The 57,671-nt window shown below is 44.3% G+C and carries 49 protein-coding genes, 1 tRNA gene and 2 pseudogenes (2 of these 52 running past the window's edge); 19 read left to right on the top strand and 33 right to left on the bottom strand.

The genetic code is table 11. From position 1 onward, the window contains the following. Both FPL27_RS04410 and FPL27_RS04405 read right to left on the bottom strand, forming a co-directional pair. A protein-coding gene (locus FPL27_RS04410) for a M48 family metallopeptidase (protein WP_143959933.1) crosses the window boundary here: on the bottom strand, nucleotides 1-346 show its 5' portion. It extends 887 nt beyond the left edge of the window; only the first 346 of its 1,233 coding nucleotides appear in the window; it begins with the start codon at nucleotides 344-346; its stop codon lies off the left edge, out of view. 12 nt (nucleotides 347-358) lie between these two features. Then, a complete protein-coding gene (locus FPL27_RS04405; RefSeq protein WP_143959932.1) occupies nucleotides 359-1,402 on the bottom strand; it encodes a PorP/SprF family type IX secretion system membrane protein in 1,044 nt (347 codons plus the stop codon). 98 nt (nucleotides 1,403-1,500) lie between these two features. On the opposite strand from FPL27_RS04405, the gene FPL27_RS04400 reads away from it, so the two are divergent. From FPL27_RS04400 to FPL27_RS04390, 3 genes are all read left to right on the top strand, one after another. Next, on the top strand, nucleotides 1,501-6,456 hold the full coding sequence (locus FPL27_RS04400; RefSeq protein WP_235893368.1) for a T9SS type B sorting domain-containing protein: 4,956 nt from the start codon (nucleotides 1,501-1,503) through the stop codon (nucleotides 6,454-6,456). Between the two features lie 83 nt (nucleotides 6,457-6,539). After that, nucleotides 6,540-7,289, top strand: a complete 750-nt coding sequence (yaaA, locus tag FPL27_RS04395; RefSeq protein ID WP_143959930.1) for a peroxide stress protein YaaA — start codon at nucleotides 6,540-6,542, stop codon at nucleotides 7,287-7,289. Nucleotides 7,290-7,419: 130 nt separating this feature from the next. Then, entirely contained in the window at nucleotides 7,420-7,803 is a 384-nt protein-coding gene (locus FPL27_RS04390; RefSeq protein WP_143959929.1) for a septal ring lytic transglycosylase RlpA family protein, read from the top strand. 37 nt (nucleotides 7,804-7,840) lie between these two features. Here the strand turns inward: FPL27_RS04390 and FPL27_RS04385 are convergent, their stop codons facing one another. From FPL27_RS04385 to FPL27_RS04330, 12 genes are all read right to left on the bottom strand, one after another. Next, entirely contained in the window at nucleotides 7,841-8,494 is a 654-nt protein-coding gene (locus tag FPL27_RS04385; protein ID WP_143959928.1) for a flavodoxin family protein, read from the bottom strand. A 128-nt stretch (nucleotides 8,495-8,622) separates the two neighbouring features. Further along, nucleotides 8,623-9,822 (bottom strand): phosphoglycerate kinase, encoded by a 1,200-nt coding sequence (locus tag FPL27_RS04380; protein ID WP_143959927.1) that lies wholly within the window; start codon nucleotides 9,820-9,822, stop codon nucleotides 8,623-8,625. A gap of 60 nt (nucleotides 9,823-9,882) precedes the next feature. Beyond that, nucleotides 9,883-10,845, bottom strand: coding sequence for an L-threonylcarbamoyladenylate synthase (locus tag FPL27_RS04375; RefSeq protein WP_143962083.1), 963 nt, complete (start codon nucleotides 10,843-10,845; stop codon nucleotides 9,883-9,885). Continuing rightward, nucleotides 10,845-11,558 (bottom strand): tetratricopeptide repeat protein, encoded by a 714-nt coding sequence (locus tag FPL27_RS04370; protein ID WP_317129425.1) that lies wholly within the window; start codon nucleotides 11,556-11,558, stop codon nucleotides 10,845-10,847. The genes FPL27_RS04375 and FPL27_RS04370 overlap by 1 nt, the downstream gene beginning before the upstream one ends. 33 nt (nucleotides 11,559-11,591) lie before the next feature. Beyond that, nucleotides 11,592-12,041, bottom strand: a complete 450-nt coding sequence (locus FPL27_RS04365; RefSeq protein WP_143959926.1) for an acyl-CoA thioesterase — start codon at nucleotides 12,039-12,041, stop codon at nucleotides 11,592-11,594. Between the two features lie 13 nt (nucleotides 12,042-12,054). Beyond that, nucleotides 12,055-12,606 carry an NUDIX domain-containing protein gene (locus tag FPL27_RS04360; RefSeq protein ID WP_143959925.1) on the bottom strand — a complete coding sequence of 184 codons (552 nt, stop codon included), beginning with the start codon at nucleotides 12,604-12,606 and terminating at the stop codon, nucleotides 12,055-12,057. Then, nucleotides 12,599-13,189: a hypothetical protein gene (locus FPL27_RS04355; RefSeq protein ID WP_143959924.1), complete on the bottom strand. Its 591-nt coding sequence runs from the start codon at nucleotides 13,187-13,189 to the stop codon at nucleotides 12,599-12,601. The genes FPL27_RS04360 and FPL27_RS04355 overlap by 8 nt, the downstream gene beginning before the upstream one ends. Nucleotide 13,190: 1 nt before the next feature. Further along, nucleotides 13,191-15,104 carry a RecQ family ATP-dependent DNA helicase gene (locus FPL27_RS04350; protein ID WP_143959923.1) on the bottom strand — a complete coding sequence of 638 codons (1,914 nt, stop codon included), beginning with the start codon at nucleotides 15,102-15,104 and terminating at the stop codon, nucleotides 13,191-13,193. 1 nt (nucleotide 15,105) lies between these two features. Next, nucleotides 15,106-15,882 carry an enoyl-CoA hydratase/isomerase family protein gene (locus FPL27_RS04345; protein ID WP_143959922.1) on the bottom strand — a complete coding sequence of 259 codons (777 nt, stop codon included), beginning with the start codon at nucleotides 15,880-15,882 and terminating at the stop codon, nucleotides 15,106-15,108. 56 nt (nucleotides 15,883-15,938) lie between these two features. Beyond that, on the bottom strand, nucleotides 15,939-17,615 hold the full coding sequence (locus FPL27_RS04340; RefSeq protein ID WP_143959921.1) for a ComEC/Rec2 family competence protein: 1,677 nt from the start codon (nucleotides 17,613-17,615) through the stop codon (nucleotides 15,939-15,941). A gap of 60 nt (nucleotides 17,616-17,675) precedes the next feature. Beyond that, on the bottom strand, nucleotides 17,676-18,113 hold the full coding sequence (locus FPL27_RS04335) for a GNAT family N-acetyltransferase (RefSeq protein WP_143959920.1): 438 nt from the start codon (nucleotides 18,111-18,113) through the stop codon (nucleotides 17,676-17,678). Continuing rightward, nucleotides 18,082-19,071 (bottom strand): PhoH family protein, encoded by a 990-nt coding sequence (locus tag FPL27_RS04330; protein ID WP_143959919.1) that lies wholly within the window; start codon nucleotides 19,069-19,071, stop codon nucleotides 18,082-18,084. The genes FPL27_RS04335 and FPL27_RS04330 overlap by 32 nt, the downstream gene beginning before the upstream one ends. A 107-nt stretch (nucleotides 19,072-19,178) precedes the next feature. Here FPL27_RS04330 and FPL27_RS04325 point away from each other — a divergent pair, with 107 nt between their 5' ends. The 6 genes and pseudogenes from FPL27_RS04325 to FPL27_RS20265 all read left to right on the top strand — a co-directional run. Further along, complete coding sequence (locus FPL27_RS04325) at nucleotides 19,179-19,952, top strand: SAM hydrolase/SAM-dependent halogenase family protein (protein WP_143959918.1); 774 nt, start codon at nucleotides 19,179-19,181, stop codon at nucleotides 19,950-19,952. 20 nt (nucleotides 19,953-19,972) lie between these two features. After that, complete coding sequence (locus FPL27_RS04320; protein WP_143959917.1) at nucleotides 19,973-20,272, top strand: putative quinol monooxygenase; 300 nt, start codon at nucleotides 19,973-19,975, stop codon at nucleotides 20,270-20,272. A gap of 186 nt (nucleotides 20,273-20,458) precedes the next feature. After that, nucleotides 20,459-20,540, top strand: a tRNA-Leu gene (locus tag FPL27_RS04315). Between the two features lie 75 nt (nucleotides 20,541-20,615). After that, nucleotides 20,616-20,855: a GIY-YIG nuclease family protein gene (locus tag FPL27_RS04310; protein WP_143959916.1), complete on the top strand. Its 240-nt coding sequence runs from the start codon at nucleotides 20,616-20,618 to the stop codon at nucleotides 20,853-20,855. A 198-nt stretch (nucleotides 20,856-21,053) separates the two neighbouring features. Next, nucleotides 21,054-21,293 (top strand): GIY-YIG nuclease family protein, encoded by a 240-nt coding sequence (locus tag FPL27_RS04305; protein ID WP_143959916.1) that lies wholly within the window; start codon nucleotides 21,054-21,056, stop codon nucleotides 21,291-21,293. A 211-nt stretch (nucleotides 21,294-21,504) separates the two neighbouring features. Further along, nucleotides 21,505-21,663: pseudogene (locus FPL27_RS20265) on the top strand (helix-turn-helix transcriptional regulator); the annotation flags it as partial. A gap of 89 nt (nucleotides 21,664-21,752) precedes the next feature. Here the strand turns inward: FPL27_RS20265 and FPL27_RS04300 are convergent. From FPL27_RS04300 to FPL27_RS04290, 3 genes are all read right to left on the bottom strand, one after another. Further along, complete coding sequence (locus FPL27_RS04300) at nucleotides 21,753-22,667, bottom strand: endonuclease/exonuclease/phosphatase family protein (protein ID WP_143959915.1); 915 nt, start codon at nucleotides 22,665-22,667, stop codon at nucleotides 21,753-21,755. 810 nt (nucleotides 22,668-23,477) lie between these two features. Beyond that, a complete protein-coding gene (locus tag FPL27_RS04295) occupies nucleotides 23,478-24,068 on the bottom strand; it encodes a hypothetical protein (RefSeq protein ID WP_143959914.1) in 591 nt (196 codons plus the stop codon). 203 nt (nucleotides 24,069-24,271) lie between these two features. After that, nucleotides 24,272-25,156 carry a hypothetical protein gene (locus tag FPL27_RS04290; RefSeq protein WP_143959913.1) on the bottom strand — a complete coding sequence of 295 codons (885 nt, stop codon included), beginning with the start codon at nucleotides 25,154-25,156 and terminating at the stop codon, nucleotides 24,272-24,274. Between the two features lie 100 nt (nucleotides 25,157-25,256). Between FPL27_RS04290 and FPL27_RS04285 the strand changes: the two genes are divergently transcribed. Then, nucleotides 25,257-26,081, top strand: coding sequence for a fimbrial biogenesis chaperone (locus FPL27_RS04285; protein ID WP_143959912.1), 825 nt, complete (start codon nucleotides 25,257-25,259; stop codon nucleotides 26,079-26,081). A gap of 490 nt (nucleotides 26,082-26,571) precedes the next feature. Here the strand turns inward: FPL27_RS04285 and FPL27_RS04280 are convergent, their stop codons facing one another. From FPL27_RS04280 to FPL27_RS04245, 8 genes are all read right to left on the bottom strand, one after another. Continuing rightward, nucleotides 26,572-27,045, bottom strand: a complete 474-nt coding sequence (locus tag FPL27_RS04280) for a hypothetical protein (protein ID WP_143959911.1) — start codon at nucleotides 27,043-27,045, stop codon at nucleotides 26,572-26,574. 247 nt (nucleotides 27,046-27,292) lie between these two features. Then, complete coding sequence (locus FPL27_RS04275; RefSeq protein WP_143959910.1) at nucleotides 27,293-29,347, bottom strand: MSCRAMM family protein; 2,055 nt, start codon at nucleotides 29,345-29,347, stop codon at nucleotides 27,293-27,295. Beyond that, nucleotides 29,238-30,089, bottom strand: a complete 852-nt coding sequence (locus FPL27_RS04270) for a hypothetical protein (protein ID WP_143959909.1) — start codon at nucleotides 30,087-30,089, stop codon at nucleotides 29,238-29,240. The genes FPL27_RS04275 and FPL27_RS04270 overlap by 110 nt, the downstream gene beginning before the upstream one ends. A 263-nt stretch (nucleotides 30,090-30,352) precedes the next feature. Then, a complete protein-coding gene (locus FPL27_RS04265) occupies nucleotides 30,353-30,649 on the bottom strand; it encodes a hypothetical protein (RefSeq protein ID WP_143959908.1) in 297 nt (98 codons plus the stop codon). Between the two features lie 484 nt (nucleotides 30,650-31,133). After that, a complete protein-coding gene (locus FPL27_RS04260; protein ID WP_235893367.1) occupies nucleotides 31,134-31,736 on the bottom strand; it encodes a thioredoxin family protein in 603 nt (200 codons plus the stop codon). A gap of 11 nt (nucleotides 31,737-31,747) precedes the next feature. Next, nucleotides 31,748-32,206 carry a TlpA family protein disulfide reductase gene (locus FPL27_RS04255; protein ID WP_143959906.1) on the bottom strand — a complete coding sequence of 153 codons (459 nt, stop codon included), beginning with the start codon at nucleotides 32,204-32,206 and terminating at the stop codon, nucleotides 31,748-31,750. A 178-nt stretch (nucleotides 32,207-32,384) separates the two neighbouring features. Further along, nucleotides 32,385-37,412 (bottom strand): putative type IX secretion system sortase PorU2, encoded by a 5,028-nt coding sequence (gene porU2 / locus FPL27_RS04250; protein ID WP_143959905.1) that lies wholly within the window; start codon nucleotides 37,410-37,412, stop codon nucleotides 32,385-32,387. Nucleotides 37,413-37,414: 2 nt separating this feature from the next. After that, nucleotides 37,415-38,551, bottom strand: coding sequence for a putative type IX sorting system protein PorV2 (locus FPL27_RS04245; RefSeq protein WP_143959904.1), 1,137 nt, complete (start codon nucleotides 38,549-38,551; stop codon nucleotides 37,415-37,417). A gap of 634 nt (nucleotides 38,552-39,185) precedes the next feature. Between FPL27_RS04245 and FPL27_RS04240 the strand changes: the two genes are divergently transcribed. Both FPL27_RS04240 and FPL27_RS04235 read left to right on the top strand, forming a co-directional pair. Next, the gene (locus FPL27_RS04240) at nucleotides 39,186-39,515 is read left to right on the top strand and encodes a PadR family transcriptional regulator (protein WP_143959903.1); all 330 of its coding nucleotides are present in this window, start codon (nucleotides 39,186-39,188) and stop codon (nucleotides 39,513-39,515) included. A 4-nt stretch (nucleotides 39,516-39,519) separates the two neighbouring features. After that, entirely contained in the window at nucleotides 39,520-41,457 is a 1,938-nt protein-coding gene (locus FPL27_RS04235; protein ID WP_143959902.1) for a PspC domain-containing protein, read from the top strand. A 50-nt stretch (nucleotides 41,458-41,507) separates the two neighbouring features. Here FPL27_RS04235 and FPL27_RS04230 read toward each other — a convergent pair whose 3' ends face one another. Then, nucleotides 41,508-43,388 carry a CocE/NonD family hydrolase gene (locus tag FPL27_RS04230; RefSeq protein WP_143959901.1) on the bottom strand — a complete coding sequence of 627 codons (1,881 nt, stop codon included), beginning with the start codon at nucleotides 43,386-43,388 and terminating at the stop codon, nucleotides 41,508-41,510. A 475-nt stretch (nucleotides 43,389-43,863) separates the two neighbouring features. Between FPL27_RS04230 and FPL27_RS04225 the strand changes: the two are divergent. The 6 genes and pseudogenes from FPL27_RS04225 (at nucleotide 43,864) to FPL27_RS04200 (ending at nucleotide 48,947) form a co-directional block, all read left to right on the top strand. Beyond that, a pseudogene (locus FPL27_RS04225) lies at nucleotides 43,864-44,477 on the top strand (Uma2 family endonuclease). Between the two features lie 206 nt (nucleotides 44,478-44,683). Then, on the top strand, nucleotides 44,684-45,253 hold the full coding sequence (locus FPL27_RS04220; protein WP_143959900.1) for an RNA polymerase sigma factor: 570 nt from the start codon (nucleotides 44,684-44,686) through the stop codon (nucleotides 45,251-45,253). Next, nucleotides 45,246-45,956, top strand: coding sequence for a hypothetical protein (locus tag FPL27_RS04215; RefSeq protein ID WP_143959899.1), 711 nt, complete (start codon nucleotides 45,246-45,248; stop codon nucleotides 45,954-45,956). Before FPL27_RS04220 ends, FPL27_RS04215 begins: the two co-directional genes overlap by 8 nt. Before the next feature lie 183 nt (nucleotides 45,957-46,139). Further along, a complete protein-coding gene (locus tag FPL27_RS04210) occupies nucleotides 46,140-47,153 on the top strand; it encodes a hypothetical protein (protein WP_143959898.1) in 1,014 nt (337 codons plus the stop codon). Nucleotides 47,154-47,174: 21 nt separating this feature from the next. Then, nucleotides 47,175-47,987 (top strand): outer membrane beta-barrel protein, encoded by an 813-nt coding sequence (locus FPL27_RS04205; protein ID WP_143959897.1) that lies wholly within the window; start codon nucleotides 47,175-47,177, stop codon nucleotides 47,985-47,987. A 42-nt stretch (nucleotides 47,988-48,029) separates the two neighbouring features. Continuing rightward, entirely contained in the window at nucleotides 48,030-48,947 is a 918-nt protein-coding gene (locus tag FPL27_RS04200) for a DUF4097 family beta strand repeat-containing protein (RefSeq protein ID WP_143959896.1), read from the top strand. Here the strand turns inward: FPL27_RS04200 and FPL27_RS04195 are convergent. The 5 genes from FPL27_RS04195 to FPL27_RS04175 form a co-directional block, all read right to left on the bottom strand. Continuing rightward, on the bottom strand, nucleotides 48,944-49,489 hold the full coding sequence (locus FPL27_RS04195; RefSeq protein ID WP_143959895.1) for a cupin domain-containing protein: 546 nt from the start codon (nucleotides 49,487-49,489) through the stop codon (nucleotides 48,944-48,946). The genes FPL27_RS04200 and FPL27_RS04195 overlap by 4 nt on opposite strands. A gap of 85 nt (nucleotides 49,490-49,574) precedes the next feature. Continuing rightward, nucleotides 49,575-51,008 (bottom strand): TolC family protein, encoded by a 1,434-nt coding sequence (locus FPL27_RS04190; protein ID WP_143959894.1) that lies wholly within the window; start codon nucleotides 51,006-51,008, stop codon nucleotides 49,575-49,577. Nucleotides 51,009-51,010: 2 nt separating this feature from the next. After that, nucleotides 51,011-54,151, bottom strand: a complete 3,141-nt coding sequence (locus FPL27_RS04185; protein ID WP_143959893.1) for an efflux RND transporter permease subunit — start codon at nucleotides 54,149-54,151, stop codon at nucleotides 51,011-51,013. Next, on the bottom strand, nucleotides 54,151-55,359 hold the full coding sequence (locus FPL27_RS04180) for an efflux RND transporter periplasmic adaptor subunit (RefSeq protein WP_143959892.1): 1,209 nt from the start codon (nucleotides 55,357-55,359) through the stop codon (nucleotides 54,151-54,153). The genes FPL27_RS04185 and FPL27_RS04180 overlap by 1 nt, the downstream gene beginning before the upstream one ends. Before the next feature lie 113 nt (nucleotides 55,360-55,472). Further along, complete coding sequence (locus FPL27_RS04175) at nucleotides 55,473-55,829, bottom strand: hypothetical protein (protein ID WP_143959891.1); 357 nt, start codon at nucleotides 55,827-55,829, stop codon at nucleotides 55,473-55,475. A 354-nt stretch (nucleotides 55,830-56,183) separates the two neighbouring features. Here FPL27_RS04175 and FPL27_RS04170 point away from each other — a divergent pair, with 354 nt between their 5' ends. Next, nucleotides 56,184-56,606: a BLUF domain-containing protein gene (locus tag FPL27_RS04170; RefSeq protein ID WP_143959890.1), complete on the top strand. Its 423-nt coding sequence runs from the start codon at nucleotides 56,184-56,186 to the stop codon at nucleotides 56,604-56,606. A 12-nt stretch (nucleotides 56,607-56,618) separates the two neighbouring features. On the opposite strand, the gene FPL27_RS04165 is transcribed toward FPL27_RS04170, so the two are convergent. Continuing rightward, entirely contained in the window at nucleotides 56,619-57,431 is an 813-nt protein-coding gene (locus FPL27_RS04165) for a CheR family methyltransferase (protein WP_143959889.1), read from the bottom strand. 148 nt (nucleotides 57,432-57,579) lie between these two features. Then, nucleotides 57,580-57,671, bottom strand: partial view of a response regulator gene (locus FPL27_RS04160; protein WP_143959888.1) — the final stretch only. The gene runs 3,967 nt beyond the window's last position; the window shows 92 of its 4,059 coding nt (coding positions 3,968-4,059); its start codon lies beyond the right edge, outside the window — the gene reads right to left on this strand; it ends in the stop codon at nucleotides 57,580-57,582.

Here is a 57,671-nt window from a genome sequence, read left to right as displayed (position 1 = left end):
AAAGCAGATCAGAACCAACAAACAAAATTCCGATATAGATCAGCGAGCGAAAAAGCGGTTCGGTAATAAAATTTTGCAGCCAAACGTCTAGGTCTCCAAAAAACCCGAAAAGAATAAATACCGCTGTAATTAGATAGGTGAATAACCCGGTAATCAAGCCAAAGTTGTAATTGGTTTTTTGATATTCCTCCGACTCGGTCACTTTTTCTTGACTCAGGTATTGCTCCAAGGTCTTAGGCACCAAGCAATGGGCCCTTCTGACATTCAGCCAGTTGATGGACTTCTCAAATATAAGGTTCAATGTAATTATACCTAATAAAAGGTACTTCAGCAAAGCCGGATCCATACACAGTTTTCATTAAAACTTGGGGCATGGAAGGATTGTATCCCGTCTTCTTGGTTTACCTTGGTTTGGATCTGGGAAAATATAGCTTAAACTAATCTCGTGCGCTCCACCCGACTGGATTCCAAGTTGAGAAACCGTGTAATCAAAGCTGTAGCCAACATTGAATCCTGTAGGAAGGCTAAATCCGACCAAAAGGACAATGGCGTCACGGTTGCTTTGACTTTCAACTGGTTTGTAGGGCAATCCTCTATACCACAACCCCACTATAAGTGGTTCTGCATATAAATACGCCCCGACGTCCAATTGTTCAAAAGGCCCTTGTCTTTTATAATTGAAAGTGGGTGTGATGTAGCGCTGTTTAAATGTATGGGTAAAATCCTGCCGCATGGGACCTTGCCCCAAAGAAATCCGGTAACCTCCGTGTACTGACCATTTTAAGGGTAACGGACTCACCCCGTCCAAAAAGGATTGGTTGGGCTGGTTGACATGGTGGGCAGCACCGCCTAGCCAGAAGTTTTCCGTAAAAAACAATCCTCCAAAAGATAGCGGCAGCATGTTAACCGGTGTCCCCAAGTCCTCGTTCGGTCCGGGAAGGGTGGGTCCAAACGGGTCCGTCGGGTTTATCTGGTTGGCGAAAATAAGATTTTCGTAGTAGCCTATGTCCCTTCGAATGTAGCTAGCCTGAAAACCCGGACGGAAATAAGCCCCTTCCGAGAGTCGGAGTTCATAGGAATAAAGCCCTGAAAGACTTAGCGACCGGAGTCCTGCTGCCCCTTCCACATCATTCATCATGTGGAAGCCGAACCCACTGTTCAGATTTTCAATGTAGGTATCCACATAGGCGGAAAAAGTACTGAAATTAGCATCCAATCCTGGCCATTGATTTCTATAATTAAGGCCAACCCTAGTGGTCAGTTCTGAACCGGCAAGGGCAGGGTTAAGGTACAATGGAGCGGCATAGTACTGGCTATATTGTGGATCCTGGCCAAAAGCCTGATAGGAAAGGCTGAGGAGCAGGGTAGTAAAAAAAACAATATAAAGGTGCGACTTAAACAATTATTTGTTCGTTTATTTGAAGATGACTAGCTTATATAAACGTTTTGCCAATCCGGGTGTTTTATTGGCTGCTATATAATATGAAAATTCTGTATTCTTTGCTAAAAATAAAATTCATTTTTTCCAGCCTGCTGATCCTCGGGCTCATTTTATTATTTAACAAAAGTCAAGCCCAAGGTTTTAATAACAACGAATGGATCTTCGGGTGCGGGGAGGAAAGCCCTGCAAAGGCGATTTCTTTTGGTAAAGGAACCAATCCCTCGATACGTAATTTAAACGATATTCTTGGTAATGACAACGTAGCCGTAGCCATTGATCCTATCACAGGTAACGTTATTTTTTATACAGATGGGGTGTTACTTTACAATAATTTGGAAAGACCAATGCAAAATATGGCTCCTCAACTTGCAGGAGACTTGGATGCACAGCAGGGAGTGGCCATTGGGATTCTAGACTATGACGTGGATGGAGACAAACTCTATTACACTTTTTATGTAAATGATGTTGGTACTCTTTATTACTCCATAGTAGACATGAATGATCCCGGAGGAGCCACTGGCAGCCAACCTCCCCTAGGGGCAATTGCTGAAAAAGATGTTCAAATCGCCACCGATATCACTGGACCAATCCTTGTGGTCAGGGCGGCCGAAACCACTTTTCTTTTGACAATAGAAGGTGGGAACCTGGTTGCACGGGGATTTACTGAGGTAGCGGGGGAATTTGAGGACCCCATCACTACCCCCCTGCCCTTTGCGGTGAAATCCATGTATTTCGATGAAGAATCAGGAGAGTTGGTCTTGATTCCTGAGGACCCAGACGAAGATATCCATATCCTTACCCTTGAACCAGATGGCACGAGCCTTGGAGAGCTCATTACCATAGAAGGTACGGGCAATGGGACTCCCATCAACGGGGTAGAGTTTTCTCCCGATGGAGAATACATGTATTTTTCCAGAGGGAATGAGCTGATCCGGATTTCTACCACTGACCCCGATTTGCCCCCCCAAACAATTCCGCTGCAGACCGACATAGAGGAAATATTTGACATAAGAGTAGGGCCGGACGGAAGGCTATATTATTTGTATAGTGAGCCCGGCTTGGAAGCAATATATGTAGGGGTAGTAGAAAACCCTAATGAGGAGGATATTCTGGAAGTTGAAGTGGATGAGGATCCGTTTGACCAAGCAGACTTTTGCAGCACCACCTTTCCCAATTTCTCGCCCAATGCCGAGCTTGCACCTGAAGTAGACTTCACCTGGCAACCTGAAATGCCCTGCCAAAACAATCCCATACAGCTGACTTCAGAAATTACACCAAGAAACTTTAGACCAGTTTCCTTTGAGTGGGAACTATCAGCCGAGCTTGTAGATGCAGACGGGGAACCTATCGAGCTGGATCTGGATCAGGAGCATTTGCTGATCCCAGCAGATGCAACAGCGGAGGAATCAATATCGGTAACCCTTACAGTGACTTTTGCGGATGGTTCTACAATAGATGTTACCAATACTATTACGCTGACCGAAAACCCAATTGAGGCACAATTTACACCTCAAGACACTACAATATGCGCTGGACAATGCTTCGATATAGACACATGGCTTGAAGCCAGCATGGGGGATGACCAGCAAGGGGGTGGAGGAATAGGAGGCCCCGGAGTCGGCGGCCCCGGTGGAGGTGGCATGGATAACCTAGAATACTTCTGGTCAGATAGAAAAGAGGAAGGTTGGGGACCAAAGGAGCGTCCTTGTATAACTGATAAGCCGGGCCTATACTGGGTATTGGTTAGAGACCCAATGAATCCCGAATGTACCGCTTATGCCAGCATCCGCGTAAATGTCTGGGACATCGATGACCCTAAAAATAATATCTGGTATTTTGGTGATGGAGCTGGTCTTGATTTTAACCCAGGGCCTGAAGGGGAAGACTTGCCTGTCCCAAGGCCTATTCCAAGTCGCCACCCTTCTAATATGCCCGCCGGGGTGACCACTATTTCCGATGCAGCTGGTGAGGTACTTTTCTACTCTGACGGAGAGACTGTTTGGGACGCAAACGGAGTGGTGCTTGCAGAAAATATAGGAGGAGATCAGAATGTTGCCCAAAGTGTTTTGGCTGTGGCTGTTCCTCAAGATGAGACTTTATATTATTTGTTTACCATTGGAAACGGTGAGGCTAAATTCTCCACAGTTGATATTAAGGGAAGCACAGAAACAGGCTTCGGCAGTGTGCCAACCCAAGACAACTTCCTATTCAGCACCAGTACCGAAAAAATGGCGGCGGTGGGGAGCGATCCCACTTGGGTCATCTTCCACGAAGCTGGAAATAATACATTTAGAGCTTACCCTGTAGGGCCTCAGGGTATTGGGCAACCTGTATTTAGTGCTGTAGGACAAAACCATAACTTTGACGCAGGCGAGATTGGAGCCATGAAACTTAGTCCTGATGGATCTCAAGTAGCCATTACATTTAGTGATGGCACCAATAACTGGGTAGAAATCTTTGATTTTGATACAGAAACTGGTGAGCTTTCAGAGTATGCCTCTCTTGACCTGGGCAGTGATGGCGAAGTTTATGGTGTGGAATTTTCGGGGGATGGTTCTAGAGTTTACGTAAGTTACTTAGGTGGAAATAGTCGTGTAGAAGAATTCATAATTGAACCAATTGAAGATTGTTTTGAATGTCTTGATAATGCCAATTCTAAGGAGGAAAGAGAAAGCTGTATTATTGAAACTCGAGACGTGGTAACTAGTGACGGAGATTTTGGTGCCTTGCAGATAGGACCAGACGGTCAGGTCTATGTCGCCAGACCGGGACAAAATGTAATTGGTCAAATCCAGACCATGGAAATATCGGATGAGGATTGTACTACCAGGCATTTTTATAACAATCAGGCCCACGATCCAATGGAGGGAACCTCAAATCTAGGGCTTCCGGCCTTTGTCAATATGGATGGAAGCGCTATTCCCGAACCTGCACTCGACGGCCCTGAGCAGCTTTGTCTGGATCCGGAAGAGGGAGCATGGGGACTATTTGAAGGTGGCGGTGAGCCTGATATTGACTTTTATACTTGGATCATTACCTTACCTAATGGGGATATAGATCAAGTTGTAATAAGGGGAGGCGAAGAATCTCAAAATCTGGAATACGAATTTACTTTTGAAGGCACCCACACGGTTCGATTAGAGGTTGAACGCTGCGGTGATACTGAGTATTTCGAAGATGAAATGGAAGTCGTCGTCATCGCCCCTCCGTCATTAATCCTAGAAGATGAAGCCGTTCTTTGCGCAGGAGAATCGGTTACACTCTTCGCTATGGATGCAGAAGCCGATGGATTTGATGCGGCTGATTACATCTTCGAATGGGTTAATGCTGCCGGGGAGATTTTGGGGACTACTAATACCATTACTGTAGACGAAGAAAGTGTTTATACCGTCCGAGTTAGCTTCAACATCCCGGAGGATAATCCCGATGCCGAAGCTTTGAGTTGCCCTAGTACACAATCCATATTCGTAGGCCCCGCATTTCAGTTTGAAGTTGAGCAATCTGAAGAGGAGGTTTGTCTTGGGGAGATCGTCACTTTCACTCCTGACACTCCTATCGAGGGAGAATGGTTTTATCAGCTCGAAGGTGAGGACAGGGTACGGATTACCGAATCCCAAGACTTGGAACTGGATACCGAAACAATCGGTGAGGGGGTTTTCTCGATCATTTTTATGGCTGAAGATCCATTGGTGGAAGATTGTCTTATTGAAAAGATTATGGCACTAAGAGTAAATCCACTGCCGGATTATGAGATTGAAGTTCTAGACGTGGACGTGGATTGCGACAACCCGGAAGGAGTAATTGTGCTCACCATCAACGCCCCTATAGAAAGTATTACTATTGAGGAGCTTGATTTGACTTTCACCGGTTTGGAGCCGGGGCAGGTAGAAACTATAGATAATTTAGCACCAGGCAATTACACCTTCTTGGCCAGCAACAATGGCTGTGAATTTGCCCAGTCTGCTCGAATTGAAAACATCTCTCCTCCTGAAAATTATGAGTTTGACCTAGCATATGATGCTGACTGCGACACGGAGCTGGGAGAAATTACCGTAACTTTTTCCAGTATTCCCATTACCGCATCCTATGAACTCGTAAGACAAGGGACTGGAGAAGTCAGAACCGGAGGGTTCAGCGAGGAACTGGGCTTTATAATAGACGACATACCTCCCGGAGAGTATGCCTTCCAAATCATCACCCCCGATGGTTGCCCAATACCTTACCCTGATCCAATTATAATTGATTTCAGAACAATACCAGCTGAACTAGTCCCAGAATCTTTCTGCGGAAATGAGGGAAACACTATTACCGTAACAGGGAATTTCAGGGAAGGAATGAACTTTGAATGGTACTTGGACAATGTACCGCTTTCTTCAGGTCCTGAAACTACCATTCCAGCAGAAGATGGTGGGGTTTACCTTGTTGAAATACTCAATGAATTTGGCTGTGTGGTGGGTGAAGACAGGGTTACTATCTTGGACTCCAATATTCAGACGCCTACTTTAGATGACAGGTATGTCATTTGCGCTATAGAAAACTTTGCTCCAGAGATTTTTGCTGGCAACTACGACCGATTTGAGTGGGTGTTTGAGGATGAGGATGAGCCTTTCAGTGATATGCCCTCCATCTTGCCTGATAGGCCTGGGGAATATACACTAAGGGTTTGGGATGAGGAAGGATGTATGGCCATGACTACTTTCTTGGTGGATGAAGATTGCGAACCTAGAGTTATTACACCTAATGCCATGAACCTTCGTGATCCGAACAAAAGGTTTGTGGTGTATGTGAATGAATTTGTAAACGAAGTGCAAGTACTCATTTATAATAGATGGGGTGAATTGATCCATGTGGATGAGCAAGTCGATACTCCGCCAAGAGAACCAATCATGGAATGGGACGGAACTGTCAGAGGCCAAACCGTGCCTATCGGAACATATCCGGTAATTATCAGGTTTAAGAGTGTGAGACAGAATTTGGAAAAAGAGATCAAAACCGCTGTAGTGGTATTGGAATAACTCCTAACACAATAATAAAATTCACGCACCGCTCGTGGCGAAATCTTTGCGGACGCTGCGTGAAACTATACCAACAACAAACTATGATTACGATAATTTCCCCGGCGAAAACGTTGGACTTGAGTACCACTGAAGTAGACTTGGCCACAGAGCCGATTTTTAAAAAAGACATTCAGGAGTTGGTGACTATCATGAAGACCAAAAAAGCCACTGACATAAAGGAGCTAATGGGCGTAAGTGAAAACCTAGCCCAGCTTAATGAGGAAAGGTATCAGAACTTTAAGAAAAAATTCACCTTTGACAATTCCAAGCAGGCCTTGCTTGCCTTTAAAGGTGATGTGTACCAGCAACTGGTAGTGGAGGAATATGGGGAGAAAGAGTTGAAGTTTGCCCAAGATCATGTGCGGATATTGTCCGGTCTATACGGTTTGCTTAGGCCTTTGGATCTGATACAACCTTATAGGTTAGAGATGGGAACCAAGTTGGAGAATGACAAAGGGAAAGACCTATATCAATTTTGGGGCACCAAAATAGCAGAGGAACTCAACAAGCTTGGCAAGGAAACCATCATCAATCTAGCCAGTCAAGAATATTTTAAGGCTGTAGATAAAAATGCTCTTAAAGCTAATATTATCACTCCAAACTTCAAGGAGTACAGGGACGGCAAGTACAAGATCATCGGGATTTTCGCCAAAAAGGCCCGGGGATTGATGACCAATTTCATCATCCAAAACCATCTGGATGAACCCGAAAAGTTAAAGATATTCAATGAGGAGGGGTATGAATACGATGAGAAACTCAGCTCCGAAAAAGAATGGGTCTTTGTTAGATAATTCAAAACTTCCCTGATCAGATTCCACAATGCAGAACTCGGTATCCATGAGGAGATCCAGCAGTCATTAGTTGTGGTGAATTAAACAGTGTGGCATTGGGCTTGCTGAGAATGGTCAAAATAAACAAAAAATGATTTCTAGAGTAAGCATTACCCTGTTTCTGTTCACCCTCCTTCTGATTTCCTCCTGCGCCCCGCGAGCCACTGCTCCCAAATCCCGTATGGTCACCCAAACTGGTAAGGCTAGCTTTTACGCCAATAAGTTCCAGGGACGCAAGACCGCCAACGGGGAGATTTACAGACATAATAAAATGACCGCTGCCCACCGATCCCTACCTTTCGGAACTGAAGTAAAAGTAACCAACCTAAAAAACGGCAAAACAGTATCCGTCCGAATTAACGATCGCGGACCCTTTGTCAAAGGCCGAGTAATTGACCTTTCTCGAAGTGCAGCTAGAAAAATTGATATGATCTCCGATGGTGTGGTCAACGTGGAAATCGCATATCCGCGATAAAGAAGACTGAAGACGGGATACGGAAGACCGAAACACCTCAGGACTCGCTTTCCTCTTCGGCCTCTTTTGTCAAATGATGAATATTTGTAGGAATAGGGTTCTCCTTCAATAGCTTTGCGCTAAAGGCAAGGTTATGCACCATGATCTGCAAGTTCTTATTAGTAAAGAGATGCTTTTCCCCTCCTGCCTCAATATAACTTGGACCTGGACCGGCATCCCCTACCCAATAGGCCATGGAGTTTGGCGGTATGGTACAGCCGGAATCATTTAGGCTGAACAAAATATCAGCACACACTTTTTTACCTCCGTCTTCATTTCCTGTTACCAATGCTCCCCCCACTTTGTTGTATAGCGGATATTGCCCTTTTTCAGGATCCTGTTCGCTGGTACTGGCATCTATTCTTTCGATCACCATTTTACAGACTGCTGATTTGTCCCCTAACCAAATAGGGGAAGCCAAAATCAGAATGTCAGAATTTTTGATTTCCTTAAGGATGGACGGCCATTCATCGTCACCACCTTCATCCGATGTAGTACCAAATGCCACCTTTTTGTCTCTGATCCGGATGACCTGGCTTTCAATTCCCAGTTCACTGAAGAGACGCACGGCTTTGTTAATCAATTCTCCAGTATTGGAGGTTTCCGGAGAAGGCTTTAAAGTACAGTTGAGAAAAATTGCTTTCAAGTTCATAGGTTAAGTAGTTTTGCACCCACATAACTTATTCATTAAAAGATTGTTAAATCATTTTTATTATTCTCTAAAAAAAAGCCTGGAGAAAAATCTCCAGGCTCAATTCATATCCAAAATCTATAATGCGTTTATTCTGAAAGGGCTTTTACACCAGGTAAAACCTTGCCTTCCATGTGTTCCAACAAAGCACCTCCACCTGTAGACACATAAGAAACATCATCTCCAAATCCGAACTTATTAACCGCTGCGGCAGAGTCACCTCCACCGATTAATGAGAAAGCACCATTCTTGGTAGCTTCTACCACTGCCTCAGCAATAGCCTTGGTACCGCCTTCAAAACTTTTCATCTCAAACACACCCATCGGTCCGTTCCACAATACCGTTTTAGAATTTTTGATCACTTCAGAGAAAGTCTTTCTTGACTCTTCTCCTATGTCCAATCCCATCCATCCGTCAGGAATATCGTTGTTTGGCGCGGTGTCTTGTTTGGCATCATTGTCAAACTTGTCCGCAATCACAGAATCGCTCGGCAACAAAAGGTTGACACCGTTTTTCTTTGCCTTTTCGATAAGTTCCAAAGCCAGTTCCAACTTATCTTCTTCAACTAGGGAGTTTCCAATCTTTCCTCCTTGCGCCTTTGCAAAAGTATAAGACATACCGCCACCTATTATCAAGTTGTCCACTTTGTCCAAAAGCTTTTCAATAATTAATATCTTATCAGAAATTTTCGCTCCACCCATGATGGCAGTGTAGGGCTTTTGTGCACTGTCAAGCACCTTATCGGCATTTTCCAACTCAGCATTCAACAAATAACCACCTACCCTCTCATCAAAAAACTGGGCAATAATAGCCGTACTCGCATGCGCCCTGTGTGCAGTTCCGAAAGCATCATTCACATAAATGTCTCCCAGTTTTGCAAGCTTTTCCGCAAACCCTTCATCACCTGCAGTCTCCTCTTTGTAGAACCTTAGGTTTTCCAAAAGCAAAACTTCACCATCCTTCAAGCCATTTGCTTTGCTTTCAACCTCATCGCCAATACAGTCATCCGCAAATTTAACCTCGGTACCTATAGCTGACTCCAACTTGCTCACCACATGGCGAAGTGAGTATTTATCCTCCTTGCCACCTTTTGGCCTACCTAGATGCGACATCAAAATCACAGCACCACCATCTTTCAAAATCTTTTTGATAGTAGGCATGGCAGCTTGAATACGGGTATCATCTGTTACCTCAAATTTATCATTCAAGGGCACATTGAAATCCACCCTGATCAATGCCTTCCTGCCTTTAAAGTTTACCTGATCGACTGTTTTGACTTGGTTGTTCATGTTAGAAAATTAAGTTTGAAAATTGATAATGGTTAATCTGGGTTTGTCTTTCGACTATCACTATTGGGCAGCAGCCCTTCTCAATCTATCATTGATCGCCCTCCCAAGGTTTTCCTCGGGAAGCAGTTCGGCCAAAATTACCGAGACCTCCGCTTGATCTAAATCCCGAAGGGCACCAAAAAGTTTTTGCGCAGCTTCCTTAAAATCACCTTTTTCACTCAACACTACTTGCCTGTCATCAGAAATGCCCGAAAAGCTTTTCTCAAAACTCAAAACCCCGAAATACTCGCCCTTTTCCTCATACTCTTTGACCAAGGCTTCAAGATTTCCGAGCACAAATGGTTTTCGAGGGGCATAATGGCTCTTCAGCATACCCGGTGTTTTAGGATTGCTAGAGGAGTGGGAAAGCACTTTCACAGGACCTACCACAGCTTCCACTTCTGCCACATCCATTCCACCCAAACGGTAAATTACAATCTGTCCATCTTCCATACCAATGATAGTACTTTCCAGTCCTACCTGGCATTCACCCCCATCTAGGATGTATTGAATCTTTTCGCCTAACTGGTCTTCCACATGTTTGGCCTTAGTGGGACTGATGTAGCCAAAAGGATTGGCACTCGGCGCCGCAAGTGGGAAATCCAACTGGCTCAGCAACTCTTGAGTCAAAGGGTGGTTGGGAATTCTCACCGCCACTTGGTCCAGTCCGCTAGTCACCAAGTCGGGCACAATTTCTTTTTTGGGCAACAAAAGTGTCAAAGGTCCCGGCCAATACTTTTCAGCCAGCATTTTTAGCTCCTCAGGAAGCTCCTGGACATATTTCGAAACTTGATCGATGTTGCCCACATGAATAATCAAGGGATCAAAACTTGGTCGGTTTTTGGTTTCAAAAATCTTGGAAACGGCCTGCGCATCCAAGGCATTGCCTGCTAGACCGTAAACCGTTTCGGTAGGAATGGCCACCAGTTCGCCATTTTCAAGAAGCTCTTTCGCCTTTTGAATATCTTGACCGATTTCAGCCATTATTCCTCCTCGCAAAATTCATCAATCCACTCCTTCGCCTCTGTATAACCCAAGGTCAGGGCTGTTTTCAGATTGCCACAACCTTCCTCTTTCATAGCCAAAGCACTCATCTGCGTGATGCCCAAAAGGTAAAATGCTGCGCCATTCCTTCTGTCATTCTGTACAGCTTGAGTAAGCGATTCAATGGCCTCCAAAGGCTGATTGTTCTCCAGTTCAGCTTTCCCTTTGTAGAAAAATGCCTGCCCATGTTGCGGGTTGGCTTGTATGGTCACCTCAAAATCCAAGATGGCGTCCTCAAACTCCTCCATGGCCAGCAAAGCCACTCCACGGTTGTAATAGATATCCACCACCCCAGCATCAAGACTGCTGGCATAATTGTAATCCTGTAGGGCCTTCACATATTCCTTTTTCTCCAAATAGGCATTTCCCCTGTTGTAAAAAGGCTTGTAAGACGCAGAGTCAATTGTTATTGAGGTATTGAAAGATTCAATCGCCTCATCATATTGCTCCATATTGTAATAGGCAACACCTTTGGCATTATGGGCTGAGGTGTTTTCGGGGTTTTTCTCAATGCTGCGGTCAAAATATTCCACAGCTTTGGCGTTGTTACCCGACTCCAGGTTCTCCACACCGGCATCAAACAACTCCTGCTCGGATGGTGAACAACTAACAAATATGAAAATGCAAATGAATAAACTCAGATATTTGATCACGATAAAGGTGTTTTTTTGACAAATATAGAAATTCTAACTTTCTACTTTGTCCAAAGCCTTCATCTTTGCCACATATTGTTCAGGGATTTCGGTTGGTCGGATGGTTTTCATGTCCACGGTCACCATGGTCACGTTGCCCGATGCAAAAACTTTGTCATCGCCTTTGGATGTTTTGCCTGCCAAAACCTGCTCCAACACAAATGAGCTTTTCCCAATCTTTATCGCCCGAACATAGCAATATACCTCATCCATCAAGTGGATTGGACTTAGAAAATCAAGGTTGACATTAGCTACCACCGCACCTGTGGACATCATGTCCCATTCGCAAATCTTGTATAGGTATATGGCGCGAGCATGTTCGAAGTAGTTGAAATAAATCCCATTGTTGACATGCATGTATCCGTCGATGTCTGAAAATTTAACTTGAACTGGGATAGAAAAGGAAAAGGAAGACTTTACATCTTCCATTGTATATTTTTTCATTGATTTAGAATAATTATATAACCATTTGTGACTTGCTTGTTTTCTCCAACATCCTCAAAATAGAAGGTTGGTTCCCTACTAGGTCTTCCACTGTCTCATAAGGCACCCAGGCCAAATCCTTACTTTCAGGGCTGATGACCAAAGGCTCATCTATGGAAGCCTCTATCAAAAACCGCACATCATAGTGGAAATGCTCAGGGTCTTTTTGATTGGCTGGAATGATGTGCCGGTCAATGTCAAAGATGGAAACATCTACGATACGCAAAGAAGTCAGACCGCTTTCTTCTTGAGCTTCTTTCATAGCTACCTCCAGCAGGTTTTCGTTGCCATCTGCATGGCCTCCGAGCTGTAGCCAGCGGTTAAGTTTGCGGTGATGGGTCATCAGGGCATGTGTCCTTCGCCTGTTCACAATCCATGCCGAAGCAGTAAAATGTCCTTGTACCCGCTGTCGTGAAAAGGCCAAGTCATCGTGGGTCAAAGCGATGAAGTCGTCTATGAAAAGACTCTCCTCCTCAAAGGGCGTCCGGTAGTTTTCGAGTAATTTTCTTAATTGCAGCTTATTCATTGTGGTGATCAAACAATTGCTCTATAAATTCATCAAAAGGTTTGGCGTCTTGGTAGAGGTGGTCGGAATAAATGGTTACCAATACTGTAATATAACTCGGCTTATCATTGAAAAGAACTTTCTCCACGCTAACGTTACCAAATAATTGATCAATTTTCTGGCCAGAAACCTTATATCGAATGGGTGGCTTAAAATATTGTTTCTCAATTGTTTTTACTTCGGTTCCTATTTCCTGAATTTTCCGGTCCTGACTGATCTTTTGATAACCCAAATCTACTATTCGCTGGCCAAAAGCAAAGAAAAGATTTGAAAAAGAATGCAGCTCCAAGGGGTTTTGGAAAAAAACCGCAAATCCGTTGGCGTATGGGGTGTTGTAAAGTTTTACAAATGGCTTGGCACTGATGGAGGCCTTTTGAAAATGATAATTTTTGTATACCAACGCCATCACCTCGGCACCCTCGCCTTTCAACCACTCAGAAACCTGGGCAACATCTCCTTCCTTTTGAATGAAATTCTCCTTAAAAGCCACATTGCCTTTCGTGTTGCCAAATAGCTTTTCTACGACTTCATCCCAAAAATTCATATCAGTTCATTTTTATCTTCCCATCTTCCCCTCTGGCAATCAAGCCTTCATCTTCCAACTCTCGCAGAAGGGCCACGGTTTCCAAATCATTTTTCACGGCCACCTTAGCAGTCAGCTCGTCCATTGACAACGCCTGACCTCCCGACAAAGTTGCCAAAACGGCTTGCCTGAGCCCCAAATTCCTGTCCACCACCGTACTTCTTTTCCTCTTTTGCACGCAAACATCACACACCGCACACTCCTTTTCGGTCTCCTCACCAAAATAGGCTTGAATTTGGTTGGTCCTGCAGATTCGGTCTTGCTGGGTGTAGGCAGTGATCGCTTGGGCCTTCTGCTTGGCATTTTCCCTGCGTTCTGCGATTCTTTTTTGGTTCAATGGCAATTTACCAGCATCCATTCTGGCGGTCAGAAAAGTCACTTGAGGTTGGTCTTTACGTTTGTTATAGGCCAAGATGCTCAAGCTGTCCATTTGCTCAAGCTGCCGGACCACTTCCTGCTCTGGAATTTTCAACGCTTGGGCTAACTTGTTTTCATGTATCCGCAAGTATTCAACAAATAATTCGCCTCCATAGGTCCTTAATAAAACCTTAATCAATGGGTCCAGCTTTCCATAAGAAACCTGAAACTCATACAACTTGCCATGATTAACTAAAAAATGAAGCGTGGAAGGGACAAAGAAGCTTTCCGTAAGCTCAATCATGTTTTCTTCCTGCAGCACTTTCAGGGCATTGTAGGTGGAAAGCACTTCCAGATTATAGGTGTCAGTAAACTTCGAGATGTCAAAATCAAAGCTGCTCATCATGTTGCTCCCCACCGCAATGCGGTAGTAGTTAGCCAAACACTGATAAACACGCTTAAGAAAATCGATTGGGGGATAGCTTTTTTCAGCCCTTTCGGCCAAAACCTGCAAATCCTTTTTATTGGTCAAAAGGACCGCATAAGCTTTTTTCTCATCCCTCCCAGCCCTTCCGGCTTCCTGGTAATAGTTCTCAAGATTTTCCGGCAGATCCAAATGGATTACAGTCCTCACGTCCGGTTTGTCAATCCCCATCCCAAAAGCATTGGTGGCGACGATTACCCGCACCTTTCCCGAAATCCACTCCTGCTGTCTTGCCTCACGGGTGGCATTATCCAAACCAGCATGGTAAAAAGTCGCCGAGATGCCCATGTAGGAAAGGGCTTGGCTGATTTGCTTGGTGGCTTTTCTGTTTCTGAGATATACAATCGCGCTTCCGGGAATCTTCTGCAAGATTTCCAGGGCCTTTTCTTCCTTGTTTTCTACCAATCGAACTGAATAAGAGAGGTTAGCTCGAGCAAAGGATTTCTTGAAGACTTTTGGATTGACCATCTTCAACTTATCCAAAATATCCTGCTGCACCACATCGGTTGCCGATGCTGTCAAAGCAATCACCGGAACTTTGGTGTGAATCTCCCTAAGTTCGGCAACATCTAGATAAGGCGGCCTGAAATCATACCCCCATTGGGAAATGCAATGGGCTTCATCCACGGCAATCATATTAACCTTCATCTGCTTGACCCGCTCGCGGAAAAGTTCGGTTTTTAGCCGCTCAGGCGACACGTATAGAAATCTGTAGTTGCCATAAATGCAATTGTCCAGCACCGTATCGATTTCCCTTTTGCGCATGCCCGAGTAGACGGCCACCGCCAGGATTCCTTTTTTCCGCAAGTTATCCACCTGGTCCTTCATCAAAGCGATCAGAGGGCTCACTACGATGCAAATTCCTTCCTGCATCAAAGCCGGAACCTGAAAACAGATGGATTTCCCACCCCCTGTGGGCAAAAGCGCTAAGGTATCCTGCCCGCTCGCTACCGATAGGACAATATCCTCCTGCATGGGCCTGAAATCATCAAACCCATACACCTGCTTGAGTACACTTAGCGCTTTTGTCTTCAACTTACCAATTGATTTTTTCCTTGTTCAAGAATGCTGCGATCCCTTTTTGGCAATCCTCAGTTCCCCTTGCCTTGGCGTTGATTTTAGCGGCATGCTCCAAGCCTTCCGTAAGATCCATTCCCTGCACCTCAGCAATCATCTGCTTGGTGAGGCCCATGGCATGTCCGGAGTTTTGATTGATAAGCTTTTGGGCAAAATCATAAACTTCCGAAGTGAGATTTTCTGCCTCCACAACTGTATTGATTAAACCATAATCCTTGGCAGTTTCCGCCTCTATCAAATCCGCTCCTAAAAGCAGTTCCTTCGACTTTCCTTCCCCAATTTTTCTGAGTAGGAAAACTTTCACTATTGCAGGTACAAAGCCAATCCTTACTTCCGTATATCCAAATTTTGCTTCCGGTACGCTGAAAGAAAAGTCGCATACTGTCGCCAGACCACAGCCACCCGCCAAGGCATGGCCCTGAATTTCGGCAATCACTACTTTGGGCAGGGTGTAGATGAGGTGAAAAAGTTCTTTCAGGCTTTTGCTGTCCTGCAGGTTTTCTTCATAAGTATTGCTCTGCAAAGCCTGCAGAGAGGCCAAATCGGCCCCTGAGCAAAATACCTTTCCAGCGGCCCGGATCACGATCACCTTGGCCTTGTCGGAAGCCGCCATTTTATTGAGCGCCTTCTTGAGGTCTGCTACCATCTCAGCGTTGAGGGCATTTCTCTTTTCAGGTTTATTGAGGGTGATGTAACCTATACGGTCTTTGATTTCTGTGGTTATTTGGGTTTCCATATTGTATCTTTTTATCCAAAAAGTCTTTTTGTCTTCATCAAAATTAGAAAAATTAATCAGTCCTGAGTCAACAAATTATGGCTTTTCTCAGCCTGAAAATTGACCGCTTCACTGATTGCCTGCAAACCCTCGCTACTTTTGGGACGAACGGACAACACAACTTTGCCCCAATTGTATGTCCCACCCAAGAACACCACCACTATGATCGCCATCAAAACCCTGCGATGTGGAGCGTAATACAACACCAGTAGTAAAGCCACCACAACATAATATCCGAAGATTTCAAATACAGTTAGGCTGATCGAATCAATCTTAGACAAGGGGAGCTTTTGAATGAAAAACACAGACTCATTGAAACCCCAAATCAAAAAATCAAGGGGTTTTCCCAGCAAGTTGGCTATAAATGTCCAGCTGGAAAGTAAGAGAAAAGGTATCCCAATGGCCATGATGAGAAATGCACCCGGGATGGCTATCAGGTTAGAGAATATGAAGTACACGGGAAACTGCTGGAAATAATGACCGGAAATGGGGAATGTTCCCAATTGTGCCGCAATCCCCACTGAGGTAATCGTCCAAAGGTAATTCACCACCCTATTTGAAGGCAGCCAAAGCTTCACAATCAAAGGCTGAAACAACAGTATGCCCAGCAAAGCTGAATATGATAATTGAAAACCCACATTGTAAATCATATTGGGATCAAAAAGCAAGATCAGCAGGGCTGAAATAGCCACGGCATTGAATATCGATGGATTCCTGGACTGCATCTGCGCCAAGGCCATCAATGTAAACATGGTCGCTGAGCGCAATACCGATGGCGATAACCCGGTGATAAATGCATAGCTCCAAATTATGAATATCAATACTGATAGGAAAACCAACCTTTTGCCCTTAGGAAGCTGATAGGGTTTGAAAAACAGGAAGAAGAACCCGTAAATGATCCCAACATGTAGCCCAGACACCGCCAACACATGCATAGCCCCCGCCGTGCTGAACGCTTCACTGATTTCCTTATTCAAGCTTCTTTTCTGCCCCAGCAAAAGGGCATTGGCAATCTGTCGGCTTCGATCATCCCTTAGATAGATCCCAATTTTCTCAGAAAACCAACTTCTCCAATCCTCGAAATAAAACCGTAATGGACTCTCGTTTACGTAATCCAACCGTTGAACTTCACGAACAAACATGGAATGGTAAATCTGCTGTCTTGCCAAAAACTTGGCATAATCAAACCCATCCGCGTTTTCAAAAGCCTCCACTTGCTGCAAAGGCTGCTCAATCCGCACCACATCCCCAGGCTTTAGGCTATCCCGATGATAGATAATCACCTTGCCCACTCCTTTTATCCATCCCTCCTCAGTTTCCAATTCAAGTACTTTAATAAGGTTCCTTTTGCTTTTTGGTTTGGATTCATCGGGATCCTGCACCACTCCAATCCAGGCCTTCACTTCTCCGGCATGGAGGATATGAGCGGAGTTTCGGAGAGCGTCATGTTTACCGGCTACCACTAACGCAAAGGAAAAACACACCGCATAAGCGGCTATGGAAATGGGAAGCTTTTGGGGGAAGCCTTTCTGAAGCAGACTTCGGCTAAGCAGAAAATAGTAGGATGAAAAGCACAGCAAAAACAAAACGTAAACCCAAAGCATCTCAATCTTTCCCGCCAGGGGATAGAACAAAATGCCTAGAATAAAAAACACCGTGTACCTAACGAAAGGGTAATCACTAAAATGGAGCATAAAAAAATCAGTTGAAAAACATCCAACTGAAAATAAGCATTTTAAATGAAAAAAGATACCTTAGAGGTACCTTTTCATTTTGTAGTGTTCGATTTCGCATTCGGAGAAGATGTCTCCGTCTTTTTCAAAATTAAACTTCTCGTACAAAGGAACTGCCGACAATTGGGCATGCATATAGAGCAACTTGCCTTTAGCTGCTTCCTCTCTAGTGATATCATCAATGACAGCTTTCACCAAAGCCTGACCCACCCCTTTGCCTCTCATTTCTTTCAAAACGGCAAAGCGTTCCAATTTGACTCCACTGTCAGTGTAGCGCCATCTGGCAGTACCCGCGGGCACGCCGTCCAGCAGGGCCAGAAAGTGGGTTGAGGTTTCTTCGAATTCATCGTATTCCTCTTCTGGATCTACGTTTTGTTCAAAGACAAACACCTCCTGTCTAATATTGAAAATGGCCGTAAGGGCCTCCTCAGTTTTTATTTTGGTTATTTCGATACTCATTTTTTCTTTTCTCTTTCTCTTGATCATCTCTATCATACGCTTCTATTATAGATTTTACCAACCTATGACGGATTACATCTTTTCCGCTAAGGTTTACCACACCTATACCATTTACATCCTTCAACACACCAAGAGCCACACTCAAACCGGATTTTTGACGGGTTGGAAGGTCTACTTGGGATTGATCACCTGTCACTATTACTTTAGAATTTGGCCCCATACGGGTCAAAAACATCTTTATTTGCTCACTGGTCGTATTTTGCGCTTCATCCAATAACACAAAGGCGTCGTGTAAGGTTCGCCCTCTCATGTATGCCAGAGGGGCTATTTCGATCACACGCGTCTCTTGGTAGAACTTGAGCTTTTCTGCCGGCACCATATCGCTCAAAGCATCGTATATAGGCCTCAAATATGGATCCAGCTTTTCCTGAAGGTCCCCAGGAAGAAACCCCAAGTTTTCCCCTGCCTCCACAGCCGGACGGGTGATGATGATTCTTTTCACTTCCCGATTCTTCAAAGCTCTAACTGCCAAAGCCACCGCTATGTAGGTCTTGCCCGTACCAGCAGGCCCTAAGGCAAACACAAGGTCGTTTTGGTAACTGGCTTCCACGAGCTTGCGCTGATTGGCTGACTTGGGTTTGATGACCAAACCTTTGTTACCGAAAACAATCACATCATTTTTTGGCGAAGCCTCAAAGGGCACCCCCTCCATCTCGATATACTCCTTGACATTCTCCGGGGTCACCTGACCAAAGCGGTTAAAATGCTGCAGGAGCATGTTGAGGATATCATTGATGCGTAGGATTTCTGGCGCCCGGCCCTGTATGCGGATCTCATTTCCTCTGGAAACGATCTTGCTTTGTGGAAAAGCTGCGGCAATTTGGCGAATATTCTCATTTTCCGTACCCAGAAACTCCAGTAGCGGAATATTCTCTAATGTAATTATTTTCTCTACCAATCCTTTTCTCTCGATTTAAAGGTTATTTGATTATTCTTCGTAAGAATAAAATTCTATTTTTGTTTTTAAGATACTAACAAAAATACAAAATTAATTAACTTGATTCTATGGCATTAGTAACATTCACCTCGGATTTTGGCGATACGGACTATTATGTGCCCGCTGTGAAAGCCACAATGCTTTCTATTAATCCACAGTTGAATATCGTTGACATTTCCCATAAAATCAAACCTTATGACATTGCCCATGCAGCTTTTTTGCTGCGCTCGGTATATCGAGACTTTCCCAAAGGGACTATCCACCTGGTAGCTATCAACAGCACCAGCAGTATGACCGACGGTTTTATCGGAATCAAGCTCAATGAGCACATTTTCATAGGCCCAAACAACGGAGTGCTGAGCATGCTTTCTGACACCGATCCCGGGATCATCGTGCAGTTTGCTGATATCCACATTAAAGACAGCACATTTCCTGCCAAAGACATCCTTGGGCCGATCGCAGCGAAGGTAGCCAGCGGCGCGGCCATACATGATTTTGGCGGACCCTTGCATTCCATCAAAAGAATGCTGTCCCGGCAGTTTAAAGCCACCAAGAAGGAGATTGTAGGCTATGTCATACATGTGGATAATTACGAAAACCTTATCACGAATATACCCAAGGATGTTTTCGACAAACTTAATCCAGGCAAATACTCCATTGAGTTCAGCAGGGAAGTCCTACATAGTCTGAACGACTCCTACGACACGGTGGAGCCTGGCGATTGCTTTGCCTTCTTCAACAGTCGGGGGCTATTGGAAATTGGTATCAATCACGGAGAGGGGGCCAAATTACTCGGTCTCCGCATGGATAGCCCCGTATTTATACATTTTGAACAAGAATAAACCTTAACCACCCTTTACCTATGTTGATCAGGACGGTTCGTATGACCTTTCAGCCAAACAAGGAAGATGAATTTCTGGAAATCTTCAATGCCAGCAAAAAAATGATCCGCAACTTTCCCGGTTGCAGCCATCTGGAGCTTTGGCAGGACTATCATCAAAAAAATATTTTCACCACCTTCAGTCACTGGGAGGACGAGGAGGCGCTAAACAATTACCGTGATTCTGAACTCTTTAGATCCACCTGGAAGAAAACCAAGGTGCTTTTTCAGGAAAAACCGGTAGCCATGAGCCAAAAAAAATCCCAAGAAGTGGCTCCCTAGTATTGCACGATTAAAATTCTTTCCCCATATTTGCACTCCGATCAGCAAGCAACAAAATAGTTGCAGCTAATAATGCCCAGATGGCGGACCTGCCTGCCGGCAAAGGCAGGATCGGTAGACGCATTGGTCTCAAACACGATATTTGCAGTTTACAAGAAACTGAATTTATATATTACAAGTAAAAATGCCCAGATGGCGGAATCGGTAGACGCGTTGGTCTCAAACACCAATGCCGCAAGGCGTGCCGGTTCGACTCCGGCTCTGGGTACACTGGCCGAAAAGCTCTCGAAAGAGGGCTTTTCTTATTTTAAGCTATTTTTTTAGACTCATAATTTTTCTCCTTATGCCGATCTATGTCTATGCAATCAAAAGCTTGGTCAGAAACTACATCTATGTAGGCATGTCCAATAATGTTGAAAGAAGATTTTTGGAGCACAATCGCGGCGAAAACAAATCAACGAAACCCTACAAGCCATTCGCCCTTATTCTGACAGAAGAATTCCCGTCGAGAGTTGAAGCCCGAAAAAGAGAAAAGTTTCTAAAGGTTGGGAGTGGAAAGAAGTATCTTAAAACACTATTATAACACTTCATAATAGACACCAATGCCTTCGGGCGTGCCGGTTCGACCCTGCCTGCGTGCCTTGGCAGACAGGCCTGCCTGCGTGCCTTGACGGCAGTCAGGCAGGCAGGTCCGGCTCTGGGTACACTGGCCGAAAAGCTCTCATAAGAGGGCTTTTCTTATTTTAAGCTATTTTTTTTTAGACTCATAATTTTTCTCCTTATGCCGATCTATGTCTATGCAATCAAAAGCTTGGTCAGAAACTACATCTATGTAGGCATGTCCAATAATGTTGAAAGAAGATTTTTGGAGCACAATCGCGGCGAAAACAAATCAACGAAACCCTACAAGCCATTCGCCCTTATTCTGACAGAAGAATTCCCGTCGAGAGTTGAAGCCCGAAAAAGAGAAAAGTTTCTAAAGGTTGGGAGTGGAAAGAAGTATCTTAAAACACTATTATAACACTTCATAATAGACACCAATGCCTTCGGGCGTGCCGGTTCGACCCTGCCTGCGTGCCTTGGCAGACAGGCCTGCCTGCGTGCCTTGACGGCAGTCAGGCAGGCAGGTCCGGCTCTGGGTACAAGGACTCCTTTTTAGGAGTCCTTTTTTCGTTATAACTTTTTTGCTTTAAACTACTTTTTATGGACCCAATTTTTAATTAGGCGTATATCCTTCACATCTGGGGGAAATCGTAAAAGGAAAGCGAAACGTAACCGCCTACATTGTCCTAAAACTGGAAAAGGAGTTGGGCATTGCTGCGGAATTCTGGATGTCTTTACAGATGGATTATGACTTATATGTAGAACGGAGAAAATTACAGACGGCCTAATCGAAGCCCAAATCACCTTCAATCACTCCCTACCACCTCTCCCTCCGGCACCAGCTCCAAAGTGATCATCAGCGGAAAATGATCGGAGCCTATGGGGCGCAGCCTGTCATAGGAAACCAACAGGAAATCCTTGGTATAGAAAAAGTGGTCCAGAGGATATCTAAAGAAGGGTACAAACACATTATATGTATTGAAAAAACCTCGTCCCTCCCTAGATCTAGCATATTGGTCTTTTGCTGGAAGCGCTCAGAGGTGCGTGACCAAGCCACGTCATTGAGGTCGCCGGCGATGATGACCGGCCCTTCCTTTTCTATTACCCTTTGACCAACCAACAAAATCTCCGTATCTCGTTCATAGGTATCCGTGCCGGGCTTGGGCGGTTCGGGATGGAGGCAATGCAGCTTAAAGGATGCCCCCGAAGGCAACTTCACCTGTGCAACCATGGAAGGGATGTCATCCTTCACGAGAAAATTGATCTCCGTTTCTTCCAGATCCAGCTTCGAGTAAAGGATCATTCCATAGGTATTATCCAAGGGATAAACCAGGTGATAGGGATAGGTAGTTTTCAAAACCTCTACTTCAGCGGCCCATATATGATCTGGTTCGGTGAGCAGGATGATATCCGGATCCTTTTCTGCTACTAGCTGAATGAAATCATCATACCTACCATTGTCCATTTTGACATTATACATCAATATACGAACGGTATTTTCCAATACGGGAGCCACCGCCTCAGCGGCCGGCGTGGGATAAAGCGGGATGTACCTGACCATCATCCTGGATTGATAAACAATCGCAGCCAAAAGGAAAACAGCAATGCCTAAAAGTCTGAATTTCTCCCTACGATAGTAATACAGTGTTAAACCCAATGCCACAATGGTAAAGAATGTAATCTGAGCCCTTGGAAAATCGAATATCCTGATCCACCAGTGATGGGTGTCGATCATCGGCAAGGCGGTGGCAATAATGACCAAAAAAATCAAAACCTGGGTAACTAGACGCATGGGCCAAATTCATTTATATGATTATCCGCAATGATGCCAGTAGTCATTAATTCCTTGTTTTAAGCGACGGAAGACCGATGACCGAAGTGGCCATGAATCTTGCCTTCAGCCATCTTTTTATTAGTTGATAGTTTTTACTGGCAATAAAGCGGATATACATATTCATTTAATAAAGGTAAAAATCATCAAACAGCCTTTCTCAAAAACAGTACCTTAAAAAAGTATAACCTAATGCAATTCTTACAATGGCCCTAATCAAAATAAATAGTTACACCTTTCTTCATAAGGCTCCATTAATAGCTAAAAATACGAAAGTAGGTCAAGTCAATAATTACATGGCCTACCCCATTTCACTATAATCCCTTTTGCTTCTCCTTAGAGTCCGCATAACAAACCTGGCTACTATTCTCTCTCACCAGTCCAAAAAAATCTGAGAGGTCCTTAAGAATTCCAAGTTTCACCTCCACGACAATCCCTTCCGAAAACGGAGCTCCCACCCATATGTTATACTTCCTGATCTTCATCCTAAACCCGTCTATAATTTATCATTACCCCAACCTAGACCCAACACTCATCCAACATTCACCCAGCTAAACCTTGGGCCAGAGTTGGGCAAAGGATGGGTGTTTGCTGGGTGACAGTCGGGCCATAGACGCTTCATACATGCTTCATAGTGCGGGGAGAGAGGAATGGGGAATTAATAATGGGGAATTAGGAATTAATTTCCAATTCTCTATTCTTTGTGCCCTTCTTTTCCTTCGTGCCCATAGTGCCCTAATGGCGGGTGACCAATTTAATCTTATTTCTTTCTCACTGTTGGCTAATCGTATACACCAAGCTCACTCTAAAATTCCCCGGTGCATAGTACCGCTCCATCAGATCGGCTCTGTAGTCTATATCAAACTGGTTCCCCGGCTTATTGCTGTCTCCACGGCTACCGCTCTGCAGCACCTGGCTGCTGCCACTAAGAGGCATGTAATCCTGCCGGCCATTCACACGGACCTGCAGCACCTCCACAGGAAGCTCAGAACTCCCTTCCTCGGTAACAAAGTAATCGCTTTCGGCCCGCACGCTCAGGTTCCAGTCCTTATTGGACCTCACCCCAATGCTGCTGGCGCCGATCAGCTCCATGCCCTGCTCGACCTGCTGTCTTTCGGTAAACTCAAACCTGGCTTCCCCGCCAAGGTTATTCCTGAGGTCCAGCCCCATCACTTCATGGATTACGATCCGGACCTGGTCGGTGGCAGTATTGTTATTGGTTTGGGCCAGCAAACCATTAGCTGCTCCTAGATTAAAAACACTTAACAAAATAGCGAATGCAAAGAATCTCATCATCATTCTCCCTCCTTCTTTTAAAATATCAGTCCCTGATACATTCAAGTATACGGACAAAAAGTACATAAGGATAAAAGACTCCTTGATGTTAAAATGTTTGAATAAAACCGCGAAAAAGCCTGATTAAAGTCACTGAAAGTAAAGCGGGTAGGAAATAGGATGAAAAAATTACCTGTTGATTTTAGGAAAAAATGGGGATTTTTGACTTGAGGAAATGCAGAATTATAGGGGAGAAGAGCGAAATTTATGCTCTACAAAATATAAAAATTTTAATCAAGTCCACACGCTATACGATAATTTAGCAGGGGAGTGTACGTTTGCGGTGGATGTATGAAGTCCGCAACTGTTCTAATACCAAGAGATAGTGATTTAACCCCTCTTTCCCCTGACCCGACAATTACTTCATCTGCTTCCGTAATTAAACGTGGAGAATTATCTTTTACAACATATAGATTAGGCCTAGCTATATCCATATCAGACCCATTTTGATTTAAAGTTAAATATAGCTCCCATGAAACATTACTCTTGATAGAAAATTCAGAATATTTTTCATGGGTAATGCCATTCTCCGAAATCAACTTCGCAATTTCATTAAATTGAAATGGAGGTGTATTAGATGGCAAAATATCGCAAGTACAACGTTTTTTTATACTCACATCAACTTCAAAGGTCGCATCATAAATAGTTGCGGAGTTATCTTTTTGTATAATAATCAAGTCAAATTTAACACTATTAAATCCTCCAGGTAAATTATACCCCAGAGGCATCATACTTATATCGAAGGTTCGATTTGGAAAACTAGTGTTTCCGGAGACAGTATTATTTTCTCTGCTAAAAATTGACCTGAAATCTGGCCCCAAATCTAGATCAACTCCATTTTCATTCTTAATCCTGAAATAGTTTGCCCAACCTTCAAAGCCTGTTGCCAACCTGACTTGAACATCAAATCCAGTATTGTGTGCGCTTAGCTGAACGGCTATACTCCCCACTTGTTGAATCGTATTTGAAAGGGACTCAGGATCATATGACATCGACATCAAATTCGAATAATTATTTGAAATGGAATGAACAGTCCTATTGGTCCCCCCCTGCCCATTTGCATTATAGGCAGTAACTAAGAAAACTATGAATAAAATAAATCTAGGAGATCTCAAATCAATTATTTTTGTCCAAAATTAAGTCTTACAGCTTTCTCCACAAAACAAAAATCGCTTATTTGCGGAAAACTTTAAGATAAATAACAGAATACCTTTCATGAAATACATTTTACAAAAGTTTAAATTGAAATTATCCTGTTTGACTGTCATGGGTCTTCTGGTGGCAGGCACTCTATCAGCCCAAAATATAAGCGTCTACCCCACTACCTTGGATTTCAGCCTCTCGGCAGGCAACAGCCAGGTGCAGAGGGTTGCTGTAACCAATGTATCCAACAAGGAAATCTTTATAGAGGCCGAACTGGGAGACTGGCTTAGAGACAATAAGGGAAACCATCAATATTTCAAATCCGACACCCTTCCCCAATCCCTGGGAAAGTACATCACCCTGGAGCGGAACTTCACCAGCATAGGACCGGGTGAAACAGAAGATATCCAGCTCACTCTTGCCCTTCCCAATGATGCGGAGCTGAATGAAGAAATGAAATGGAGCATGCTCTTCATCACGGGCGTGGAACCCAAAAGCGAGCAGGCGGAAGAAAACACCGGGCAGGTCAGAACCCAAATCAGGGAGGTATTCCGATTCGGAATTCACGTCTATCAAACACCCCCTACACTCACGGAAAAGTCAACTGAAATTTATGACTTGTTCCTGAACGAAGAAGACCATATCCAGCTTGAGATGAAAAACACCGGCCAATACATGCTGCAATGCACGGCCCATCTTGAGCTCGTGCATCTACAATCAGGAAAGGAAGTCAAGACTGAGAAAAAAGAGTTTCCTGTATTTCCAAACGGCGAAAGAAAGCTGTTATTTGAAAAGCCCGACGGACTGGAGAGTGGGGAATATGCCGTGATGGCGGTGATTGATTATGACCCTAATCTGCCGATGGAGGCTGTGGAGACGGTGGTGAGTATTCAATAAGAAACGAATTTCATTATTCATTATTAGGCATTCATCATTCATTACTTTTTCACTTAATGACTCCAGTTGTTTAAATCGTCCATTGTATATTAAAAGTTGGATTGGAGAACTTGCCCTTGGAGGCTGTGAAGTTTTTTTTGGGGGAGGGGGAGATTATCAATAAGGAACGGAAATCAACTTCATTATTAATTATTATTCGACATTCATTTTTCTTTTCACGGTTGACTACAGTTGTTAGAACTCAATCAGTAGAAATGAAAAGGGGGGCTTGGAGAGAGGGAAATGACATTTGTTCAAAACTTGCTTAGTGCATTTAAACAAGACCAGTAAAATCCATATTGCGGATGGAGAGTATGGAGATTTCGATTTTGAATATCTATAATGACCATAAAAATTCAAATCAGTACCTGGTATTGAAAAGCTTATCTTCTCTAAATCAGAAAATGGAGAACCAAAAAAGCCAAGCTAGAGAAGCTTGGCTTTTTAAATTTTATCTATTAGTTAAATTATATATTATTTGAACCTCATAATCTCCCTCTTCCATTTCCAGTCCAGGAATTACTTCATATCGAAGATTAAACAAATCGCTAGTTCCTTTAACTCCATCTCCAATCAAATCGATAGGGTCGCCAGTTAATGTCACAGCAGGCCTATCATCTACCAACACCTTAAATACTCCAGTATAATTATTTATTATTTCCCTATTAATTCCAGCAGTTATTTTCCAGTCTTTATTTGCCCTAACTTGAACCGTAGCAATATTTACCGATGTAAGACCTCCCTCTAAATCATCCGCATTATCAAAAACAAAATTTGGAATATCAACAAGTTTTTCAAAATCCATTGACGCTATAGACTCTATTTTAATGGTAACATTTTGGTTTGCACCATTAGAATCCTGCCCCACCGACATCTGCACTGCACTCACTACTAAAATCGCGGATAATAATATTTTCTTAATCATGGTATATTTTTAAAGGTTTAAATTCTTTATAAGGTGTTTCGTTCAAGTGTCACAAAAGTATATTTCGTTCAGCATATTTCAAAACGAAATGCATTTAAATTAACACCAAAACAATATTTATTTATTCAAAATACAAATAGGTGATTTTACTTATGCACCCAAACCTATATTAACTAATTGTATTTTAGACAATTAACTAATAAATAATAAGCTTTCATTCTCGTGATTTTCACCTAAGTTTTTAACATTATCTTCTGCTTATCCTTCGGATATTGATGTCACGGGACTTCTGGCGGATGGTGTAATGCACCTCACAGCGCTCGTTGTCAAGTAAGTCCACCGACTGGCTGCCGTTTTCGATCTGGAATTTATCGGCCGACAAACCTGCCGGACTCAAGGTCACGATGTACCGACCTGATGGCACGTTGAGCAGAAACTCTCCTCTGGAATTCACTATAGTCTCATACTCCTCCCCTTTCTCGTTCACCACACGCACCTTCATGCCCTGCGGATTGAATCTGTCCGCCTGGTTGTCATCATGGATCACCCGTACAGAACCTTTGATAAACTTGCTCTTTATAAAAGGCACTCCATAAGCGCCGCCCTTATAGGCCGTAAAGTTTTGCTCTACTCCTTTGGCCGGAACCCAGCCCACGAGATTACGCATGTTGCGCATCTCAAGCTTGTACTCCCCGTCTTCCACGTTTTTGTACACCACCAGCCCATCGGCATCGGTCATAGCCATCCTGCCGTTGACCAGTACATACTCATGGGCAATCACTTCCTCACCTTCATCCCACACCCCGTTGCGGTTTTCATCCATGAAGAACTTCAGCTTTACATCATGGTACTTTCGGATTCCCACCGTCGGCACACTCAGCTGCTTGCCCAGGTTGAAGTTGACAAAGCTGTTGTTCTTGCTCAGAAGATTCCACGATACAGAAAGGCCACCATAGAAGCCTACTTTTGGAATATTGAAGCGGAAGGAATTTCTCAGGAAAAGCATCTTGCGGTCAAAGAATACATTGTCCTCAAAGTACTCCGCCTGCATGTTGTTGCTCAGCTGGGTACCATTTTTATAGGTCTTGGTAAAATCAAAGTATGGCCCCACCTGCATTCGCTGCGGCAAGACCCCATCTTCAAAATCACGCATTACTTCATTATAGAAGTTTGGCCCCCTATCTATACGGCCACGGATTCCAAAACTTTTATAGCTCAGGTTAAAGTTATTCGTCATCGCCACCCTACCATACACATCCTCAAGCCCCTCCAACGTCACATAGCTAAGTGCAGAATTGAGAGAAAAGCGGAAAGGCAGCTTGCCACCATAATTATAGCTCCAAGCCGTCCGGAGGTATTGCGCCAGAGGTCCGGCCTGCATGGCAAAACGCTGCTCCATATAAGAAAAGGTCCCGCTCATTCTGGCCTTTTTATAGGCAATGCTATTTCTCAAACCCGTTTCCTTAAGCTGCATAGCCTCCACCACATAGATGCTGTCCGGAGTGAAGATCATCGGGCGACGGGCAGTCTGGTTGTGGAAAGCCGAAAGCTCATAATTCTTCCAGGACTTTCTCACCTGATGCTTTTGGTAGGAAAACCCGCGGTTGATCCCGATAAAAGTGTCTGAATAGTTATTGACCTGGGAAATGGCACTGAAACCGTTTTTCTGATATTCAACTTGGTAACCCCAAAGGCTTCCTTCTGTTAATCGCCCTTGTCTGTTATCAAACTCATTCGAATACCCTCCTGACACGCCAACGGTCCAAGCTCTGTTGACCTGATATTGCAGGCTTTTTGTCAGCAGGTAATTGTAGCTGCCGCTCTGGTAATCATAATTGGCAAAGTGGTGCACCGTGCCCGCCACATCCTGCGCATATTTAAATCCACCCGAGTAATCCACCTGATAAAGGGGATCCATACGGCTCTGGCTGACCGTCAAGTCATGAAACTCCTTGTCGGACTTGTGATAACTCATCCCGGCACCGTAGCCATTGATCAGGAAGTCGGTGAATTTAATAATGGTACCTGCCGTGTAGGTGAAGTCTCCTTTTCTGTAATGTGCTTGATAAAGGGAGTTTGGCCCTCCCAAATGTCCCATCCCATCAGTCCGCAAATTAATACCCAAGGCTTGATCGTTGTGAAGTTCTATGGAACCGGCAAGGTTTAGAAACATCATCGGACGTCCCAAACTGCTACGGAAACCTTGAAGCTCCATGGTCAAGGGCACGTCGTAATAGGCATTTTGCTGTTGGCGGATCTCGGAACCCACAAGCTGAATGTTTCCGGTAAGTTCTTTCTTCAAAACCATCCCACAACACAAACCTCATCTGATCAAGCTCCAAGTCAGCCAGTGTAGTGGCCGCAACTGGGAAGTTAAGCCTGATTACGGTATCTCTTTTTGCCTCAAGAGCAAAATGCAGCTGCTCATCGATCAGCTTTTGACCTTTCTGACTCATGGACTGCAGAGAAAACTCCTCTCTTCTATTACCCCTGTTCTGCACTTTCAGTTCAAACTCAAACTCATCCTCATACTGCACCAAGATTTGGCTGTTCAGCAGTTGTGCTCTCCAGTTTCTGCTTTCCTCGGTTCTGATTACAAAATCAAAAGGCTCCAACAGTTCCTGGGTATCCATCATAAGGATCTGGAAACTTACCGGATCGGCTCTAAAGTCACTTTCTTGATGATATCGATAGGAAAAACGGATGGGTAAGATGACCTGCTGTCCGGGACCAATGTTGATGGTACGGTCAAGATCGGAGATCATTCGGATTTTTTCATTGTCGAGGAGGTTTACTTTGACATTTACCGCCTGGGGGGATGGGTTGGCGATAATAAGGCGGATGAGCCCCATATCATTCTCACTCAGGTGTATTTCTTTCTCCGAAAAATGATATTCCAAAATATTCTCGAAGTTTCCGAACTGCTGTGCCGTGGATATTTGGCTTAAGCAACAAAGCAATAGGCAAGAAATAATCCCTTTTAATGCTAGGCGGAACATGGATACTTTTACGCTACTCAAAAATGACAGAACTATTCCTGCCACAGGTTATTCTGTAAGCGACTCAAAACAAAGTATTTAGAAGAAAAACCCCTCCATCATGCTCCACATTCACCAAATATTCGTCTGAATCGTATGCAAAAGTATAAGATCCGACTGAATTAACAAGCGAAAAAGTAGATATATTATGCGTTTTTGTTTATATGAATTGTATTGCAGTATGTACTAAGTACTATGTACTAAGCCTTAACTGAGGCACCTGAATGAATCGCTTCTTAGTACATTGTACCTAGTACCTAGTACAACATTTAAACTCCCTTCACTGGGAATTCATAAAAATACTTCTCCCCGTTCACCACGATGATATACTGGTGGGTCTTATATTCCTCAGGGAGGGGCAAAAGGTCATCGATGAAGGAAAATTCCTCGCTGATTTTAGGCGGAATACCCTTGTTGTGGGCCATCAAGAAGTGCATGAAATCTTCAGGCACATAATATATAAAAGGCTTCATTTCTTTATCCGGGTGGTCATTCTTAAAAGCATCCTTGGTCTTTTGGTGGTTTTCAAGGAGTATGGACTTTTCCTTATCCGTCAATGTTCTCATAAACTTGTCTATTAAAAAGGTTATTTAGGAGATGATAGAGCAATTAATATGCCTGTAAAATTGTACGATTAACCATGTACCATGTACCAAGTATTTCTAGGACGGACCTTTGTTTTCAGCCATTTTAATGGTTTTCTATCATTTAGCCTTCTAGCAGCAGCCGTTCATCCCTACCGAGTCATCGTGATCTAAACATTAACACCAAGAAGCACAAATCAAATCTGTGTAAATCTGTGGTATCTGTGGTGAAACTAAAAAAGGAGCCTCTTAGAAACTCCTTTTAAACCCTGACTGCCGTCAGGGAGATTCGAGCCCTTTGTAGCCCAATACTTCCACGAAGTGGTCTAAGTGCTCCTTTTTCCTCCGCGAGGAAGCCTTTGTGGAACTTCTTTTTACTTGTGTGCATTGTGGCCAATTTCTTCCGCGAAGAGGCCATTTTTGTCCGCGAAGAAGTCCTTCCGTCTCCGGTCTTCCGTCTCCCATCTTATTTCCTAAACTTAATCGTACACCCAATCGCCTTGGTATTTGCCACGGCGATCTGTCTGTCTTCTAGCAGAGCGTCCACGGCTTCTTCTACATATCTATCCGTCACCTCATCTGCATCACGGTAGTTGTTGTCAATAGCGCCGATGTATTTTACCACCAAATCATCATCCTGCTTCTGTAATAGATACACCTCAGGCGTACGGGTGGCACCATAAGCATTCACGATTTCCTGGCTTTCGTCATAGACATAGGCAAAAGGGAAGTTTTTGTCGTTGGCTCTTTCCTGCATCTTCTCATAGCTGTCACCTGGAGAAAGCGCCTCATCATTTGGGTTGATGGCGATCACAGGGTAACCTTTTGGAGCGTACTTTTCGTGCAACTCAATCATTCTGTCTTCGTAAGCCACCACATAAGGGCAGGTGTTGCAGGAAAAAATCACTAAAAAGCCTTCCGCATCCTCATGGTCAGACATGGAGACCATCTCACCATCCACATTCTTAAGTTCAAAATCCATAGCCTTGTCACCAACTTTGTAACCGCTTTTCTGGGCAAATGCACCTGTGAAGGCAAAAGCCAAAACCATTGCAAAAACTAACCTCATGTTTCTCATTTTTATTTAAGTTTATTGATAAAATCCTTTAGTTCCTGCTCGCTCATTTCCCCTTCGTGAAAATGCCGCTTACCCTCTGCATCGATAAACAATGTCGCCGGTATGGCCCCAGACCAGTCATCGCTCACCTTTCCTATCCATCGGTTGTAATCGATATCATCCAATAAAACCACCGGAGAGGAAATTTTCCTCTTCTCCATAAAGCTCTCCACTCTATCCGGTTTCCTGCCATCATCCAGGGACACAAACATCAGCTCCACTCCCTCTGCTTTGCTCACCTTCTGAAAATGCGGCATCTCCTTAATACAAGGCGCACACCAAGTCGCCCAAAAATTATACACCCGAATCCCGTCCGACGGAGCTTCTATTATCTCCTCAAACTCATCAAAGGACACAATCTTCAATTTCCCGTCGCCTTGAAAAAGACTAAAGGCCAAAAGGGCTATTATGATACTTTTCATAAATTTAGTTTTTTGTTGTACTAGGTACTAAGTACTATATAATAAGATGATTTTCAAGTATTTAAACCATCTAGGCCTATTAAATATCTCGAAACCTGGAAGGTTTTATTCTTTAGATTCTCTGCGTTCTTTGCGATTTCCCTCTTTGCGTCTTTGCGTGAAATCTTTACGAGACTATTTACCTCAACAAATACATCTTTCCATACCCCTTCTTAAACGCCTTATCCCCCGCAGTGGCCCGGTGCTCCATGAACTGGCCATTCTGTAAGACAAGCACCCTATAAATATACACACCATTGGCCAACTGGTCACCAAACTCATCCTTACCATTCCAGGCATACTCTGTGATGTTATTGCCAATCCTCAGCGGCCCAAGCTCATCTTGAAAGATCTCACGAACCACCTTACCGGTAACCGTCATGATCTGGATTTTGATCTGGTCAGGCACCTGCGTGCCGGTGACTGTAAATACAAAACGTACATTTGTACTGAAGGGATTCGGATAGGGGTAAAAATTCGTGATCTGGGCCTCGTTTACCACTTCAAAATTGATTTCATAAGGCTTCTCCGCTTCCTGTCCTTCTCCCTTACCGTTGCTGATGCGCAAGGTGTACATCCCGTCCTCCAGCGGTCCAGGCTTCAGTTCCACTTTGAAATCACTCTCATCAGTAGCAGGGAACCATTTCAGTTTCGGACTGCTGAAGTTCAACCGCTCAAAAACACAACTTTCACACTGCTTTTTAAACATTACTTCCATGCCGACCGTATCTTTTTTGTGCATCAGGCTGTTCACATCCTTAAGGGAAGCCGCCACCAACACCGTCGGCGACACAATGTCCCCGTCCATGATGTACACCCCATCAAAACTCACATCGAGCACGGGTTTGCTGTCATCCGGAATCACGATAAAATAACTCGGTAGGTCCACTATATTGTTTTGGTAAGATTGCTCCAAAACTTCCCTGGGATTCACAAACACATTTACCGTGTTTTTCCCCGCACGGCCAGCAGAAGCAAAGTTCACTTCAAAAACATGGCTTTCACCAGCTCCAACAGGTGGGATTTTGGTAGTAAATCTTTCAAACTTCCTTAAATCAGTGTTATGAAAACTCCACTCCACAGTCAAGGAGTCGGTGAAATCATGTTTGGAAATGTTGCTAAATTCAAACCCTAACTCCTCTTCTTCTCCTTCCCTCATCTGGATTTGCTTTTGGGTCCCTTTGAAAACCAACACACCCTCTGGGACCCCTGTGTAATTCACCTGCCAATAATTGAGTTGGCTTGGCTTGTCAGCTTCTTCCTCATCCATGGCATATCGTAATCTGAGGAAAGGATACTGCCCGGCACTCAGGGATGCAAGTGAAAGCTCATTTTCCTGCAGCTTTTCAAACAGCACCACTTCCTCACCATCTTCGGTCACTCCGATCAGGTCCATGCTGGTATTTTCCTGGTTGAAAAGATCATTACGCTTGATGTACTGAAAAAGAGCGCCCCATTCACTCGCAGGCCCTACTTTAGGCGAAATGATACTTCCTGCCGTATAATGGCCTTCCACCGACTTTTCAAAGGTCAAAACCTGCTCATTCGTATCCTGTTCCCCATTTCTCTCCGGCACAATCTCGATAGCCTCCCCTGGCTTCATCCCTTTTCTGCCAAAAAGAATATAGGGATCACCAGTTTGCAGATTTCTCAATGTGGCCTCATTGGCACCAAATTCCTTCAGTTTAATATAAGCCGCATCCGGCCAGTTTGAAAACGTCACATTTCCTACCGAAAAAATCAGTACATAATCGCCATCGCCCACACCATCCACATAGTCGAGCAACATTTGATTGCCGCCAACCAGGTTATTATTTCTTATGGACTGAATGATTTGGGGAACCCGCCCGCAACTTCGGCCATCCAGCACATCAAATCCAGCCGGCGGGAATACTAAATAAGGTGTTAAATCTTTTGCCTGAAAAGAAAGCAAACCCAAGGAACCGTTTGGACAGGTCCTGTTACCGGCATCCAAAATGTAAGAAATGCCGTCCATGAGGAACTCGGTATTCTCAAAACTCAACCCTTCCGTCTGGCTGCCAAAAGTCATCACCCTCAAGTCCAAATTCACCCCTTCAAACCTCCACTCTCTTCTGGGTTCATCGATTTCAATCTGATAAAGACCATTGTTCCTAAACTGTGGCAATCTCCGCTGAGTCCAACCTTCCGGGTTTCCATTGATGTAGGAGAAAGTGGATTCATTCCAACCATCATCCTCTCCTTCTCTAGGCTCCATGAATTTGGTCCTCCAATAAAGCGTGAGGGAATCCTTTTGGCTAACCAAGGTTGTGAAATCCACTTCCCATCTGGCCAAACCTGTGGTCAACACCCGAGTCTCCCTCCTGGCTGCACTGCTGAAATTAGGAACGGTATCCATTTGGAACATGACGGTTCTTGGATCAGAGTAAAGTGGCGTAACTTGGGAGATCAGCGTGGTTTCAGGTTTATCCACAATCCCATACGCTAGCGGCATCAGGTTAGTGGTACCGTTGAGCTGGATAAATTCGGAAATGGTCACAGAGTTGTTCTGATAGGTCAACTCATCCACAGTCTGTTCAGAATTGAGGTTGATGGTGAAAAAGTTTTCTCCAAAGCCATTGAGGTCCCGGTTAGGTATAGGGAAGACAATCGTGTCGGCACGATAAACAGGCGGGAGGTTCAGTGGCTCATATTGGATAACCGTTCCATCAGGCAGCCTTCGGGTAACCTCCACTTTAAAGCTATCCAAATCTACCCGCCCTATATTTCTGGCCAAAAACTTCAAATTAAGCGTATCCGATAAAACATTAAGGTTCCCCTCCACCTGATTCTCCAAAGTGACTTCATCCGTTTTGATGGAATAATCAGCTTTGTTTGCTGGGAAAAGTTTTGCGGCAGGATCACCCAGCATCACCATCATAGTAGCATGCGAACGGTATAGCGGTCCGGCACCATATCGGCTATAAAGATGCTTTTCGGCCTCAATCCTAATCTTCCCGATCGACTGATGTATCAAAGAGGAATCGGAAAATGCTTTCAAATAAATGGATTCAGAATACCGCCTCAGGTAGATATCCACACCCAAATTGGAATGTGCAACAAAGTTAGAAGAGCCCGCATCCCTGGCAAGCACCCAGTCCTCCCCAAAGGTATAAGGAGTTCCATAGGCATTTCCTGCATCGCAGCCATTCAGCAGCAGCATGGGATACCTACCCTTGTTGGCATATCCCATCTGGGGATCGCTGGCAAAGCCGATTTCAATATCAATCAAGGAAGGTGAGGCATGACCAAAAAAGGTCACCATTGCTGCTCCCTGATTGACTTCATCGGAGATGTTGATAAGTTCCACAGTAGCGTTCGACCTTTTCCTAAAGGTCTTCACGCTGCCCCCTAGGTAAATATCCTCGGCAATATTTTTAAAACCGTTAAGGAAATTAAAGTAACGGTTGAGCTCAAGTGCGGAAAGGCCTCCACTGAGGTGGATGATGTTTTTCTGCCAAGGCTCCTGAACACCCAACGCTTCTTTCTCCTTTATTTTATCCAAATAAGAAGCCACCTCGTCGGGGTTTCTTGCCGGCACACGACCCAAAGCTATGGCCTGCACCTCTGGGTTTTCAGGGTCTAGGTTTTGCACAAAATTGTTGTCGGCATATGGATAGCCGGCCGGGGGCACCAAATCCTGCCATTCGAAGGCACCCGGGTTTCTTCTGTAGGTATAATTCACCCCATCCACCCTTCTGGTACTAAACATCCCCAATGCCCTACCCAGCAATAAAAGGTATTCAGGTTTGTTTTTGGGATAATATGCACGAAGAAATTCGTAAATGGCCAAGGGACTTTTTTCCCCATAGGAAAACTGATTATAAAGCTGGTCCATGTTGACCGTGAGAGTGTCGAACCCACCTCCCGCGGGGCTGGCCCTGTGAGCAGCGTATGCAGCAACTGGGTCCCCGTAGGAAGCTGCGGGACGTCTTAGAGATTGGTGGCTGATCATCACATAATTAGCAGGCTGATTGGCAACATCCCTAAAACGGAAACGCCTCATGCGGTCCACGTTTTTGATCTGACTGTTCCTTTGGAGAAAAACCTTTCTCCCTTCAGCCGCACCTCCACCGGGGACATGCAATACGCTGCCTTCCCTACGAAGGGATAAAACCCTTGGATTATCCCTATCGCTGATCTCAAAACCCACATAATCGGCCGTCACTCCCGGAATGTGCAACCTATCCACACCACGATCCATATCGAAGCTGAGCTGGTCAAAATCACCCGACGCGACCCTTCTAGGATAATTTAATTTCATAAAGCTCAAGGAAACGTTATCCACATCCCCTTCTCCTCCCAATGATCTGACCCGGATCACAATACTGCCATCGCTATTATAGTCTGTAGGAAGCAGATTGAAAACTACATTTTTAACTTCATATTCATCATACGTTACTCGAAGGACTTCCCGCAAGGAGTTGGCATTTGGTCCGGCACTAACGGCCGTATTGTGTGACGCTCCGGCACGGCCTATCAAGTTCATTTCAACCGTGTGCTCACCTGCAGACATCACCTCCCCGAGATTGGTCAGACTAAAGTCCAGCTGGTTATTCCTTTGGATAATGGGCCCCATCCAGCCTTGCCCCTTGTCATATTCGGGCATCCAGATTCCTGGGCTATAGACAGGCCCTAAATTGTATTGTTCATTGAAAACCAAAAGTCTTTCGGCCTGATAAATATCAACCGCAGGAGCGGAAAGGTTAACCTCTGCCGTCTGGTTCATCCGTAGGCCACGCACTCCCGGAGTCACGGTAAGAAAATAGGCTGTGGTGTCGTTGTGGGTATTGTAATACGGATTGGGCATATCCGCCGGATTGTTGTAAAGCCGATAGTCCAGTGTAGCGTCATTTTTTTTACCTACAAAGGTGATGTGGTCGCCTGGATCAAAACTACCATCCTGCTGCCCCGCAATCAATATCGGCACTTCCTCACCTCTGTGGTAAACCCTAATATCACGTGGATCAACTTGATTGGGGTTGATGCCTGATGCCGAAAATGCCGTATAACTGATTCTGTACACGCCGTCCTCAGCGGTTTCTATCTTATAATAATCCCTGCTGAAATCTATCCATTGGTTCTGAGCTAGCACCCAGTTGGGTAGCAAAAAGGTCAACGTCAAAATTAGCCTGTAAATTTTCTTCATACTCAATTCGGCTTTTTGTCCCAACCTTTATAAATCCTATAATTGTCCTTATGTTGGTTTAACCCAACTTTCACACTGAAAATATGTGAATATGGCGTCTGGGACACACTCCCTATATCGGAAAGGGCATAATCGATATGGACCAGACCATTAAGAAGAAAACCGACACCGAAGCTCGGACGGAAAGCAGTGCTGTAGCTGGCATCAAAGTTTTTGATCCTTTGCACGTTGCCTGCCCCGCCACGCAGATATACTAAATTCTTGTAAGCCACCTCCAAACCCATCCTAGGATCCACACTCAGCAAGTTGCTCCTCAAAATGGTATTCCGCTGACCATCAAAAGTAGTTTCAAGGTCCAGTGTAGCCTGCATCTGGATTTCATCTGACAACCATATATCTCTTGTCAAACTGAAGATTGCGCGTGGCAAGGTTAATTCGGTACTGTTAATCGGCACCTCGTTGTTCGTTTGGGAGTAAACTTCCCGAACCATTTCGGCATTGTGAAACCAGGAGTTGAATGTGGTAGTAACATCTCGCAGCATCACACCGACACGCCATTCGTCCAAAAGCACAATTCCCCCCAGGTCCAGCCCAAAACCCCAAGCATTTGCAAACTTGCCCACATTGCGGTGAATGACTTTAGTATTGACCCCAATCTTAACAATGTCGCTAAAATCCCGTGCATAGGATAAGATCATGGCATAATCAGCTGCATTGAAAAACTGGATGTTGTTGTAATTCAAGGCGCCATTGGCATCGTAGAGAAAGCGGGTGTCGGGGATATCATCCACCCCAAATCGGATGAGGGAAACCGCTATTTGGTTTTCTTCATCTATGGCCGTGGTATAGCCCGCATAGTCATACTTGGCGATTCCGGCAAAGTATTCGGCGTGCATGAGAGAGAATTCATGTTCATGCTTCACGCCCAAGATCCCAGCAGGATTCCAATAGGCAGCTGTCACATCCCTGACAGATGAAACCTGTGCCCCACCCATGCCCAAGGCTCTTGCTCCGACCCCGATTTGCAGGAATTCATTGGAATATTTAGGCGCAAGACTTTGCCCCTGAGCCTCAGTTAGGTACAGTAAAAAAATAGGCAAGCAGAAAACAATTTTTAAAAGTCCTGGGATACGGCTCATTAGGCTACAAATTAAATTAAAAAAATTATTTAAAAAGATAATGTGGGGGTTTTCGTTGACGAAAATCTCAAAAAATTAAACGGTACAAATAAAATAACCACAGAGGACCGGAGGGCGCAAAGAAAAGTCTAGTATTCTGAGCGGAGCCGAGGAATACTAGACTTTTTAATTCCTAGCATCGATCCCTGAGCGAAGCCGAAGGGGGAAAATGATTTTAAAGAGATGGTGGCTTAAGGTTTAAGGCTTAAGGTTTATAGCTTACGGATTTTTTAAACTTTAAACCTTAAACTTTAAACCCAAAAAAGGTGAATTTAACATCCAGAATACTAATGGATATGCACGAAACCGTACACTTTCCTGTTCGCTTGCACACCACTGCTAAACGTAGCGGGACATTTGGCACAGAAGCATAAAAATTATTTAAACAAACTGACTCTTACATTATTCACCAGACGCCCTGCCTCAAATCACTTGATTTCAGGCTTTTACAGACTCAAGCGATTCCATGACCAATTTTTCAAAGCCAAGAAATAGGTTATACAAGGTAGCTTCTTTTACTTTGGTATTATTTTTTGATTCATATGGTGGAAGGCGTACCAAGAATGTGCGCAAAATACGCTATAACATGACAGATATGAAAGCTTCTAACACCCAAATACAAATGCGGAAAGGAATCCTGGAATTCTGCATCCTGCATATCATCTCCAGGGGGGAGGTTTATGCCTCCGACCTGCTCGGGGAATTGAAGGAGGCCGAGCTGCTGGTCAAAGAGGGCACCCTCTACCCTTTGCTCAACCGGCTCAAAAACGCCTCACTGGTAGGCTATAAATGGGTGGAATCCGAAAGCGGACCACCCAGAAAATATTATACTATCACAGCCGAGGGGTTGGATTTTCTCGGACAGCTGGACCTGACTTGGGACTCGCTAACCAGATCCACCCAAACCATTATCTCTAAAAAATAAGGCCATGAAAAAGACTATAAGCATAAACATAAGCGGCATCCTTTTCCACATAGAGGATGACGGCTACACACACCTCAAAAACTACCTTGAGGCCATCAACAGGCATTTCTCCCATTATCCGGACAACCAGGAGATCATCAGCGACATCGAAAACCGAATCGCCGAGATTTTCCTGACCTACCTGAAAAACAATAAGCAGGTTATCACGGCAGAAAACGTGGAGAGCCTGATCGAAAAAATGGGTACCATTGCCGACTTCAAGGCCAGTGAGGAAAAACTTGACCAGGATTTTACCGAGCAAACCGAGCAGGAGGAAAGTGATTTCTATAAGTACATCACCCCTCCTAACCAGGAGTCCAACAAGGGTTACAAAAAACTCACCCGTGTGGAGAACCGCAAAATCCTCGGTGGCGTTTGCGCAGGCATCGCTCACTACCTGACTATAGATCCCTTGTGGACCAGGCTAATTGCCATCCTGCTTCTTTTCAGTGGCAGGGTTAATTTCAACACTTGGGATTTTCTGCCCTTTTCCGGGATACGATTCAGTTTGGCAGGCTGGACCGTACTAGCCTACGTGGTGCTTTGGATCATGTTGCCAAAGTCCTACGAAACCGAGGAAGACAAAAACATCAAGAAGCTCTACAGAAACCCTGATGACCGAGTAATCGGCGGGGTGAGTAGCGGACTTGCTTCCTATCTCAACATTGAAGTGCTTTGGGTTAGGTTGGCGTTTTTGGCTTTGATCTTTGCAGGTGGGTCCGGCATAGTGATCTATCTTATACTTTGGATCATAACGCCTTTGGCGAAATCCATTACCGAAAGAATCGAAATGAAAGGTGGAGCCATTACGCTGACCAATATTGAAAACACCATTTTGCAGGGACAAAACCCTCCTCCAATGCGTGAGGAGTCAACTGCGAGAAAGGCTTTCATGACTCCTTTCCGAGTGGTGGGCAAAGGACTCAATGAAGTAGGCACCGCGATGGGACCATTGGGAGTATTCCTGCTGACTTTGTTCAGGATTTTCTTTGGGGCTATTATCTTCCTGATAGGAATTGGGCTGATCTTTTCCTCTATGATTTTCTTAGGCACCTATTTCAACCTGATCCAGGGTGAACTTTGGGGCATGGGCATTCAGACCGGAGATTTCCCTCTGGAATTTATCACAGATATGATTCCATTCTGGCTGGCAGTAGCGCTAACAATGGTAGTAATAATCCCGGCCATGATCATCACCGTAATGGGTATCAGCATCTGGGTAAGAAGAAACCTTATTCATGAAAAAGCAGGACTTATAGCACTTTTCCTTTGGTTGATCAGTATTGCTGTCATAGGATTTACTTTGCCACAGACCTTCCAGCAATTCAGCTCAAGCGCCAAAGATGAGCAGACCCAATACTTGGAGTTTCCATCAGATGGCATCATGGTGATCAAAGGTGAAAGCCGCCCGCAGGTAAGCATCCGCTCCCAACAGTCGGGCAAGTCGGAAACCCTTTACCAAAATGACATAAGCCTGACATTGGCAGGTACTTCTGATGATCGCGTAAGATTGGAGCAGACTTTTTCTTCGAAAGGAAAAAACTATGACGACGCTCAAAGCAACATCAAGGAGATCCTCTATGAGTACAACATTCAGGACAGCATTCTGATACTGGATAAAAATCTAAGGCTGACCTCCTTTAATAAATTCCGCGCGCAGGAGTTGGAGCAGACCCTGTACATTCCATATGACAAACCTTTTATAATGGAAAAATCAATCCTCTCCGTACTGCGTGGCACGTTATATACAAATGGCTACAAGCTAAAAGATGTACACAGCCAGAATTACTGGGTATTCAACGAAAACGGCCTGCTATGTCTAACCTGCCGCTCTGACCACAAGCAGAGTGAGATGGATAGAGAAAGCCGAGAGAAATTTGAAGGGGCAGGATTTATGAATTGAGTGGTAATTAAAGCAGCCAGGTTTCCAAAAACCTGGCTGCTTTACAGTTTTTAACGCCTCACCACCGGCAAACTAATGCTACTTGGATACTCCTCCGAATGGTGGATCTTGTTCGTCGCTACAACCCCTTCGCTCTCGTCATAATTGTCCCCACCAGTATTCAAGTTTCGGTCGAAACGAGGGAAGTTGGAGCTAGAAACCTCAATCCTTACTCTATGCCCTTTGTCAAAATAGTTACTCGTCGACATAGGCGTCAGATTCACTTCGTAGACATTCCCTTCTTCCATAAACACTTCCTTTTCATACCCTTCTCTATAGCGCACCCGCTGTATGGTCTCGTCCAGGTTATAGGCTCTTCCGTCGGGGTATACATCAATGATTTTGATAGTCAAGTCGGTGTCCTTCACATCTGAAGAAAGATAAAGCTTGGACTCGATAAAACCGCTGACCTCCACGCCTTCCTCAAAAGGCTCGGAGGTGTAAACAAGAATATTTTCATTCAGCTCCATCTCTTGCTGGTCAAATGCCCCGCCATTCACAGCGTTGCCGGTACAGCATACATTGCCGCCATAGGACATTATTGGGTCCATGGGATCATAGGTAAAAGAATCGGGTTTGTCTTCAGTGGCTTTTTGAGTGCTTAACTTGCCATCTCCCAACCTTGTATTGGCTTGCCCGTCGCTGTTTAGGTAGTAAGTGGTCATTTCTGCTTCCTTAGGAGGCCAAGTGTCAGAAGTCTGCCATTTATTTGATCCCATAGTGAAGTATTTCACCTTAGGCATTTCTGAGGTCACATTGTTTTCCTCACCCTTCAGCCAAAAATCAAACCAGCCATAAATCATTTCATCATAATCCAAGCGGGCATCTCCCATGCTCCTTTCGCCCACAATGGTATTTTCCGTTGCCCTCTTAAAGGCACAATGCAAGGTCGGGGCTATAACCAGAAACTGGTTGTTGCGGATATTTTCCTCGGAGGCATTTTCTCTGACATGATTATAAAGTGCTAAATTCGGGCTGCTGGCCACATCGTACCAAGACACAAACCAAAAGCTGGGCACCCCAAAATCCATATCATCATGATATAGTCCCCCCTCGTACCAGGCCGGGTCATTAGGTTTACGGGTGATCATTTCCTCATAAATGCCTTGCGGGCCGTTTACATTCTTAATAATGTCCTGCACGGGAAGGTGAGCCAACCCCTCCACCCAATCCACTTTGGGATAGCGAGGGGCCATGTCATAAAAGCGCTGCAGTCTTAACAAATCCTCCTGCTCAATTCCTTCAGGCAACTTTGGCGCCATCGGATCATGCTGAGTTCCATAAAGCCAGGCGGTAAAAAGCATCTGCCCGGCACCTCCACGGTACCAGTTACCCTGCTCGTAGAAATCCCCGATACGGCCAACTCCAGCACCATAACCCTGTGGCACCATAGCGGCATGGGCCGGATGATTCATAGCCGCAACGGCCATTTGCCATTCGGCGGTGGATGAGCATCCAAGGGTACCGATTTTACCATTGCTCCACTCCTGCTCGGCCATCCAAGTCATGGCGTCATAGCCGTCAGTCAATGGAGTGCCGAGAATATCCCATTCCCCTTCGGAAAAAAACCTCCCCCGCTCATTCTGCACCACATAGGCATACCCACGTTGCACTGCTTCATAGGCTGCCTCCATAGTCCGGCTAACCAATTCCCCATCCCTGTAGCTGTTAAAGCTATAGGGTGTTCGCGAAAAAATAACCGGAACGGGTTCATCCCCTTTGGGCCTATAGATATCAGTGGCTAACCTTGTTCCGTCGCGCATCGGCATCATTACCTTATGATCCACGATGGCTATTTCCTCCAGCTTGGCGAGGATGTCTTGTTCCTGTCCCCATACACCCTGCCCAAATGCTAGCAGTAGAATGATTAAAGAAATCTTAAGTCTGTTCATATTGGTTAAAAGTTCATTTAAAAATCTAATATAAACAATTGGCAAAAAATCCTTTCAGAAGTTACATAAGTGGCAATATATTCCACCAACCATGCAAGATTCGCCCTACTTGATACCGGGGCAATCCAGGGGTTAATTTCTAGGGACATTAAATAATAGAGCCATAATTGAAACCTAGACAAGGTTAAAAATTACAACTGATAACATAAAATCCAAAAACAAATAAAATTCGGTTCATCAGCGCTAATTAACGCTGATTATACGCTCTTAATACGTTCTTGATACTTGTATAATCAATAGATTATTCTGCCCTCGATGCTTACAAAACAGTAATACAAACTATTTACGATTTAGAATAATTAACCAGGACTGAACCAATTTGACCCCTTGCAGCCCCCCTATTTGAACTATAGGAAGACATAAAAACCTGATGATAAATGACTAAGGAAGGCTGAAATTTTCGTAAATTAAGGGAATGAAGATTAGGGAGAAGAAGCCATCCATCGCCAAAAAACCCAGCTTCTCTTATGGAGGAAAATATTCCTATGCCGACTACCTCAGCTGGGAAATGGACGAGATGGTGGAGATTATCAAGGGGAAGGTTTTCAAGTGGACTGCGCACCCAGCAGAATCCATCAGGAGGTGGCCAATGGTTTTTCTTTTGCCCTGAACAAATTCCTTCAAGGCAAACACTGTAAAATTCACTCTGCCCCTTTTGATGTTCGTTTACCTTCCAAATCGAAGAAAAACGAGGATATTTTCACTGTCGTGCAACCTGACCTATGCGTGATCTGCGATAAGTCCAAACTCGATGATGCCGGTTGTATAGGAGCTCCTGATCTGATCGTGGAAATCCTCTCTATAAGCAACAACAGAAAGGAGCTTTATCACAAGTATGAAGTTTACCGGGAAAGTGGGGTGAAGGAATACTGGCTGGTTCATCCATTTGAGCAGACCCTTTTGATCAATACCCTGAAGGACTGGGGCTATGTCGCCTCAAGGCTTTACGGAAAGGGTGATATAGTGGAGTCATCTGTCCTGAAAGGCTTCCAGCTTGACTTAGAGGAGTTTTTTAAGGATCTGGATTGACCGAAAGTCTTTATTTATTCTTCATTCGATATTCATCATTAAGAATTCAAATAATGAATAGCGAACGCCAAATTATGAATAATGAAGTGGGAAATACCCATTTACAGCCCCCCAGCCCCCCTCTGTTAAAATTTATTAATTTTTTTTCTCCCCCCATGCAACCCTTTTTGCCTAACTTGTATCTACTTATTTGAAAACCAATCATAATGTTTATCCGAAAGACTTTTACCGAAGAGGCCGACATCATCAAAGGTTGTCTCCGGGGCGATAGAAAAGCCCAGAGGGCGCTGTATGATGCCTATTCGGGCAAGTTTTTGGCCATAGCGATCCGATATGTCAAAGACCGCGATCTGGCAGAGGACATCATGATTGAAGGGTTTATGAAGATCTTTGAAAAGCTTGCCCAATTTGAAGGGAAAGGAAGTTTTGAGGGATGGATGAAAAGGATAATTGTTACCAATGCCCTGCTCACCCTGCGAAACCAACGCAACCTGCTTATGGAAGTCAACCAGGAAAGCGATTCGGTAGCCAATCTGAGTCCTTATGAATTCACCGACATGGAAACAGCAGATCTGATGACCATGATCGGGGAACTTTCGGTCGGCTATAGGACAGTCTTCAACCTATACGCGATAGAAGGTTACAGCCATCCGGAAATCGCGGAGCTTTTGGGGATTTCGGAAAACACCTCCAAATCCCAACTCAGCAGAGCTAGGGCAATCTTGAAACAGAAATTATCAGACCAGAACATAAAAGAAAGGAGCATCAGTGGATAAGCAACAGCCAAATATAGACGAGCTTTTCAGAGAAAAACTGGAAAACCATCAAGTGAAGCCTTCCGGCTTGGCATGGGAAAAACTGGACAGACAGCTTAGCAACAAGCAAGCGTCTTCATTCCCCTGGTGGAGAGCGGCTGCCTCACTGGCTTTGCTGTTGACCATGGCCGGCCTGATCTGGATCAGTTTGAATATGACCGAAGAGTTGGCCCGACCAGTTGCCGACCAAATCACTGAGCAAAAGGAAACAGTAACTGAAATTGAGCAGGAAACTCTTGCAGAAATCGTAGAAGAAACGGTTCCCATTGAAAAACCAGCAATAGCTGAGCCGGCGCCAAAACGAAGCAAGCCAGTCCAACCAAAAGTTACCACCCCTGTGGCACTGGAATACCGGCAACCAACCGAAGAGGCAAGGCAACCGGTGGCAAGTATAAAGATAGAGGAAATTGAAATCCCCGAACTTGAATTACCTGCCCTGGAAGACCAAACTTTACTCTTGGCGGATGCCGAGGTAGTTCGGGTAAGGATTGTGTCAAGTGGCCTGAGTCCGGAACCTGAAAAGGAAACCATTATTGACGAACTTGAAAACAAAATTGAAAAAGTAGGCAATATATTCAACAAAGTGGATCAGGGTTTTGCAGACCTGCAGGATGCAAAAAACAATCTCTTCGCAACGATTACCTCAAGGAAAAACAAAAATTAATTCAATAAGCTAACCGCATAGAATTAAAGAAACGCAAAGAAATTATTTAAAAAGAAAACCACAGAACTTGTCCCGAGGAGCGAAGCGGATCGGGAGGATCAGAGGACACAGAGTTGATTACATCCCATTCTTTGCGAAGCTTAGCGTCCTTAGCGGTTAATTAAAACTCTCAATTTTAAACAGATGAAAAAGTACCTTTTAGCCATTTTATTATTGGCCTTGATACAGATGGCCTTTGGTCAGGACCAAGGGGGCCAGACGAAGCAGGACAGCGTCATAGTTGACTTTGGCAGATCCGGCAAGATTGTGATTTTGGTGGACAACAGAGCGGATTTTGAACTTCTCAAAACTCTGGATGTGAACCAGATCATCAGAGAGCTCAACCTTCAGATGGATGAGGAAACCGGTAAACTTCACGTGGTGGAGTTGAAAGGAAAAGAAATAGTAACCGTAAGGGAAGATGCAAATGAAACCGAGGTTTCTGTGGGTAGATTCCGGGTAATCGTAGATGAAGGCGGTGACAAAACCCATGTTCGGGTGGAATCCAAAGACCGCAAACCCAAAAGAGTAGACCCAGGTTTCCGCACCTATTTCAATTTTGACTTAGGTGTCAACAATTACCTGGAAGACGGGAATTTCCCAAGCGGGGCATCGCCTTATTCTGTAAAGGGTTGGGGAAGCTGGAATGTGGGCCTTAACTGGATGGCCAGTCAGCGGGTAGCAAAAGGCGCTTACTGGGACTTCGGATTGGGTGTGCAATGGTACAACTTCAAGTTTGAGGACACACGCTTCCAGGCCATAAACCAGGATGGCAATGTAGGCTGGGTACTAAGGGATGATGTGGCTGGGTTCAAGAGCAAGGTTTCAGCCTCTTACCTAACTGCCCAGACACTATTCAGGTTGGATTTTGGTAAGATGAACGATGCTGGAAGAAACGGGCTTAGAGTAGCCGCTGGCCCCTATGCAGGCTATAGATTAGGAGGCAGAAGTAAATATGTTTATAGAGAATTGCCTACTTCGGGCCGTCGCAGGGAAAAAGAAAGTGCAGGTTCCTATTTAAATAACCTTCGCTACGGCATCAGAGGCGAGGTCGGTTTCAGAAGCATAACCTTCTTTACCACCTATGACTTGAATGAGCTTTTCCTCCCTGGACAAGGCCCAAGCTTGAATCCGATCTCATTTGGATTGGTGTTTTAATTCAAAGATTAACCTACAGTCATGAAAAAAGTCAGTTTGATATTATTAACGGCCCTGTTTCTTCAGCTTTCATATACGCTACAGGCACAGGATAAAAATGAAGTTTTGGTTGAAGAAAATGAGTCTAAGGTTGCCATGTTCAAAGGCAACCTGAAATTCCAGACCAGAACTTACGAAGATCAGTCTCAAAACCGGAATCGTACAAATGTGGATTTCTCTTATGAGCATAGCAGCGAGGCAATTTATAGAGATGGCAAAAACCTGATCCCTCGCTCTTATTTCACCATTGATTTGGGAAAAGGCATTTGGCAAGGTGAGCAAGCTGCACCAGATGTGAGAGTTTGGGGCAGCTGGATGGTAGGCCTCAATATGGTCCGACAGATGAAAGTCAGCAACCAATTCTACGTCAAAGGTATTGCTGGAGTGCATTTTCACAACTTCAAGTTTGCTGATGACAACATACAAGCTGTGAAAGGCAATGAAGCCATCGAGTTTAATGAGCGTGCCGGTGGGGTAAAATCCAAGGTAGCAGCATCTTACCTGACCTTAGCTTTGATCCCTAAAATAAGCACAGGTCACAACGGCTTCAGAATCGGCGCCGGGCCATATGCAGGTTATCGCTTAGGCGGTAGAGGCAAATTTGTCTATCAGGACAATGGCCGAAACAAAGATTTTGACCGAAGCGATATGTTTCTTGAAAATCTGCGCTACGGCATGAGAGGAGAGCTGGGCATCAGTTGGCTTGATTTCTTCTTCAACTATGACCTCAACCATGTATTCCAATCAAACCGTGGCCCAGAAGTAAATGCCATGAGCTTTGGGATAATTTTATAAACCACTATTATTTTATTTGTTACAATATAACCTCTTTCACTAATGAAATCTTCATTTTTAACCCTTATAGGCCTATTGCTGGCTATCACCACCTTTGCCCAGAGGCAAACCATAGTAGATGTACAAAAATCTTACGAAGGAATCACCATGATTGAGGTAGAGGCTGGAGTTTTGGATGTGAGCTATAAAGGCAACAACTCTCAGACGGTCAACATGGAGGCTTTACTGGAGGCCGAGGAAGACAGGGGGCAGGACCTAGTTTTTGTGTCGGTAGGCAATACCCTTAAAATATCCTACCAACCGGCAAAAAGAAGGAGAAGCGGCAACGATACTAGCCGTGGACATATCCACCTTACCGGGCCAAGTGATATGCAACTTTTCATTAATATCGTGGCAAGTAAGATCTTGGTAGAGGATACAGATAGTTTTGAAACACACATTGGATTCGTATCAGGAAGTGTTGCCCTCAACAATGTAGGAGGAGATGTCTACCTAGAGGGAACCTCCGGAACAGTCAAAGCACAGAATATCGGGGGGTCAATCTTTTGCGAGATGACTTCTGGGAAAGTGGATTTGGACGGAGTGGGCCGTGATGTGGTTTATAAATCCGTGACCGGACACCTAAAAGCTACTGAGGTTGGAGGAATATTGGATGCCTCTATCACATCGGGAAATATAACCATGAATGATGTATATGAAATCGGCAGTATAAACCTTACCTCAGGAAGTGCGAAAGCAGAAAACTCAGGTATAGGCGTGGCTACCAGTCTACAAGGAAGCTCAGGCTCTATCCGAATTCAAACCCCGACAAACCTGCAGGATTACAATTTCGATATCTCTGCAGCTAGCGGATCGGTGACAGTGGGCAACTCCCGGTCAAGGACCTTGAGAGTGGACAATAATGCCCAACATACTATCAAAGGTAGCATAGCCTCGGGAAGTATAGTAATTGAGAATTAAACCGTTGGCTTTACCCCATACTTGTCCATAAGTTTCTTATATGCTCCATCCTTAAGCGCTTTTTGAGCGAAAAATCGTCTTAGGGGTTGGAGCATTTTTTCTTGTAAGGTGCATGGATATGTGTCTGAAATATAATCCAAAAAGCTTTTTTCCACCATACTCATTCGATGACCCACCCTCAGCATTCCAAAGGCAATATTGATGGCATCTTCATACCCCCTTCTTCCAGGATTGACCTTATGCTCATATTTGATGGGACCAACACCAGGATTAAGCACAGCATAGGGGGTATTAGGAAAAACTGTAAATGATTTTCCTTCTGGCAAAAGCTCCAGTTCACCACCTTTTAAGCGTATACATAGTCCTCCTTTCAAACTTGTAAAAACATGCACGGTTTTTCTGTGCACCTGGTAAGGAATATTGGATGTGGGGTTCAATAACACATGCATGATACTGAAAAACCCATCATTTTCTTTAGTCGTACTGACAAACTCCACTGAGTCGCCAGACACGGGATGCGTCAACTTTACGCAGGGGTTCATGATTTCTAACATGGTATTTAAATGAAAGTGGTTAAAAAGCTGCCGACCCATTCAGGCCGACAGCCTACTGCAATTTAAAGGGTAATTAGTTCCAACCGCCCCCTAAGGATCGGTACAAGGAAGCAATTGCCTGCAACTGCTCCCGCCTAAGTTCTATATACTCCAACTCTGCATTCAAAGCTCTGCTCTGACTATTAATCACTTCAAGGTAATTGGCATATCCTACCGAAAACATGGTGTTGGAGTTTTCTACGGAGCGTTTTTGCACGTTTACCTCTTGTTCTTTTACTTCAAGTTGCTCCTCTAGTGTAGAATAAACATTCACCATATCCAGCACTTCTAAATAGCTTTTCAAGACGGTTTGCTCGTAATCCAGCCAGGCGATTTTTTGAGAAGCTGAAGCCTCCTCATAGGCGGACCTGATCCTTCTTCTACTGAAAATCGGAGCCGAAAGACCGGCCCCGAGATGGTAAACAGAAGAGGCTGGATTCAAAAACAGTTTGCTAAATTCAAAAGCATTGAAACCGGCCATTCCGAAGAGTTGAAGAGAAGGAAAGAAATCCGCACGAGCGACTCCAACATCCGCTTGGCTAGCGATCAGCTCTTGCTCTGCTCTCCGCACATCTGGCCTTAGTCTAAGCAGGTCAGCAGGCATTCCCAATGAAATCACCCTTGGTTTAGCAAATGCAGGTTCAAGCCCGGTCCTTTCGATATTATCTGGATATCTACCTGTGAGTTCGCTGAGGTTTAATTCTACTGTCCTTAACTCCCTTTTTTTATGGATGAGTAAAGATTTAGAGTTTAACATCTGTGCTTCAAACTGGTCCACGGCAAGTTGATTTTCCTTGCCGGAGGTTTTGAGATCTTTTGAAAGTTCAAAGGCTAATTCTTGAAGTTCAATGTTCTCTTCCAAAACTTCAATCTCTTCATCCAGCCCCACCATTTCAAAATACTGGTGGGCCACTTCTGCAACCAGCCAGGTTCTGACACTTTTCAACATTTCTTCTGATGCGAGGAAGCGGGCTGCTGCGGCTTTTCTTTGACCAGAAAGCCGACCCCATAGGTCAACTTCCCACCCAAATTCAGCTCCAACAATAAAGTCCGGATAAGGAGAAGGCAAACGTTTATCTGCAGGAAGGAATTCTGAGAAATTAGTATCTGTGTTTCCAACCCCATCCATGGTATAATCCCCAAACCTACGTACACTCGCTCCTGCCATTGCGTTAAGCTCCGGAAGTTGCCCTAACCTTGCAGCCTTAAGCCTAGCTTGGCTTATTCGGATATTCTCCAAAGTTTTTCTCAGATCCTGATTATACACCAATGCGGTGTCAATCACGGCTTGGAGGTTTTTGTCGGCAAAGAAAGATTGCCAAGGTGCATTTGCGATAGTTTCCTTTTCTCCTTCCTCCATTTCAAAAACCTCAGGCAAGTCCAAGCTGATATCTTGGGTGACCTTCTGAGGAACTTTGCAGCCTTGAAGTAGAATAAAGGAGTATATGAATATTAATAAGTATCTCATGATTAAGTCATTGCTTTTTCTGTTTCGATTTTAGGCTTTTTGAACTTGCTGGAAAGCGATTCAAAAACCACATATAATCCCGGAATGATGAAGATCCCAACCAAGGTACCGATCAACATCCCTCCTGCCGCGGCCGTACCAATGGTTCGGTTGCCAATTGCACCCGCTCCAGAAGCCACAGTCAATGGGATCAATCCGCAGATGAAGGCAAAAGAGGTCATCAGGATAGGCCTCAACCTTTCAACCCCACCCTTTATAGCAGATTGAACGATTCCCATACCCTTCGCCCGATTCTGTATAGCGATCTCGATGATTAGGATGGCATTTTTCCCCAAAAGCCCAATCAGCATGATTAGGGAAACCTGCGCATAGATGTTGTTTTCCAATCCGGTAAGTTTGAGGAAAAGAAATGAGCCAAAAACACCCGCTGGAAGGGATAGTATTACTGGCAGTGGTAACAGGTAGCTTTCATATTGGGCAGCCAAGAGCAGATAAACGAAGAGCAAACATATCAGGAAAATGTACACAGCCTGGTTGCCTGACTCGATCTGCTCACGCGTCATGCCCGACCAATTAATATCATACCCTCTTGGCAGAATATTTAGTGCCGTTTCTTCAACAGCCTTGATGGCATCTCCGGAACTGAAACCCAGTGCAGCGTCACCATTAATCATAGCAGAGGTAAACATGTTGTATCTTGTCAACTGCTCTGGACCATAGACTCGCTCTAGACTTATGAAGCTGGAATAAGGTACCATGTTGCCATTGTCGCTTTTGGCAAACATCTCCAAAATAGCCTCAGGATTAGCCCTATATTGTGGGGCAGCCTGAATCATCACTTTGTACATCATGCCATACCGGATAAAATTTGAAGCATAAAAACTTCCTACTAAGCTTTGTAGGGTTTCCATGGCCCCATCTATCGACACTCCAAGCCTAGCAGCCTTATCATGATCCACATGAAGCACATACTGCGGAAAGCTAGGGTCAAAGTTGGTAAAGACACCATTCAATTCTTCTCGCTCATTGAGTGCTGTAAGGAATTCTTGGGTGGTACGGGAAGTCTGATCCAAGCCCCCGCCAGTCTTGTCCTGAAGGCGCAATTCAAAACCTGATGCGTTACCAAATCCTGGTACGGTTGGTGGCGAGAAAAACTGAATTTCGGCTCCCGAGATATGGGAAGTTCTTTCCTGATATTCTCGGATTAGTTCATCCACTCCAAGCTCCCTGTCTGACCACCCTACCAGGTTGATCATGCCCATGCCATAGGAGGCACCAGCGGTTTCGGTAAGCAAACTGTACCCTGCCAAGGTCGAGATGGTCTCCACTTCCTCCAAAGGAAGTAAAGCCGCCTGCACATCATCCAATATAACCTTAGTCCTTTCTACCGTAGCACCTGGAGGAGTGGTCACATTGACATAGATCATCCCTTGGTCTTCAGTGGGGATAAAACCACTCGGCACCACACTGCTCATACCAAATGTAGCAAGAAGGAACAATCCCAAGGCTCCAAAGGTCACCGTCCTTCTTCCAGCGATCTTGTTAAGTATTTTGGCATATTTTCCGGCCAACTGCTCATATTTTTCATTAAACTTGTCGAAAAACTTCTGCATCAAACTTTTCTTACCTTCCTGGTGGGTAGGCTTGAGCAGTATGCTACATAGTGCTGGAGAAAGCGTTAAAGCATTGACCCCGGATATGACAATGGCAATGGCCAAAGTGAGAGAAAACTGACGGTAGAAAATTCCAACTGGCCCTGAAAGAAACCCAACCGGTACAAATACCGCAGACATCACCAATGTAATGGCCACAATTGCCCCTCCTATTTCCTTCATCGCGGCCAAGGTAGCATTGTAAGCATTCATTTTCTGCTCATGCATCTTCACATGGACTGCCTCCACTACCACAATGGCATTATCCACCACTATCCCGATGGCCAACACTAGCGCAAACAGAGTAAGTAAGTTTATCGAAAAGCCAAACATCTGCATGAAAAACAGGGTTCCGACCAGCGAAACAGGAACCGCAATTGCTGGGATCAAAGTGGACCTAAAATCCTGAAGGAAAATAAATACCACTAGCGAAACCAAAATAAAGGCCTCCAGCAAGGTTATAAGCACTTTTGAAATGGAAGCGTCCAAGAACCTGGAAACGTCATAACTCACGTTGAATTCCATCCCTGGAGGAAAGCTGCTTTCTTGCAATTTCCCCATTTTATCCTTGATGTTGGCAATCACCTCCCGGGCATTGGATCCAGGTCTTTGTTTGATCATGATAGAGGCGGATGGTTTTCCATCGGTAATGGAAACCATGTTGTAATCTTGGGAACCAAACTCCACTTCAGCCACATCCTTGATTTTCAGCAAGGATCCATCTGGCAACGCTTTTAGCGTTATGTTTTCGTAATCTTCTTCTTGATTGAATTTGCCGGTATACTTTAACACATACTGAAGCATTTGGGGAGATTGGTCAGAACTAATACCTGACTTTCCAGGAGCAGCCTCCACATTTTGTCTTCTTATGGCTTCTGTGATGTCTTGCGGGGAAAGGCCATAGGAAACCATTCGACTAGGGTTTAGCCAGATCCGCATGGAGTAATCCCGGGCTCCCATAATCTCTGCGAAACCCACACCATCGATTCGCTTGAGTTCTGGTAGAATATTAATATCTGCAAAATTATACACAAAACGTTCGTCCTGTAAAGTGTCAGAGCTATATAAATTGAGATATAGCAACATACTGTTCACCTCTTTCTCCGTTTGCACACCCGCCCTTATTACCTCCTCAGGCAATTCATCCACAACTGTTGCCACCCTGTTCTGCACGTTTACCGCCGCTTGGTCAGGATCTGTGCCTACATCAAAAACTACCGTCACTACAGTAACACCATCGTTGGTGTTTACCGATGACATATAGGTCATGCCTGGCACCCCGTTGATTGCTCGCTCCAATGGTGTGGCCACCGCCTTGGAAAGTACCTCAGCATTGGCCCCTGTATATCTTGCCGTCACTGTAACGGAGGGCGGGACAATGTCAGGAAACTGGGTAATTGGCAATGATGTCAAAGCCAAAAGCCCCAAGAGGGTAATGAATACGGAAATGACCGTGGAGAGAATTGGCCTTTTTATAAATAACTCTAACATTACTCTTGCCCCTCCTCAAGCTTACTCATAAACTCACCGTATGCATCTTGTGCACTTACTTGGTCAGGAAGGATTTTGACCCCATCTTTCACCTGCTGGATTCCTTCAAAGATTATCCTATCGCCAGGATTGAATCCTTGGGCAGCGTAAAACACATCATGCCTTTTCAAGGGTTTAAAGCTCCTGACCTTAACCGTATTTTCACTATCCACTACATACACGTAGCTAAAATCCTGAATCTCAAAGGTGGACTTCTGGGGGATCAAATAAACATCCTCCAACTGATTGGTCATCTGTATTTTACCACTTGCCCCATGTTTTAACAGGCTGTTTGGGTTGGGGAATCTTACACGGAAAGCAATTGAGCCGGTTCCACGCTCAAAATCAGCCTCCATCGTTTCCAAATGGCCTTTGTGGGCATAAGTGGTACCGTCGGAAAGGATCAAAGTAAGGTCTTCGATAACTTGATCCTCACCTTCTTCCTTAATTTTTTTCCTCATATAGTTGAGGTACTCATTTTCATTGATTTTATAGTAAGCAAAAATCTCCGAGATGTCCGTAATGTTGGTAAGCAGGTCACCAGCCGTCACCAAGCTTCCGGTTTTGAATGGTATCCTATCCACTATACCATCAAATGGCGCCCGAATAGTAGTGTAAGACAATCCCGTTTGCGCATTCTTTAAAGTAGACTCTGCTTCCGCAATGGCAGATTCCGCCACGGCACGCTTGGATTTGGCAAGCTCAAGTTCGGAGGCGGTAATGATATCCTTATCCACCAAGACCTTTAGTCTTTCCACTTCCAAGTTGGCAGCTTTTGCCTCTGCCCTCGCCTGCATGAGGCGGGCATTAGCTCCATTGACCATTTCATTAAATTCCATGGAGGTAAGTTGAAATAAAGGTTTGCCTTTGGTGACAAACTCACCTTCGTCCACATAAATGCGGTCCACAAAACCTTCCACTTTGGCCCTAACTTCCACAAACTGCACCGCCTGAATTTCACAGATATAGTTTTGGGGAATTTCTATAGATTGAGGTTGCAATTCCAATACTGGGATTTGCGGGATTTTATTTTTTTCATCGTTTTTACTGTGGCCCTGATTACAGGAACTGACAAAGAAAGCCAGGCCGACAACAAGAAAAAGGGTCAGATAGGTTCTAACAGGCAAGAAGACAGCCGTCTCAGCCTTAAGAATGCTTAAGAGTTGCATAATAAAGATTACTAAATTACTTAGGATGATAAATACGCGTAGGCCATACTGTTGTAGATAACAGTACTATTTTGACCCTTTTAAAGGGTCAGCAAAGCTGAAAAGTAATGAATTTAGGGTGCGTTGGGGCAGGTAATACGATCCAGGAGTACCTGGATTGGAAGGTGGACACCAATATGCTGGACTGGAAATAATATTGTGGGAATTTCCTTAATTATCTCCAGGTTAAAAATCAGGGCCAGAGGCAGAATAACAGCCCTTTCCACTTTGGAAGAAGGCTGAGAGTCACTACGGGAAACTGAAGTTGGAAAATCAATATCATCATATTCTAAAGCCTCAATGGCAGCAGATTGATAATCTTTCCCTATAAAAATTCTATCATCATGATCAGCAAAAGAAAGCACTAACAGAAAAACTGCCAGCATTCTGGTCCAAAAGACCATAACCGATTTCGATTCTTTTATTTGCATGTTACAAAACTACGCATATTGTGATGCGGATACAATTATGTATTATAAAAAGTGTACCAGATTTATTTAGTACAAAGTATTATGTACCATGTACCAAGTACTTCCAGGACAGCTGTGGTTTTATACCTTTTTTCCATTTCCTTTTATTACCCATAATAAAACTTTGTACTTTCGATACTTCGCAGCAATCAGTCCACTAACGGCTAGAAATAACGATTATATTGTCCTGTTGTACATGGTACTTTATACTCAGTACCCAAAACTAACTGATAGTACCCAAAACTAAATTTGATTTTGATTTCCAATGATTCCTTATCAACTTTGGGGTATCAATTAACCTATTAGCTTAACAAAATGCATTATATCGTTTATTTGAGTTCAGCGGCGACAAAATTTACAGAGGAGGAACTTCAGCGAATTCTGGTTAAAAGTCGAGCCAACAATGAAAAAAATGGAATTACAGGCATATTGATCTATTTAGATGGTAGCATTATCCAGGTCCTAGAAGGGGAAAAGGAAAAAGTCATGAGGATATACAAAACCATTGGTCAGGATTCCCGACATAGAGGCCTTATCCGGTTGAAGGAAGGGGACCTTATGGAGCGCAATTTTCCAGAATGGTCAATGGGATATCACTCCATATCTCCGCAAGAAGCAAAAGAACTCACCGGTTTTAAATCAGCAACCGACCAGGATTTTCATTCTTACCTTTATTCAGAAGACAACCATCCAGCGTTGACGGTGTTACGGGCTTTTTTGAGGAACAATAGGATTTGAAATTGTAGTAAATTAGTATCTTCTCTTAAAAATTTTCCGCATCCTATCTACTTCTACAAAATCGTGGCGGTTGTCGGAGAAGAGCATGGACTCCTTGCTTCCTAAGCCTAGATAGCCGAAGGTACACAAGCTGTCATGGAAAAGCTTGAACACCCGATTTTGGAGATCTTGATTAAAATAGATGAGAACATTGCGGCAGAGGATTAGCTGAAACTCATTGAATGAGGTGTCGGCAACTAGGTTGTGTACCGAGAACACCATATGCTTCTTTAGCCTATTATCAAAGATCACCGAACCAAAATCGGCTCTATAGTAATCCGAAAGAGAATGCTTCCCTCCAGCTTCTTTGTAATTTTTGCTATAAAGCTGCATAAGCTCTTCATTATACACCCCTTTCTTCGCCATAAATACAACCCTTGGATTTAGGTCGGTGGCATAAATGATGGAACGGTCTAGCAATCCTTCCTCTTCCAACCAAATGGCCGTTGAATAAGCCTCTTCCCCTGTAGAGCAGCCAGCAATCCATATCTTGATTACGGGATAGCTGGAAAGTTTTTTAATGACATTTGCCCTTAAACTCTCATAAAAGCCTGGATCCCGGAACATCTCGGTGACGTTGACGGTAAATTCCTGTACGAAACTGGCAAAGACGTTCTCATTGCGCAACAACACGCGAGTGAGATCTGGTAGGGTGGGAATTTTATGGATTTCCATGAAATACGAAACCCTGCGGATGGCAGAACTCTTCGCATACTCGGTGAAGTCAAAACCGTACGCAGAATTCAGATCCTCAAAAAGGCGATGGATCTCGATTTCATTTTCCATAAATGAGGGGGTATTGCAGGCTATTTTTAGGTTTAAATGTAGAAAAACACCTGGATGACATTCGTCCAGGTGTTTTCAAAGTTTCAATCATAATGAAGAGCTTAAAGGCTCTTGCATACAATTAAAACAGGTTTTTCAGCTATTTGTTTTACTTATAAAGCCAAACTCTTAACAAAGAAATTAATTGATTGATATTCACCGGTTTGGAAACATAGTCCGACATTCCGGAAGCTAGACATT

Origin of the sequence: Litoribacter populi, from assembly GCF_007483685.1 — a bacterium.
GTDB lineage: Bacteria > Bacteroidota > Bacteroidia > Cytophagales > Cyclobacteriaceae > Litoribacter > Litoribacter populi.
The sequence above is the reverse complement of the archived record's forward strand: the minus strand, read 5'-3'. Positions and strand labels throughout refer to the sequence as shown.

Coding starts and splice junctions, on each gene's coding strand:
- FPL27_RS04390 (WP_143959929.1), top strand. CDS start 7,420: ATGATTTCTAGAGTAAGCATTACCCTGTTTCTGTTCACCCTCCTTCTG.
- FPL27_RS04245 (WP_143959904.1), bottom strand. CDS start 38,551: ATGAGCCGTATCCCAGGACTTTTAAAAATTGTTTTCTGCTTGCCTATT.
- FPL27_RS04345 (WP_143959922.1), bottom strand. CDS start 15,882: ATGGAAACCCAAATAACCACAGAAATCAAAGACCGTATAGGTTACATC.
- yaaA (WP_143959930.1), top strand. CDS start 6,540: ATGATTACGATAATTTCCCCGGCGAAAACGTTGGACTTGAGTACCACT.
- FPL27_RS04185 (WP_143959893.1), bottom strand. CDS start 54,151: ATGTTAGAGTTATTTATAAAAAGGCCAATTCTCTCCACGGTCATTTCC.
- FPL27_RS04190 (WP_143959894.1), bottom strand. CDS start 51,008: ATGAGATACTTATTAATATTCATATACTCCTTTATTCTACTTCAAGGC.
- FPL27_RS04340 (WP_143959921.1), bottom strand. CDS start 17,615: ATGCTCCATTTTAGTGATTACCCTTTCGTTAGGTACACGGTGTTTTTT.
- FPL27_RS04265 (WP_143959908.1), bottom strand. CDS start 30,649: ATGAGAACATTGACGGATAAGGAAAAGTCCATACTCCTTGAAAACCAC.
- porU2 (WP_143959905.1), bottom strand. CDS start 37,412: ATGAAGAAAATTTACAGGCTAATTTTGACGTTGACCTTTTTGCTACCC.
- FPL27_RS04305 (WP_143959916.1), top strand. CDS start 21,054: ATGCCGATCTATGTCTATGCAATCAAAAGCTTGGTCAGAAACTACATC.
- FPL27_RS04210 (WP_143959898.1), top strand. CDS start 46,140: ATGAAAAAGTACCTTTTAGCCATTTTATTATTGGCCTTGATACAGATG.
- FPL27_RS04235 (WP_143959902.1), top strand. CDS start 39,520: ATGAAAAAGACTATAAGCATAAACATAAGCGGCATCCTTTTCCACATA.
- FPL27_RS04335 (WP_143959920.1), bottom strand. CDS start 18,113: ATGAGTATCGAAATAACCAAAATAAAAACTGAGGAGGCCCTTACGGCC.
- FPL27_RS04260 (WP_235893367.1), bottom strand. CDS start 31,736: ATGAGGTTAGTTTTTGCAATGGTTTTGGCTTTTGCCTTCACAGGTGCA.
- FPL27_RS04240 (WP_143959903.1), top strand. CDS start 39,186: ATGAAAGCTTCTAACACCCAAATACAAATGCGGAAAGGAATCCTGGAA.
- FPL27_RS04180 (WP_143959892.1), bottom strand. CDS start 55,359: ATGCAACTCTTAAGCATTCTTAAGGCTGAGACGGCTGTCTTCTTGCCT.
- FPL27_RS04285 (WP_143959912.1), top strand. CDS start 25,257: ATGAAATACATTTTACAAAAGTTTAAATTGAAATTATCCTGTTTGACT.
- FPL27_RS04380 (WP_143959927.1), bottom strand. CDS start 9,822: ATGAACAACCAAGTCAAAACAGTCGATCAGGTAAACTTTAAAGGCAGG.
- FPL27_RS04280 (WP_143959911.1), bottom strand. CDS start 27,045: ATGATTAAGAAAATATTATTATCCGCGATTTTAGTAGTGAGTGCAGTG.
- FPL27_RS04220 (WP_143959900.1), top strand. CDS start 44,684: ATGTTTATCCGAAAGACTTTTACCGAAGAGGCCGACATCATCAAAGGT.
- FPL27_RS04325 (WP_143959918.1), top strand. CDS start 19,179: ATGGCATTAGTAACATTCACCTCGGATTTTGGCGATACGGACTATTAT.
- FPL27_RS04255 (WP_143959906.1), bottom strand. CDS start 32,206: ATGAAAAGTATCATAATAGCCCTTTTGGCCTTTAGTCTTTTTCAAGGC.
- FPL27_RS04355 (WP_143959924.1), bottom strand. CDS start 13,189: ATGAATTTTTGGGATGAAGTCGTAGAAAAGCTATTTGGCAACACGAAA.
- FPL27_RS04170 (WP_143959890.1), top strand. CDS start 56,184: ATGCATTATATCGTTTATTTGAGTTCAGCGGCGACAAAATTTACAGAG.
- FPL27_RS04300 (WP_143959915.1), bottom strand. CDS start 22,667: ATGCGTCTAGTTACCCAGGTTTTGATTTTTTTGGTCATTATTGCCACC.
- FPL27_RS04360 (WP_143959925.1), bottom strand. CDS start 12,606: ATGAATAAGCTGCAATTAAGAAAATTACTCGAAAACTACCGGACGCCC.
- FPL27_RS04175 (WP_143959891.1), bottom strand. CDS start 55,829: ATGCAAATAAAAGAATCGAAATCGGTTATGGTCTTTTGGACCAGAATG.
- FPL27_RS04295 (WP_143959914.1), bottom strand. CDS start 24,068: ATGTACTTTTTGTCCGTATACTTGAATGTATCAGGGACTGATATTTTA.
- FPL27_RS04200 (WP_143959896.1), top strand. CDS start 48,030: ATGAAATCTTCATTTTTAACCCTTATAGGCCTATTGCTGGCTATCACC.
- FPL27_RS04375 (WP_143962083.1), bottom strand. CDS start 10,845: ATGGCTGAAATCGGTCAAGATATTCAAAAGGCGAAAGAGCTTCTTGAA.
- FPL27_RS04385 (WP_143959928.1), bottom strand. CDS start 8,494: ATGAACTTGAAAGCAATTTTTCTCAACTGTACTTTAAAGCCTTCTCCG.
- FPL27_RS04365 (WP_143959926.1), bottom strand. CDS start 12,041: ATGAAAAAATATACAATGGAAGATGTAAAGTCTTCCTTTTCCTTTTCT.
- FPL27_RS04195 (WP_143959895.1), bottom strand. CDS start 49,489: ATGAACCCCTGCGTAAAGTTGACGCATCCCGTGTCTGGCGACTCAGTG.
- FPL27_RS04310 (WP_143959916.1), top strand. CDS start 20,616: ATGCCGATCTATGTCTATGCAATCAAAAGCTTGGTCAGAAACTACATC.
- FPL27_RS04205 (WP_143959897.1), top strand. CDS start 47,175: ATGAAAAAAGTCAGTTTGATATTATTAACGGCCCTGTTTCTTCAGCTT.
- FPL27_RS04320 (WP_143959917.1), top strand. CDS start 19,973: ATGTTGATCAGGACGGTTCGTATGACCTTTCAGCCAAACAAGGAAGAT.
- FPL27_RS04165 (WP_143959889.1), bottom strand. CDS start 57,431: ATGGAAAATGAAATCGAGATCCATCGCCTTTTTGAGGATCTGAATTCT.
- FPL27_RS04230 (WP_143959901.1), bottom strand. CDS start 43,388: ATGAACAGACTTAAGATTTCTTTAATCATTCTACTGCTAGCATTTGGG.